Source organism: Paraburkholderia sp. Ac-20342 (assembly GCF_017104985.1).
Lineage (GTDB): Bacteria > Pseudomonadota > Gammaproteobacteria > Burkholderiales > Burkholderiaceae > Paraburkholderia.
Window position 1 is genome coordinate 1 of the sequence record NZ_JAAGPQ010000014.1, and the last position, 57,671, is coordinate 57,671.

The 57,671-nt window shown below is 59.4% G+C and carries 49 protein-coding genes and 4 pseudogenes (1 of these 53 running past the window's edge); 12 read left to right on the forward strand and 41 right to left on the reverse strand.

Annotated elements, in window-relative coordinates:
• Window positions 1-324: 324 nt before the first annotated feature.
• The 13 genes and pseudogenes from G3N58_RS07850 to G3N58_RS07910 form a co-directional block, all read right to left on the reverse strand.
• A complete protein-coding gene (locus tag G3N58_RS07850) occupies window positions 325-996 on the reverse strand; it encodes a c-type cytochrome (protein ID WP_167037865.1) in 672 nt (223 codons plus the stop codon).
• Window positions 997-2,493 (reverse strand): FAD-dependent oxidoreductase, encoded by a 1,497-nt coding sequence (locus G3N58_RS07855; RefSeq protein WP_167037862.1) that lies wholly within the window; start codon window positions 2,491-2,493, stop codon window positions 997-999.
• 260 nt (window positions 2,494-2,753) lie between these two features.
• Window positions 2,754-3,413, reverse strand: coding sequence for a hypothetical protein (locus G3N58_RS07860; protein ID WP_167037859.1), 660 nt, complete (start codon window positions 3,411-3,413; stop codon window positions 2,754-2,756).
• A 54-nt stretch (window positions 3,414-3,467) separates the two neighbouring features.
• Complete coding sequence (locus G3N58_RS07865; RefSeq protein WP_167037856.1) at window positions 3,468-4,412, reverse strand: electron transfer flavoprotein subunit alpha/FixB family protein; 945 nt, start codon at window positions 4,410-4,412, stop codon at window positions 3,468-3,470.
• A gap of 15 nt (window positions 4,413-4,427) precedes the next feature.
• Window positions 4,428-4,583: pseudogene (locus G3N58_RS07870) on the reverse strand (electron transfer flavoprotein subunit beta/FixA family protein); the annotation flags it as partial.
• An 8-nt stretch (window positions 4,584-4,591) separates the two neighbouring features.
• Window positions 4,592-5,881 carry an acyl-CoA dehydrogenase family protein gene (locus G3N58_RS07875; RefSeq protein ID WP_167037851.1) on the reverse strand — a complete coding sequence of 430 codons (1,290 nt, stop codon included), beginning with the start codon at window positions 5,879-5,881 and terminating at the stop codon, window positions 4,592-4,594.
• 702 nt (window positions 5,882-6,583) lie between these two features.
• Window positions 6,584-7,825 carry a thiolase family protein gene (locus G3N58_RS07880; RefSeq protein ID WP_205998893.1) on the reverse strand — a complete coding sequence of 414 codons (1,242 nt, stop codon included), beginning with the start codon at window positions 7,823-7,825 and terminating at the stop codon, window positions 6,584-6,586.
• A gap of 16 nt (window positions 7,826-7,841) precedes the next feature.
• On the reverse strand, window positions 7,842-9,395 hold the full coding sequence (locus tag G3N58_RS07885; protein ID WP_167037845.1) for an AMP-binding protein: 1,554 nt from the start codon (window positions 9,393-9,395) through the stop codon (window positions 7,842-7,844).
• Window positions 9,396-9,653: a hypothetical protein gene (locus G3N58_RS07890; protein ID WP_167037842.1), complete on the reverse strand. Its 258-nt coding sequence runs from the start codon at window positions 9,651-9,653 to the stop codon at window positions 9,396-9,398.
• 122 nt (window positions 9,654-9,775) lie between these two features.
• Window positions 9,776-10,906, reverse strand: a complete 1,131-nt coding sequence (locus G3N58_RS34620; protein WP_205998894.1) for a DUF5938 domain-containing protein — start codon at window positions 10,904-10,906, stop codon at window positions 9,776-9,778.
• Between the two features lie 384 nt (window positions 10,907-11,290).
• Complete coding sequence (locus G3N58_RS07900; RefSeq protein WP_167037836.1) at window positions 11,291-12,658, reverse strand: DUF1329 domain-containing protein; 1,368 nt, start codon at window positions 12,656-12,658, stop codon at window positions 11,291-11,293.
• A 226-nt stretch (window positions 12,659-12,884) separates the two neighbouring features.
• Window positions 12,885-13,298, reverse strand: coding sequence for a RidA family protein (locus G3N58_RS07905; RefSeq protein WP_167037833.1), 414 nt, complete (start codon window positions 13,296-13,298; stop codon window positions 12,885-12,887).
• A gap of 66 nt (window positions 13,299-13,364) precedes the next feature.
• The gene (locus G3N58_RS07910) at window positions 13,365-14,246 is read right to left on the reverse strand and encodes a phytanoyl-CoA dioxygenase family protein (RefSeq protein WP_167037830.1); all 882 of its coding nucleotides are present in this window, start codon (window positions 14,244-14,246) and stop codon (window positions 13,365-13,367) included.
• A gap of 535 nt (window positions 14,247-14,781) precedes the next feature.
• On the opposite strand from G3N58_RS07910, the gene G3N58_RS07915 reads away from it, so the two are divergent.
• Window positions 14,782-16,221, forward strand: a complete 1,440-nt coding sequence (locus tag G3N58_RS07915) for a TetR/AcrR family transcriptional regulator (protein ID WP_167037827.1) — start codon at window positions 14,782-14,784, stop codon at window positions 16,219-16,221.
• A 213-nt stretch (window positions 16,222-16,434) separates the two neighbouring features.
• Here G3N58_RS07915 and pntB read toward each other — a convergent pair whose 3' ends face one another.
• Together pntB and G3N58_RS07925 are read right to left on the reverse strand one after the other, a co-directional pair.
• Window positions 16,435-17,847, reverse strand: a complete 1,413-nt coding sequence (gene pntB, locus G3N58_RS07920) for a Re/Si-specific NAD(P)(+) transhydrogenase subunit beta (RefSeq protein WP_167037824.1) — start codon at window positions 17,845-17,847, stop codon at window positions 16,435-16,437.
• A 13-nt stretch (window positions 17,848-17,860) separates the two neighbouring features.
• A complete protein-coding gene (locus G3N58_RS07925; RefSeq protein ID WP_205998895.1) occupies window positions 17,861-19,489 on the reverse strand; it encodes a Re/Si-specific NAD(P)(+) transhydrogenase subunit alpha in 1,629 nt (542 codons plus the stop codon).
• Window positions 19,490-19,644: 155 nt separating this feature from the next.
• Here G3N58_RS07925 and G3N58_RS07930 point away from each other — a divergent pair, with 155 nt between their 5' ends.
• From G3N58_RS07930 to G3N58_RS07945, 4 genes are all read left to right on the forward strand, one after another.
• A complete protein-coding gene (locus tag G3N58_RS07930; protein ID WP_167037817.1) occupies window positions 19,645-19,812 on the forward strand; it encodes a hypothetical protein in 168 nt (55 codons plus the stop codon).
• A 424-nt stretch (window positions 19,813-20,236) separates the two neighbouring features.
• Window positions 20,237-21,496, forward strand: coding sequence for a TetR family transcriptional regulator (locus G3N58_RS07935; protein ID WP_167037814.1), 1,260 nt, complete (start codon window positions 20,237-20,239; stop codon window positions 21,494-21,496).
• 256 nt (window positions 21,497-21,752) lie between these two features.
• The gene (locus G3N58_RS07940) at window positions 21,753-22,685 is read left to right on the forward strand and encodes an SDR family NAD(P)-dependent oxidoreductase (protein WP_167037811.1); all 933 of its coding nucleotides are present in this window, start codon (window positions 21,753-21,755) and stop codon (window positions 22,683-22,685) included.
• 448 nt (window positions 22,686-23,133) lie between these two features.
• Window positions 23,134-24,957: an acyl-CoA dehydrogenase gene (locus G3N58_RS07945; protein ID WP_167037808.1), complete on the forward strand. Its 1,824-nt coding sequence runs from the start codon at window positions 23,134-23,136 to the stop codon at window positions 24,955-24,957.
• Between the two features lie 647 nt (window positions 24,958-25,604).
• Here G3N58_RS07945 and G3N58_RS07950 read toward each other — a convergent pair.
• The 6 genes from G3N58_RS07950 to G3N58_RS07975 form a co-directional block, all read right to left on the reverse strand.
• Window positions 25,605-26,849 carry an acyl-CoA dehydrogenase family protein gene (locus G3N58_RS07950; RefSeq protein WP_167037805.1) on the reverse strand — a complete coding sequence of 415 codons (1,245 nt, stop codon included), beginning with the start codon at window positions 26,847-26,849 and terminating at the stop codon, window positions 25,605-25,607.
• Window positions 26,850-26,915: 66 nt separating this feature from the next.
• Window positions 26,916-27,680 carry an SDR family oxidoreductase gene (locus G3N58_RS07955; protein ID WP_167037802.1) on the reverse strand — a complete coding sequence of 255 codons (765 nt, stop codon included), beginning with the start codon at window positions 27,678-27,680 and terminating at the stop codon, window positions 26,916-26,918.
• Between the two features lie 44 nt (window positions 27,681-27,724).
• Entirely contained in the window at window positions 27,725-28,741 is a 1,017-nt protein-coding gene (locus G3N58_RS07960) for a phosphotransferase (protein ID WP_167037799.1), read from the reverse strand.
• 25 nt (window positions 28,742-28,766) lie between these two features.
• Window positions 28,767-29,441 (reverse strand): histidine phosphatase family protein, encoded by a 675-nt coding sequence (locus G3N58_RS07965; RefSeq protein ID WP_205998896.1) that lies wholly within the window; start codon window positions 29,439-29,441, stop codon window positions 28,767-28,769.
• A 138-nt stretch (window positions 29,442-29,579) separates the two neighbouring features.
• Window positions 29,580-30,470: a LysR family transcriptional regulator gene (locus tag G3N58_RS07970; RefSeq protein WP_167281483.1), complete on the reverse strand. Its 891-nt coding sequence runs from the start codon at window positions 30,468-30,470 to the stop codon at window positions 29,580-29,582.
• Window positions 30,471-30,743: 273 nt separating this feature from the next.
• A complete protein-coding gene (locus G3N58_RS07975; RefSeq protein WP_167037792.1) occupies window positions 30,744-31,643 on the reverse strand; it encodes a LysR family transcriptional regulator in 900 nt (299 codons plus the stop codon).
• A 119-nt stretch (window positions 31,644-31,762) separates the two neighbouring features.
• Here G3N58_RS07975 and G3N58_RS07980 point away from each other — a divergent pair, with 119 nt between their 5' ends.
• A complete protein-coding gene (locus G3N58_RS07980; RefSeq protein WP_167037790.1) occupies window positions 31,763-32,314 on the forward strand; it encodes a carboxymuconolactone decarboxylase family protein in 552 nt (183 codons plus the stop codon).
• Window positions 32,315-32,431: 117 nt separating this feature from the next.
• On the forward strand, window positions 32,432-33,022 hold the full coding sequence (locus G3N58_RS07985) for a pyridoxamine 5'-phosphate oxidase family protein (RefSeq protein WP_345891001.1): 591 nt from the start codon (window positions 32,432-32,434) through the stop codon (window positions 33,020-33,022).
• A gap of 664 nt (window positions 33,023-33,686) precedes the next feature.
• On the opposite strand, the pseudogene G3N58_RS07990 reads toward G3N58_RS07985, so the two are convergent.
• From G3N58_RS07990 to G3N58_RS08070, 18 genes and pseudogenes are all read right to left on the reverse strand, one after another.
• Window positions 33,687-35,133 (reverse strand): annotated as a pseudogene (locus tag G3N58_RS07990) (IS1182 family transposase).
• Window positions 35,134-35,435: 302 nt separating this feature from the next.
• Window positions 35,436-36,992 carry a TolC family protein gene (locus tag G3N58_RS07995; RefSeq protein ID WP_205998897.1) on the reverse strand — a complete coding sequence of 519 codons (1,557 nt, stop codon included), beginning with the start codon at window positions 36,990-36,992 and terminating at the stop codon, window positions 35,436-35,438.
• Window positions 36,979-39,165: an FUSC family protein gene (locus G3N58_RS08000; protein WP_167037784.1), complete on the reverse strand. Its 2,187-nt coding sequence runs from the start codon at window positions 39,163-39,165 to the stop codon at window positions 36,979-36,981. The genes G3N58_RS07995 and G3N58_RS08000 overlap by 14 nt, the downstream gene beginning before the upstream one ends.
• A complete protein-coding gene (gene mdtN, locus G3N58_RS08005) occupies window positions 39,146-40,198 on the reverse strand; it encodes a multidrug transporter subunit MdtN (protein ID WP_205998898.1) in 1,053 nt (350 codons plus the stop codon). Before mdtN ends, G3N58_RS08000 begins: the two co-directional genes overlap by 20 nt.
• Window positions 40,199-40,255: 57 nt before the next feature.
• Entirely contained in the window at window positions 40,256-40,543 is a 288-nt protein-coding gene (locus G3N58_RS34075; RefSeq protein ID WP_240158724.1) for a hypothetical protein, read from the reverse strand.
• Window positions 40,544-40,632: 89 nt separating this feature from the next.
• Window positions 40,633-42,186, reverse strand: coding sequence for a phospholipase D family protein (locus tag G3N58_RS08010; RefSeq protein ID WP_167037780.1), 1,554 nt, complete (start codon window positions 42,184-42,186; stop codon window positions 40,633-40,635).
• A 130-nt stretch (window positions 42,187-42,316) separates the two neighbouring features.
• Window positions 42,317-43,117 carry an NAD(P)-binding protein gene (locus G3N58_RS08015; protein WP_205192519.1) on the reverse strand — a complete coding sequence of 267 codons (801 nt, stop codon included), beginning with the start codon at window positions 43,115-43,117 and terminating at the stop codon, window positions 42,317-42,319.
• 112 nt (window positions 43,118-43,229) lie between these two features.
• Entirely contained in the window at window positions 43,230-44,027 is a 798-nt protein-coding gene (locus tag G3N58_RS08020) for a c-type cytochrome (RefSeq protein ID WP_167037778.1), read from the reverse strand.
• Complete coding sequence (locus G3N58_RS08025) at window positions 44,024-45,646, reverse strand: b(o/a)3-type cytochrome-c oxidase subunit 1 (RefSeq protein WP_205998899.1); 1,623 nt, start codon at window positions 45,644-45,646, stop codon at window positions 44,024-44,026. Before G3N58_RS08025 ends, G3N58_RS08020 begins: the two co-directional genes overlap by 4 nt.
• Window positions 45,636-46,205 (reverse strand): cytochrome C oxidase subunit II, encoded by a 570-nt coding sequence (locus G3N58_RS08030; RefSeq protein WP_167037774.1) that lies wholly within the window; start codon window positions 46,203-46,205, stop codon window positions 45,636-45,638. The genes G3N58_RS08025 and G3N58_RS08030 overlap by 11 nt, the downstream gene beginning before the upstream one ends.
• Before the next feature lie 29 nt (window positions 46,206-46,234).
• Entirely contained in the window at window positions 46,235-46,417 is a 183-nt protein-coding gene (locus G3N58_RS08035) for a hypothetical protein (protein ID WP_167037771.1), read from the reverse strand.
• A 7-nt stretch (window positions 46,418-46,424) separates the two neighbouring features.
• Window positions 46,425-47,654 carry a c-type cytochrome gene (locus G3N58_RS08040; RefSeq protein WP_241017034.1) on the reverse strand — a complete coding sequence of 410 codons (1,230 nt, stop codon included), beginning with the start codon at window positions 47,652-47,654 and terminating at the stop codon, window positions 46,425-46,427.
• A gap of 97 nt (window positions 47,655-47,751) precedes the next feature.
• Window positions 47,752-48,423, reverse strand: a complete 672-nt coding sequence (locus G3N58_RS08045; protein WP_240158722.1) for a c-type cytochrome — start codon at window positions 48,421-48,423, stop codon at window positions 47,752-47,754.
• Between the two features lie 144 nt (window positions 48,424-48,567).
• Window positions 48,568-49,500: a 3-hydroxyacyl-CoA dehydrogenase NAD-binding domain-containing protein gene (locus G3N58_RS08050; RefSeq protein WP_205998908.1), complete on the reverse strand. Its 933-nt coding sequence runs from the start codon at window positions 49,498-49,500 to the stop codon at window positions 48,568-48,570.
• A 29-nt stretch (window positions 49,501-49,529) separates the two neighbouring features.
• Complete coding sequence (locus G3N58_RS08055; RefSeq protein ID WP_167037765.1) at window positions 49,530-50,732, reverse strand: acyl-CoA dehydrogenase family protein; 1,203 nt, start codon at window positions 50,730-50,732, stop codon at window positions 49,530-49,532.
• A gap of 42 nt (window positions 50,733-50,774) precedes the next feature.
• Window positions 50,775-51,515 (reverse strand): acetoacetate decarboxylase, encoded by a 741-nt coding sequence (locus G3N58_RS08060; RefSeq protein WP_167037762.1) that lies wholly within the window; start codon window positions 51,513-51,515, stop codon window positions 50,775-50,777.
• Window positions 51,516-51,594: 79 nt separating this feature from the next.
• Window positions 51,595-52,824, reverse strand: a complete 1,230-nt coding sequence (locus tag G3N58_RS08065) for a CoA transferase (protein WP_205998900.1) — start codon at window positions 52,822-52,824, stop codon at window positions 51,595-51,597.
• 96 nt (window positions 52,825-52,920) lie between these two features.
• Entirely contained in the window at window positions 52,921-53,877 is a 957-nt protein-coding gene (locus G3N58_RS08070) for an enoyl-CoA hydratase-related protein (protein WP_240158693.1), read from the reverse strand.
• Between the two features lie 569 nt (window positions 53,878-54,446).
• Here G3N58_RS08070 and G3N58_RS08075 point away from each other — a divergent pair.
• From G3N58_RS08075 to G3N58_RS34085, 4 genes are all read left to right on the forward strand, one after another.
• On the forward strand, window positions 54,447-54,686 hold the full coding sequence (locus tag G3N58_RS08075) for a hypothetical protein (RefSeq protein WP_205998901.1): 240 nt from the start codon (window positions 54,447-54,449) through the stop codon (window positions 54,684-54,686).
• A 3-nt stretch (window positions 54,687-54,689) separates the two neighbouring features.
• The gene (locus tag G3N58_RS08080; protein WP_205998909.1) at window positions 54,690-54,911 is read left to right on the forward strand and encodes a helix-turn-helix domain-containing protein; all 222 of its coding nucleotides are present in this window, start codon (window positions 54,690-54,692) and stop codon (window positions 54,909-54,911) included.
• Window positions 54,912-55,047: 136 nt separating this feature from the next.
• Window positions 55,048-55,524, forward strand: coding sequence for a hypothetical protein (locus G3N58_RS34080; protein WP_241017031.1), 477 nt, complete (start codon window positions 55,048-55,050; stop codon window positions 55,522-55,524).
• A 9-nt stretch (window positions 55,525-55,533) separates the two neighbouring features.
• Window positions 55,534-56,289: a helix-turn-helix domain-containing protein gene (locus tag G3N58_RS34085; protein WP_241017032.1), complete on the forward strand. Its 756-nt coding sequence runs from the start codon at window positions 55,534-55,536 to the stop codon at window positions 56,287-56,289.
• Between the two features lie 16 nt (window positions 56,290-56,305).
• On the opposite strand, the gene G3N58_RS08090 is transcribed toward G3N58_RS34085, so the two are convergent.
• The gene (locus G3N58_RS08090) at window positions 56,306-56,473 is read right to left on the reverse strand and encodes a DUF3331 domain-containing protein (protein ID WP_240158692.1); all 168 of its coding nucleotides are present in this window, start codon (window positions 56,471-56,473) and stop codon (window positions 56,306-56,308) included.
• 525 nt (window positions 56,474-56,998) lie between these two features.
• Here G3N58_RS08090 and G3N58_RS08095 point away from each other — a divergent pair.
• Window positions 56,999-57,238: pseudogene (locus G3N58_RS08095) on the forward strand (DUF932 domain-containing protein); the annotation flags it as partial.
• Here the strand turns inward: G3N58_RS08095 and G3N58_RS34090 are convergent.
• Window positions 57,224-57,671 (reverse strand): annotated as a pseudogene (locus G3N58_RS34090) (hypothetical protein); its annotated part runs 59 nt beyond the window's last position; the annotation flags it as partial. The pseudogenes G3N58_RS08095 and G3N58_RS34090 overlap by 15 nt on opposite strands.

The window sequence follows — 57,671 nt, forward strand, 5'->3', positions numbered from 1 at the left end:
CCCATCCGCACCTCGTCAAAAAATGCAGGAATTACGCGTTAATATGCCTGCTTCCTGCAATTCCCTCAACCCCATTCAGAGCGCAAAGCCTTGCACCATAAGGCTTCGAGGATTGTTCAGGCTCGACTATCTACGTGACAGGCGTTCCTCGAAAGGACTCACCACTTCTAATCATTCGGAATCCTGAAAACTTGGCACCCCGTCTCGTTCAGGACCGGAGAATCCGTTGCTTCAACAGATCCGAATTGCCATGCGTCCAGAAGACGTGACGTTGGCGACCTTGACTTGAGTCAAGCCTTCACATTTCTGTGATCGCCTGGCAAACTAGCGTACAGCGATGCCATCCTGCCCCGGCGACACCCTGGCCAGGTAGCGAGCTACCGCGGAAATGTCTTCGCTCGATAACGTTGCTACGATGCCGTTCATGGCGCCGGTCGGGTCATGACGTTGTCCTGACTTGAACGCGGCCAATTGACCCGAAAGATAGGCCTCGCCCTGTCCGGCGAGTCGAGGCGCCCGATCTTTGCCCATCAGCTTTGCTCCATGGCAAGCTTGACAACTCCCGGCTTGAAGCAGCGCCAGTCCTCGCTTCTCGAGCGCCGAGTCGGCTGGCACGTCCTCGTTTCGAGTCGGCGCTTGCCTGGCGAAGTAGGCAGCCAGTGCATCGATCTGTGCATCGGTGAGATCCTTCGCGAGCGGCGCCATATACGGGCTCTGACGTTGCCCCGTGGCAAACGCATGTAACTGTTCGGCCACATAGACCGGCGGTTGACCGGACAACGCTGGATACCACGTGTTGAGCGACTGCCCATGCGACCCATGACAGTAGAAGCAGGTCTCTTGCGGCTGGGGCCAGGGACCGGCGTCGGCTTTGTTCGCTTCACTGATCTGGGACATGGCTTTCTCGAAGCGCATGCCGTCCAGCATGTCGCGCCCGTAGAGTGCACCCGCGCCGAGCGCACCCACGATCGCCACGATAATCAAGGTCCGTTTCATTTATGCTCCCTCGCTGCGTTGTGCGAAGGTCGCCAGCGCCTGCAGTGCCGCCCGGTGACCGGAGCGCACCGCGCCGTCCATTGCGCCGGCCCAAAGGTCGGCAGTCTCAGTTCCCGACCAGATCAACCGGCCCACAGACGGGTGGAGGAACTTGCCCCATTTCGTCCAGAAGCCTGGCGGTATGGGATGGATGCATTGCAACGTCCATGGATCGACCCGGCCCCAGTCGAAATCGTGGAACTGCGTCGGGCGCAGCGCCTTGTATCCGAAGGACTGGGCATAGATCGCGGACAGCATCCGCTCGGCTGCTTTGGGATCGCCGGGGACCGAGCCCGGTGCCACGAATGCGCTGATCACGCCAACCGATGCATCTGGCGGGGAGTTGTCATAGGCCATGAAGACTGGTCCGCCGACCTGGAAGATCTGTCCATTCAGGCCGTCATCGCGCCAGAATGGCCGGTCATAGACATGCACCGTCTTGCGCATTGGGGCATTCGTGGGCCAACGCTGTTGCAATTGCGCACGGCCATCGGGCAACGGCGGATCGAAAACGATCTGGTTGCACAGCGCCGGATTCAACGCAACGACCACCTGGCGCGCACGCACTAAGCCTTGATCGGTGTTCAACTCAACGATCTCGCGATCCCAGCCGGTGATCTTACGCACGGGGCACGAGAGCCGGACCTTGCTACCAAGCTGGTCCGCCATCTTGATGCTGAGAACCTGGGAACCGCCGATGAAGCGCGTTTCCTGCGCGCCGTCCTTGATGGATTCGAGTCGGGCGCGGCTGTTTCCGGCACTATTGATCGTCGCCAGATACTGCAACAGCCCAAGCTGCGCCGGCGACCCGCCAAGCGACAGCTTTGCCGCGATACCCAAGAAGTACCCGTCCTCAGAATTCACACCTTGCTGCAGCAACCAATCACCGAACGACAGCTTGTCGAGCTCAGTTGCGTTCTTGGCCTTCCAAGGTGCGGCAGCCGGCACGCCGCGCGCCAGTTCGTCAAGTTTGGCAGCAATTGCGTCGTCGCCGCCGCTGGTACCATGAAGGTCCTGGGTCACCCGGACGTCGCCCGCCAGAATGACTGTCTTGCCAGCGTAGTAAGTTGGGAACGTCTCGACTTCGAGTTCGCGAGTCAGGTCAGCAATCGCCGTCTGGCCAGGGCCGATCCACTGGCCGCCAGCTTCGGACACAACGCCGTGACCCAAGTCGTGGTTGTACGTACGCCCACCAACGCGGTTGCGCGCTTCCAGCACCACGAACGACTGGCAACCCGCCAATTGCAGGTCACGCGCCGCTGTCAGGCCTGCCAGCCCTGCACCGATGATGGCGACGTCAAGAACATCGTCCGACTTCTGCGCAAGTGCAACGGTACCGGCATTTGCCGGTTTGGCGCCGAGAGCCAAACTGCCCACCGCAGCCGTGGCACCAGCGTATTTGAGCCATTGCCTGCGCTGCAGGTTGGCTGAAGTATCGGGGGGCGATTTCTCTGTCATGTTGTTTCCGTGACTGCTATGAGCGATCCAGGTAGTCGAAATGAATCCTGGATTTGTTTCAGCCACTGACGGACGCGCGGCTGACCCTCACTTCGTCGCATGCGGCGAAGATCTCGTCCACGACCTGCCGTACCGCGGAGCCAGAGCCATCCCGGCCATTCACATCGCAAGAAGGCCCGCCCTCGCCCCACGCTCGTCCGCTGGTCTTACGTTCCGTCAGTTGTTTGCGCGGAAAATCCCCGGTGCCATATCGGTGAAGCTTATGCTGCCACCGCCGTCCACCGTCCTTGCCCACGCTCTAACGCACAATACGAGTAATAAATAGCAACTGCGAAATATGCCCAAGTTAGCAAGGCAAGAGTGAAGAAGTTAAATACGACGTTAGTATCTTCTCCCGGTATTTTATAGAAATCATATATTCCGGCAATAATCGACGAAGAAACAATTCCCAACATCAACATCACGGCATTAAAAGCCTCGCCAATCTCAAACAATCGTTTGACGATACAGCACAAGTAGATCATCATCGCCCCCCACATGACCAAATAAAAATAAGGCAAGGGTTCAGTCAGAAAATCAAAATTGACAATGAAAATTGTGCCTATGATGGATATCGCAAATAACAGAATATCCTGCCGCACTGACGGCTTGTAATTATGCGTGACAGCCATCAAACCCGCCACACCTACAACCGGAACACCGAACCCCCTGGAAAACGCATCAAAAAAATGTGCAATTTTATATAAAGCGGGAGATCCAGTTATGTTAAAGAACAGAAAATTTGTCGATGATGTGGCCAGAATAAACCACTCCAGCCCAAGAAGATAATTCTTCTTTTTAATGAATTTCGCGCCAAAAATAAATCCGCTTGCCGCCAGACTCAGGCAAGCAAAACAAAGAATGATACTTCGAAGATCCATGATTTTCGCCTCAACATCTAGTCAGATTCTTAATTTATTCGCCGGCCCGTTCAATCAGATCGCCACCATCAGTTCCGGCACCACCTTGAACAGATCACCGACAAGGCCATAATCCGCCACACTGAAAATCGGCGCTTCCTGATCCGTATTGATTGCGACGATTACCCTCGAATCCTTCATGCCGGCCAAGTGCTGAATCGCTCCCGATATACCGACCGCGATGTATAGCTGTGGCGCGACGATCTTGCCGGTCTGACCCACCTGGTAGTCGTTCGGTGCGAAACCTGCATCCACTGCCGCACGCGACGCACCAAGCGCAGCAGTCAGCTTGTCCGCCAGCGGCTCCAGCACTGTCTTGTAGTTCTCCCCGCTACCGAGGCCGCGACCTCCCGACACGATGATCTTTGCGCTCGTTAGCTCCGGGCGATCGAGTTTCGTCACTGCGCGGCTCACGAACTGCGATACACCAGCATCGGGCGCAGCTTCGATCTTCTCAATGGCTGCGCAGCCGCCTTCGGTTGCCACCGCGTCAAAGCCCGTGGACCGTACCGTGATCACCTTGATGGGATCCGACGATTGAACTGTCGCGATCGCATTGCCGGCGTAGATCGGGCGCTCGAATGTGTCGGCACTTTCAACTGCGGTGATGTCCGAAATCTGGGCGGCGTCAAGCTTCGCTGCAATACGCGGTGCGATATTCTTCCCATATGCAGTCGCCGGCACGAAGATGTGCGAATAACTCGCCGCAAGATTCAGCGCGGTTGCAGCAACATTCTCCGCGAGGCCGTCTGCGAGTTGCGGCTCGTCGGCCACAAGCACTTTCTCAACCCCAGGGAGCTTCGCTGCGGCATTCGCGACATCGCCCACATCGTGACCTGCCACCAGCACATGAATGTCGGCTTCCACGAGGGTGGCAACAATTGCCGCAGCTGCAACGGCATTTAACGTAGCGATCCTTATCAATACATTTTCATGTTCGGCGATTACCAGAATCTTCATTTCTATCCGCTCCCTTTACAGCACCTTCGCTTCGACCTTCAACCTCTCGATCAGCGTCTTCACGTCAGGAACCATCACACCGGGCGCGCGCCTCGGCGGCTCGCTGACCTTCAGCGCATTCAGACGCGACGTCACGTCGACGCTGATATCTCCCGCCCTGACCGTATCCACGACGACCCCTATTGCTTGCCCCACCCGTTCTGGTAGAGCTGGCTCGCCAGCAGACCCAGACGCGTCGTCGCGATGTAGTTCTCACCGTCCTCGATCAGCGCCGAGCGTACGTCGCGGAACAGCTTCTCGATCGGAAATTCGCGCGTCGTGCCATTGGCGCCAAACAGTTGAAATGCTTCGTGCACGATCTTCATCGCTTCTTCGGTCACACTCACTTTACCCATCGCGGTCACATAAGGGTGGGCCCGCGGCGATATCCGCGAGAACGCAAGGGTGCGGCGCGCGATCGCACGCGCGGTCTCCAGACGGCGCACCATCTCGCCGATGCGGAACTGTGTCAGTTGATGATCAATCAGCGACGCGCCGCCCTGCTTGCGCTCGTGGCAATACTCGAGCGCAAGCTCGAGGGCCGCACGCGCCGTGCCGACAAACACCTGGCACATGTGCGTACCGGCGTACGACCACGCTGAAGTGAGGTTGCCGAGATACTCGTCCTTCAGCGCAATCGCAAAGCGCTTCGGTACCTTCACGTTATCGAAATAGATCTCACCCTGCGGCAGCGAGCGCTGACCGATCTTGTCGAGCGGCTTGCCGCGCGAAATTCCTGGCAGATCCAACGGAATAATCATGCCGATACCATTGGTCATGCCGCTCTGCTCGCCGGCACCGTAGAAACCGTCACCATAGTCCGCCGCCATATAAGCGAGGCCCACCTGCGCCACAGTCCCGTTCGACACCCACGACGAATACTGCCCGTTGATGACGATCTCGTCGGCTCCCACCTTCGCAGTAATGTTGCCTACCGATTGTTTGCCATATGCGCCAAGCTCTCCGCGACACAGAATCGCGGAATCCGAACCACGGTCCGGCTGCGTGTTCATCCAGCAGCCGATCTTGTTCGTGCACATATCGATCAGCTCCTGATTGCCTACTGAGTGCGCCATCAACAATGGCATCATTGTCACGCCCATCGAGACGGCAATACCTGGATCGCCCCAGCCCAACTCTTCGCCGATGAGCGACTCGATTCGGACAGCAACCTCCGGCGGAAACTGGGCGATCAACTGAGGATCAAGACCCAGCTTTGCGCTCTCGACAATAGCGGTCCAGAACGGCGACCCGGCAGCGATTACATCCTCAGGCTTCATGCGGTCGAGTTCCCGACCAATAGGACGCAGCACGTCACGCGCGAAACGATGAACGGTGCTCTGAATTGCGGCTTCCTCTTCGCTCAGCGGCGTCTCGAAACCGCTCATTCCGACGAACGGCAACGCAACCGACTTGTGCAGACGAATCATTTCGATGCTCCTATCTTGGGCACACGCCAACTGGATTTATGGAGACCCAGCGCTTGTAGTTAATTTTCCTAACAAATGAGCCAATTAGCTTTATCAAGCCAAGCGCCCTCGGTTCGGTTCTTCGCTCGTTCTTTGGCGAAGAAGATCCACAGTTAGCTAAACAGTCCTGGATGGGCGACTATGCGCCACCCATATACGCCTTAATGACCTAATCATAGAGCCACAATGACCTAATATCAAGGAACAATGAGCTAGGGGAAACGCCAACTTTCACAACGACCCTACCGGCATGGAGCGTCCGCATTTACCTCATTCCGCTTCCACTCGAGGGAAGTCGACGACGAGCCGGCGCCGGCTTACTTCGCGATCTCTATAGAGGAGTAAGTCGAAAGCCGCAGTTCACAATAATGCGTTCTGCCTACACCAAAGTGACCTATGATCCGGCGCGTCGCTGTGAGCGCCAAGAGAGAACTGGACAAGACCAAAAGGCACAAGGAAGCGTTCAAAGCATTGGAAATGTAGTGCCCCATATCTGACCGTTTTCTTTAAATAACGGGCAAATGCATATTGCACAGGCCGTCTTCATCGCTCGCTCAGCTAGATTTTGAGAATATGATTTGACCATATTGGATCCCGGTGATTTGCGGCTGCAGCATCACAATCACAAACCACATAGCGGCCGGACCTCGACCGCTGTTTCCATCAATCCTTGCTCAGGATGTGAATCGCAAGCGCGGCTTCTTCGATGCTCTGGAATCCGCCGCCGTTTTCTTGAATCGCATGCCGTGCACCCTGCACTTGACGCGCGCCAGCCTCCCCGCGTAGCTGAGTGACCAGCTCGTACAGTTGGCCGATACCAGTCGCGCCGAGCGGATGGCCTTTGGATTCGAGCCCGCCCGACGTGTTGATCGGAATTCGCCCTCCGATCGTAAACTCGCCGCGCTCGGCAGCGGGACCGCCTTCGCCCAGTTGCACAAAGCCGAGGTTTTCGGCCTGAATGATCTCCCCCATTGCCGAAGCATCATGAAGCTCGGCCACGTCCATGTCCTCGGGGCTCAGGCCAGCCTGCTCGTACGCCTGAAGCGCGGCAAGGCGGCCAATGTTCTTCTCCGGTTCGTCGATACGGCGAGGGGTGGAGCTGCGGAGCACGCTTGCCGCGACCCGGATACAGCGGCTGCGATCGGCACCGATGCGTCGCAAGCCCTCCTCGGTACACAAGATGGCGGCGGCCGCACCGTCCGTGACAGGCGCGCACATCGGCAACGTGATGGGATACGTGATCGGCGGCGCTGCGAGTACCTCGTCGATCGTAAACGTCTTTCGGAACTGTGAAAGCGGGTTATGCACCGAGTGCCCGTGGTTCTTCGCAGAGACCGCGGCGATCTGACGTTGCGTCGTGCCGTAGGTCTTCATGTGATACCGGCATAGCGCGGCGTAAACCGCCATAAAGCGGCTGTAGGGTCGGTCAGACTCCGAGCCGGGCGGCGGCACGATGCCATCTCCCAGCTTCGTCAACGCCGCAAAGTTCTCCTCGATCCTCGACACATCCCAGCCTGTCTCGAACAGTGCGAACGTCCTCGACTTGTCCTCGACGTTCATCTTTTCTACGCCGAGCGCCAGCGCAACATCGCTGCCACCTGCACGCAGATGCTGTATCGCCAGATGTACCGCGGTACTGCCGCTCGCACAGGCATTCTCGAGATTGAACACCGGAATTCCTTCGATCCCGATCTTGCTGAGTACGACCTGACCCGGAATCGATAACTGGCCCTGCAGCATGCCGTTAGTGACGCCCGAGTAGTAAGCCGCGCCAATCGCGTTGGCGCCGCAACCGGCATCTTTCAACGCGCCGCGCAGTACCTCGCCGGCCAGATCGTCGAGGCTACGTTCGAAGTGCCGGCCGAACACTGTCATGGAGATACCGGCAATGTAGATGTTGCTCATTCTTTTATCGCTCTCGTCAGATCTTGCGTTGCAGGCCTTGCCAGTACTGTTCTCGCAGGTCTTTCTTCAGCACCTTGCCGATGACGCTGCGCGGCAGCGCGGCCACGAAGTCCACGCTCTTCGGCGCCTTGACTCCCCCGAGCTTCTCCTTGCACAGAGCAACAAGTGTCTCGGCACTCACGGTCTGACCCGCATTGAGTTCCACGACTGCCTTTACCGCCTCGCCCCACTTCTCGTCGGGTACACCGATCACCGCGCAATCCTGCACCGCCGGGTGTGCCCAGATGACCTGCTCGACTTCGCTCGGGTAGACGTTGAAGCCGCCGCTGATGATCATGTCCTTCTTGCGGTCGGTGATGTGAAGGTAGCCCTCGGCGTCGAGGTGGCCGATGTCACCGGTGTGCAGCCAACCGTCGATGATGGTTTCGGCAGTCTTGTCCGGGGCCTTGTGGTAGCCCTTCATGATGAGGTCGCCACGCACGCAGATTTCACCGGTCTCGCCTTGCGGCAGGATATCGCCGCAATCGTTCATGATCTCGACGTGGATCAGCGGGTTCGGACGGCCCACCGAAGACAGCCGTTCATCGGAAGCGATCTTGCCGTCAACGAAATGCTCGTCCGGTGCCATGTTGGAAATCGATGCCGCGGCTTCGGTCTGCCCATAACCACCGGCCATGACCGGGCCGAACACCTCGATCGCGCGCTTGAGCTTTTCCACCGACATCGGTGCGGCGCCGTAGAGAAAGTACTTGAGCGACGAGAAGTCCTGCTGCTCAATGCCCGGAATATCAAGCAGGCGATAGATGACCGTCGGTGGCAGGAAAAATTCGGTGACGCGGTGCCTGGCGATGGCGGCCAGCAGCAGTGCGGGATCCGGCTTCGGCAGCACGACCACAGTGCCGCCGCGCGCCGTGCACGGAAGCGACATCATCCCGGCGGTGTGCGTCATCGGAGCGGCGGCAAGATTCACTGGGCGCTGCGTGCCATACGGGAAAGCGATCATGAATTGCGCGAAGTACGTCTGAAACGCGCGATGCGTGTTCATCACGCCTTTAGGCGCGCCCGTCGTGCCCCCGGTGGCCGACAGCGTGACGATGTCGTCCATGTCGTAATCGACGCGCGGCATGGTCGACGATTGACCGGCGCTCCACGTTTCGAGCGACGGCGCCCACGGCAAATCGCTGTCAATGCACACCCAAAGCTTGATCTTCGGCAAACTGTCACGCAGCGCCTCGACCGCTGGCGCGAAGGCATGCTGGAAGAACAGCGCCTCGCAGTCGAAGGCGTCGAGCACAGGCTGGTTCTCGGCCGGTGCGTTGCGCCCGTTCACGGGGATGTACACCATGCCGGCACGCCAAATGCCGAGTCCGCAGCCCCAGGCGATCACGTCGTTGTCTGCCCAGACTGCGGCCTTCGCTTCCTTCTCGAACCCGGTAGCGATCAGCCCATTGGCGACGCGGCACGAAAGCTCACCGATCTCCTGGAACGAAAAACTGCGTTCGCCCTGGATATAAGCGATGCCGTGAGGGTTGATACGCCACCCACGGTCGAAAAAATCAATAATTGCCATTTACATATTCCTTGGGATCAACTGCGGGCCGATGACGGGGCTGCCCATGCCTTCCGTGTATGGGTCATCGGACCAGTCCGTTCGGTGGCCCCGCGTGTATGAGTCGGAGTTACTCCTGCTACCGGTGCCAGCATCCGTGCGCGCTGACTTCGCGAACAGGTCGAACATGCCAATGCGATCTGCCTCCGCCCATGGGTAGGCTGCCACCAGCCCGGCCGCCGCGACCGCTGCAGCAATACCAATGTGCTTAAGTTGCATGGAGTCCCCCTCCTTCTCAACTGATTCTCGGCGCAGCTCCCCAAAGACGGCTTGCGGGGCGTGCTCTGGTGTGTGTTCTGCTGCGGCCCGACGACTTGATCATGGCCGCACGACAATTACGGTTACAGCTGGGAGATCGTGGCGCGAGCCAACCCCCGCTGCTCCAAGAAGCCGAGCAGGTAGCGGTGTCCGAACGCCTTCGAGCCGGACGCGAAACCGACCTTGGCAGTGTCGCCGTCCAGTAGCTTGACGACACCGGCGGCATGAATGGCGCCGGTGGAGATGTATGGCGTGACGCCATGCAACGTTGCACGCACCGAAGACATTTGTCCGCGGCCGATAGCGAAGTCAACGGTGCGCTGAATCGTCGTACGTTCTCGTGGCGGCATCGTCGGCGTAGTCGAATCGACGACCTGCTTCAGAATCGCATCCTGCTGTTCCCGCGGCAGATGGCTGTACTCGGCTTGCCATTTCTGCTCGAACCCGTGCACGGCTTGCATCACATTGTTGTCGTAGAAACCGACGCACGAAATGCAACTACGCACACGCGGATCATGCTCGAAGTAGACGGGTAGCGACGTGCCGCCCCACGGCAGCGAGAAGACCGGTTGCATGAACGCGGGGTCAACTACGTTAAACGACGCTTGCGGAGCGTGCGGCTGCAGCTTGTTCTCCCACAAGTAACACTGTTCGTTCCGGGCGCCCTCGAAGATCGTCGCTGCCGAACCCACGCTCACCCCTGCCGTTTCACGCGGTCCGCGACACAACGTGGCGGTCTCGAGCGCATCGACACCCGGCGTCTCGAGCGCCAACTCGGCGGCAATTTCGGCGAAGGAGTACATGTATGCATTCGAAGGGGACACGAGCAGACCTGCCTGCCGATACAGTTCCCCAAATTGATCGCGCACCTGGCGGATGTAAATCTGCTCGCCAGTGGTATCCAGGTGATGGCAGCCTGCTTTAAGCGCTGCTTCGACGCCGACAAGCCCAAAATTGGAAAACGGTCCAACGGTGTTGCACACAACCTTCGCGCCGCGGAAGGCAGCGACAAGTGAGTCAACGTTGTGTTCGGCTTCAATGATCTCGTAGTTCGCCGACTCGAGGCGCACGACGCGCTGCGCCATCATTTCCTTCGCGCGCCCCGCGTTGCGCGCGACCGCGGTGAACGGGATGTTCTGGTCGATCAACCAGTCCATGATCAGCATGCCAGTGTAACCGCTTGCGCCATAGATGACGACGGGGTGCTTTGCCACGATTGTCTCCTGATAGTACGGTTGTTAAGCGTTGAATCGGTCAGCCTTGATTTGGTACCGTGAGCCACGCCTCACGTCGGGCCACCGACGATCCGTTTCTCGCCAAGTCCATGTAAAAAATAAGGAATACTTATCTGAATAGACAAAAAAATTTCAATGCTATGCCAGTACGACTTCGCGCGCGAAGAGAGCCTGTTTTCCACCCTCATCCTTCATGGCCTCAGTCAGGGTTGAGCGGTATACGTTTAGCGTCAAAGTTCCTGAAACTGCGAACATTCACGCAGTTTTCTGTACAACCTCTCTGGCACGCATCTCTGTCCCGTCTTTTTTGGGGCCGACATGCACCTAAGGCACACATCGGCTTTCTTCATTTATCAAAGGGCGTTAGCGTTCGCTGACCGACCTCAGTGATTCCGCCGAGTAGAAGTCGGACTTGAATTGTGGACCGGTGATCTGCTTGTACCAATGAATGTCCTTACCCTGGCCAATAGTCGATAAATCGAATACATAACGTCCGTTGATCAGATCGTATTGCACGAACGGTTCGTTATCGCAGGCGCCGTCCAGTTCCCATACCGGGATCGGGTAACTTTCCCGCACCTTCCACAGCTTGCCCTGGGCGTCGTAGTCTTCGCCGACGAGCGCCAGCCAGCTGTCCTCGTCCAGATAGAACACCTTCTTCGACGCAACGTGGCGCGCGGTGGGTTTGAGCGTCGCCTCGACAACCCACACGCGGTGCACCTCGTAGCGTCGATGATTGGCGGCAATGCCGTTCGGCGTTGCAACGTCATGCAGCTTGTCGTTGAAGTTGTACATGCCGAAGGAGTCGTATGGCACGATCATCTCGCGCTTGCCGACGAGTCGCCAGTTGAAGCGGTCGATCGAGCCAAAGAACATATTGACTTCATCAATCAGGTACTGATTCTCGAAGCCAATCGCCGGCGCGTCGTGTGTATAGGCCGGCATGCGCCTCACCCGACGCTGTCCGGGAAAGTAATAGTACGTTTCCGTATCCTTGTCGAAGTATTGGCGCTGTACAAGCGCCTGTCCCGCCAGCGCGGCTGGCGAATTCATCTGGAAGTAGAGGCCCTGAGTGAACTGATCAACGTCCTGCGGTGTGGTCTTGCCCAGTTTGCCCACCGGATAATACACAGTCGACGTGCTGAGCACATCGATCCAGTCGCTGCTACCCGGACGTGGGGAAACAGACGTCACCACCGACGGCCACTCCTGACCTTCGCCCCGGTACCGCAACACGTAGTTCAGAATCGCTTCAGCACCGTTTTTTGGCTGCGGAAACGGCACGCTAGGGAAAATCGCTGTCTGCACCATTTCGCCGCTCGAATCGAGCTTCGCAGCGGTTAGATTCGCTTTCGAGTTCTGTGCTACCGAATCCGGCAACTGGCATTCACGGTGCGACGGATAGACGTCCATCCGATAGCCCTTTTCCTGCTTGACAAGCTGGATCTGGCCGGGCGTCAGCTTGTCTGCGTATTTGTCGACATTCGAGGAGTCGATCGAATAGAGCAGCTTCTCATTCCGATGCTTCCAGAAATCACCGCGATATTTCCCGTACTCCCAGCCGGGATCGGGCGGCTGCCTGCCCACGTAGGCCGGAACGGCGCCGTCGCTACTTGCCGATCGATCTCCGCCCTCGGGCGTGAGATCGTCCGCCGCTACCGCGATCCCGATCGTCAACGATGCGGCAAGCGCGGCAGCAAACACAACTACGATTCTGCACTTCTTCATCATGGATTCCCCTTCAATTCTCGCCTTCGAATCACGGTTGCATAATTCGCAGGCGAAACACGATCACTTCGATTCCATCGCCCGCTACCGGACTCCCGATACCAACGCCTCAGATTTGCGTGCCGTCCCTATCGGAACACGTTGCCAAGGTTGCCGGCAGCTCGACCTGATATAAGCTGTCTGCGTAGGGGTCGAGCATGCCTATCTTCATGCCGTCAAACGCCGGGGCTTAGCCCTCGCCAGACCCAGCAACTGCTACCGCACGAATCTCGACGTATAGCTCAGGCAGGCCCAGTTGCGTCACACCGACCGCAGTCCACGATGGATAACGATGCGGGAAGTACTCGTCCTTGACAGCCTGGAACGCCTCCATTTCGCCCCGCAGGTCCGTATGGAAGGTCGTCAGTTCGACAACGTCAGCCAGGCTTGCCCCGGCTGAATCGAGAATGGCTTTCAAGGATTCGAACGCGATCCTGGCCTGCGCCTGCATGTCCTCGCCCGCCTTCATTTCAGCAGTGAGTCCAACCTGACCGGAAACCCAGATGATGTCTCCGACGCGAGTTGCCGGGGTGAAATGAAAACTGTCGTGCCACACCTGGAACGGGGGCGGAACGATAGACTGCCGTTTGGTAGTTGTCTCCATAATTATTAGTTATCCTTTTTTAAAAACCCGGCACGGGTCAAGACGCTCAAAGTCTAGGGTGGTGATTTACGGAATCAGGCCGACTTCCTTGAAACTCTCCAGCTTCAGCAACTCAAGCGGATCCACAATCTTGCCGCCGAGTTCAATCCAACCCAGGAACGTTTCTCCCCTCGACCAGCCAAGAAGACGCTGAACTTCCTCCGGGAAGGCTTTGACTTTCTCGATGGGAACCGAGAGATACTGGTTCTCCTCCTGCCGCAAAAACGACAGATCGTAGGGCATTGAGATGCCGGTACGCGGCCCATTCGAAGTGTTTTCGCCGCCGCCGTGGTATGTCGAGCCAAGCCACATGAGCGCATCGCCAGCGCTCATTTCCGCGGAAACTGTCTCCTCAACCTTCGGCATCCTTTCATCATCCCACTTGTGGCTGCCGGGGATGACCCGGGTCGCACCGTTCTCATGGGTAAATTCGGTCAGCGCCACCATCACATTGACGCGAGCCTCCCGCCCAAAGGTCGGATGACGCCAGAGATAAACAGCATCATCGCGATGCAAAGGCTGCCCCCCCTGACCAGGCCAGATCTGGATAGCCTGCGTGGCGCCAACCTGGATGTCCGACACGCTCTCGAGCATCTGATCTCCGAGCCAGATCTTGACCGGATTCACCTGCAGAATCTTGCGCGCAGTCTCGAGAAACAGTGGATTCAGCGCAATGGAAACTGCGTGATCCGTGCGTCCGAAAAGCCGCGAGAGACGGCGAGTTTTTTCACCGTGAAAAAACGGATCGTCGCCAGCCGGAATTTGGTCCAGAAGTGGCATCAGATCCTTTTTCAAGCCATCGAGCGTTTCTGGCGATGCGAAGCCGGTTACGCAGACAACCCCGTCCTCTCTCAGGACAGCGGCGATTTCATCGGGTGATGCTGTATTGGACAACTTACTGATGCTCATGTCTTGACCTCTCAAAAAATTAGTCTGATTCAATTGCATGGAAACCGAAAGACTTCACTTCACTACGTCTCGCCGCAATCGCATGGGAGAGCCACGCTGGTCCGATTACGAACACTTCAACGTGCGGACTGTCAGGATAAGTCTCACGGTCGGCTGGCTCGCAGACGCAATCTCGCCAAAGGTCCTGTACCTGGTCAGCATGGTTAGATGAATCGGCGAGCCAATATTTGCGACATCACAACCTACTATATGCACCTCTTTGACCTAATCATAGCGCCGCAATGACCTACATTCAAGAAACCCGATGGCAGGGAAAACACCAACTCGCAGAACATCCTCTCCGAACGACGAGCGCCATGCGTGGCGCCTCTTCCAGGGTTGCTCTTTCACAGTGGTTGTCACGCTAGTGCAGATGTCACCCGCAGCCTCGGTGCAAGGGCGCATCAACCGTGCAAGTTCATAATGGTGTTTCCTCCTGCCGCCGGAGCGACCTATAATCCTCGACAGGCTACTGTCAGTTTTAAGGAGAACCGACGTGCACGGAAAGGCGCCAGAAGAAGAAACGCTTCACGAATCTGAGGGGGCAAGGTCCGACACCGGGCCGGTCACGCGAGGCAACCGGGAACTACGCCTTGCGCAGATCATTCTTGCGGCTCAGCAAGCGTTTCAGGAGGATGGCTATGCGGGATTTGGGGCTCGCGGGGTCGCGGCGCGCGTAGGCATCACATTGGGAAACCTTCAATACTACTTTCGAACGAAAGAGGAATTGTTGCGCGCGGCGCTGGAAATATACGTGCACCAAATAGTGAAAGACCACACGGCCATCGCAAACCAGCCCGGCGTTAGCCCGACACGGCGTTGCTCCGAGCTGGTAGATCGTGTTTTTCACGACATTAACGAAACGGACATGCCAAAGTTCCTGCTTGAACTTTGGGCTTTCGCCCAGCATGAGCCTTATGCGGCAAAACTCGTTGAAGAGATGCATTCCCAATATCGGAGTAGCTTCGCGAAACTGCTATCAGACATTCATCCAACTCTAACCAACGAACAGCGGCTGGTGCGCGCGTCCATTCTTGTCGTTCAGATGGCAGGACTGGTGATAGCCAATCATTTCGGAAAAGACTCTGATAAGGACTTTGCAGAATTCGTTCGCTTGACAAGACGAGTCGCGAAAATGATCACGAGTTTGCCGCAGCAGGAACTGGAAGGCAGCGTCCCGTTCCACGATTCACCCAGACAACAGGCACACGGCAAGGGCAGCACACATAGCAGCATCCTGGGATCTGAAGAGCACGTCAAACATGGATTGTTCGAGTTGAGTTTGCGACAAGCAGGACAAGATACCCCCTATTACCGGCCCACGGTCCAGGGGAAACGACGTGAGGTGAAGATCAACGAGATCGTCTCTTCTGCCGCCAATCTTCTAGCGGCAGAAGGGTACGCGAACTTCACGCTGGCTCGGGTGGCCGAGGAACTCGGCATTCCGCGATCTGCGCTAAAAAACTATTTTCCAACGCACGACGATCTGCTTCGTTCCACCATTACCGCACTCTTAAACGCCTATCTAGACCGCTATGCAGATATGGGCAGGCCCACCGGCAAACCAGCGATGGAACGGCTGCGTGAAATCGTCGACGATGCTTTTGAAGAAGCACGTGACCCAAGGATTTGTCAATTCGAATTCGAATTGTTAGCGTTAGCCCAGCACTCGGACATCACGCTTGACCTTCTGAGAAGACTGTACTCGGCCTATCGAGCGATCTATGTCGATCTGGTGCGCGAGATAGACGCGTCAGCCACCGCACGCGAATGCCATGCACGCGCGAGACTAATCGCTGCACAAATGGAGGGGGCGATAATCTTGATGTTCGGTTCCGAAAAGCAGCCGCCGGACGTAGACCGCGTTTTCGCGTTGATGAGAGCCATCACGATTCGCCTCGCACACGGAAACATTACCGCGAAGGAGGCAGCGTAAGACTCGCTGCGCCTGACCAGATTGTTGCGCGTCAGTCGATCTCGTGGCGGCAAACCGTGCTGGGAAGATTCAGCAATGCACAGATTTGCCACTGATCAGCGCCGAAATGTCATATCAAGTCTGTGATCAGTTCACAGAGGCGGGAAGGATTTGGAGCTTGCCTGCTTCAACGCGTATGCGTCGATCGCGCACCTGCTCCAGCATGGCTCCTCGTCATCCCTTCAGCGCCCCGAAGATCTCGCTCAACATCGTTTTCGCATCGCCGAACAACATGCGATTGTTCTCCTTGTAGAAGAGCGGGTTGTCCACTCCGGCATAGCCTGAGGCCATGCTTCGCTTCATCACAATTGAAGTCTTGGCCTTCCACACCTCCAGCACCGGCATGCCGGCAATGGGGCTGGCCGGGTCGTCCTGCGCTGCCGGGTTCACGATGTCGTTTGCGCCAATAACCATCGACACGTCGGCCTCGGGAAAATCAGTGTTGATCTCGTCCATCTCCAGGACGATGTTGTAGGGCACCTTCGCTTCGGCCAACAGCACGTTCATGTGGCCCGGCATGCGACCTGCCACCGGATGGATCGCGAAGCGCACGTCGACGCCTTTCTCGCGGAGCAGTTTGGTGAGTTCATACACTGTATGCTGGGCTTGTGCCACGGCCATCCCGTAACCGGGCACGATGATGACGCTCCGGGCTTCGCGCAGCATCTCAGCAGACTCCACTGCACTCACCGCCACCACTTCGCCGGCTGGTTGTGCGCCGCCGCCCGCCGGTGCGGACACGCCGCTGCCGGTACCGAAGCCGCCGGCGATCACGCTGATGAAATTGCGGTTCATCGCCCGGCACATGATGTAGGACAGAATCGCGCCCGACGAGCCGACCAGAGCGCCGATCACGATCAGCAGGTCGTTGCTGAGCATGAAGCCAGTGGCAGCCGCCGCCCAGCCCGAGTAGCTGTTGAGCATCGACACCACCACGGGCATGTCGGCGCCGCCGATGGCCATCACCATGTGCACGCCGAACAGCAGCGAAACCACGGTCATCACAACAAGCGGCATCATGCCGGCCTGAATGGTCTCCGCATGAAGGAACGCGCGACCGTACACGATTACCACCAGTAGCGCAGCCAGGTTGAGCCAGTGCCGTGCCGGGAGCAGCAGCGGCTTGCCGCCGATCTTGCCTGAGAGCTTGCCGAACGCAATGACCGAGCCCGCGAAAGTCACGGCGCCAATCAGAATACCGACGTAGATTTCCACTTCGTGGATGGCCTTCTCTGCGCCGATAAACTGCACCGAAGTATCGATGTAGCTGGCAAAGCCCACTAGGCAGGCCGCCAGGCCGACCAGACTGTGCATCAGCGCAACCAGTTCGGGCATCTGCGTCATCTGCACCTTCTTCGCGGCGAAGAGACCGACGGTACCCCCGACGACCAGCGCGGCGACGACGTACGGAGTGCCCTCGGCCGACACGCGTGGACCGAGTACGGTTGCCAGCACGGCGATGACCATGCCGATCATGCCGAGCAGGTTGCCGCGGCGCGCGGTTTCGGGATTGGCCAACCCGCCAAGGCTGAGGATGAAGAGAATGGCCGCGCCGATGTAGGAGACGCTAGTCAAATTGGAAGTCATCGTTGTTGCCCCCTTATTTGCGGAACATTGCCAGCATGCGCCGCGTCACCGCGAAACCGCCGAACATGTTGACGGCCGTGAGCGTCAGCGCGCCCACTGCGAGGCCCAGGATCAGCCCGGAGGGCCGGCCGCCCACCGCGGCCCCGTCTAACGGCGGCGCAACCTGCACCAGCGCACCGATCGCGATAATCGACGAGATCGCGTTGGTCACGCTCATCAGCGGCGTGTGAAGTGACGGCGTGACGTTCCAGATCACCATGTAGCCGACGAAGCACGCCAGCACGAAAACCGTGAAGTGCGACAGGAACGTGGCCGGCGCAAACTGGCCAACCAGCAGGAAAGCTAGTGCACCGAGGCCGAACACGACGGCGAGCGCTTTGGCCGACATCGGTTCGCCGCTGCCGCTGCCGCTGCCGCTGCCGCTGCCGTGGCCGTGGCCGTGGCCGTGGCCTTTCGCCGCGGCCACCGCGAGTGGAGGAGTCTGAGATTTAGGTGCGGCGACCACCTGCTTGATCGGCGGAGGCGGCCAGGTAACGCTGCCTTCCTTGATGACCGTGAGTCCCCGGATCGCGTCATCTTCGAAGTCGACATTGATCGTGCCGTCCTTGGTCTTGCACAGCTCCTCGACCACGCGCAGCAGGTTAGTCGCATACAGCGTAGACGACTGCCTCGCTAGACGCGACGCGAGATCCGTGTAGCCGACGATGGTCACGCCGTGGCGCACCACTGCCTCGCCTGGCACCGTGAGCTCGCAGTTGCCGCCCTGCTCGGCCGCCATGTCGACGATCACGCTTCCCGACTTCATCGACTGCACCATCTCGGCCGTGATGAGCTTCGGCGCCGGCTTGCCGGGAATCAGCGCAGTGGTGATGATGATGTCCGCGTCTTTGGCCTGCTGCGCGTACATCGCGCGTTGCGCCTGCTGGAAGCCCTCGCTCATCACCTTGGCATAGCCACCGCCGCCCGAACCCTCCTCCTCGTAGTCGACCTTGACGAATTCACCGCCTAGCGATTTGACCTGGTCGGCCACCTCGGCGCGCGTGTCATTGGCGCGCACGATCGCGCCCAGGCCCACGGCCGTGCCAATCGCCGCGAGACCCGCCACACCAGCGCCGGCGATGAAGACCTTGGCGGGAGGCACCTTGCCCGCAGCCGTGATCTGGGCGCTGAAATAGCGGCCGAACGCATTCGCCGCCTCAATGACGGCACGGTAGCCACTCACGCCAGCCATCGACGTGAGCGCGTCCATCTTCTGCGCGCGCGACAGCGTCCGCGGCAGCGAATCGATGGCAAGCACCGTGGCCCGCCTGGAGGCCAATTGCTGCATCAGCTCTGGGTTCTGGGCCGGCCAGACAAAGCCGATCAGCATGCCGCCGTCGCGCATCAGAGCCACTTCCTCGTTGCTCGGGGGGCGGACCTTGAAAACGATTTCGCTGCGCCCCCAAAGCTCGGCGGATGAAGTCACCACCTCGGCACCGGCAGCGCGGTAGTCGTCATCGCTAAAGTTCGCGTCTGCGCCTGCGCCGCTTTGCACGGTCACCGAAAAACCCAGCTTGATCAGCTTCTCGACCACGTCAGGGACGGTCGCTACGCGTCGCTCCTGGCTGGTTGTCTCGAGAGGAACTCCAATCCGTAATGTCATATCGTGAACTACCAGTAGTGGCCGTCGCAAGGATTTCCGACCCGCGTTTCAAGTTACCAAACTCAGGAGTGACTAAAGCCGACCTATCTGGGTACAGATGAGCAGGCCCACCACTAATTCGCAGCCGCGTTGCTGACAAGGATGTCGAAACGCCCATGCCCGCCCCGAATGCACTCGAACGTTCTGGCGACGCCCTTCTCCAGGCGACGCGGCAGGCCAGTTCCTCGGCCTCGCCGCACGCTGCGGCGGACTTGCAATTCGACACGATCACGCACACCCTCTGCTTTGCGGGCAGCTTCGTGCCTTCCTCTCAGATTCTGTGACTTAACGCAGCCACAAGCGCGCCCCCCCTCGTCAGATCAAGCAGGTTCATTGCGATGCCCCGCTCTCTCTGAGGAATATCTGGTGTCCTTTCTAACCAGATCAGGCTCGCCAAGCATATCAAGTGTCAGAGTCTTCATGAAATTAATCTTTTGAATCGAGTGGTATTCAATTCATGAATTCCCTGCAGGGATACGACGGCCCAGTGAGCCTCGCGTACATCGGCGAGAACGGTTAGAGAGCGACCATTAGAACAGGACGAATTTGATACCAAGCCGCTAAACTCGACGCCAGACCAACCTCACACGCAGGTGCTGCGACCTGAATGTCGACAGAGGAAACACCTCTCACGTCACCGCATCACAGCTTCATCGTCCCAGGTTTTTTGGCAAAATGGCATATCTGCGAAATTGGAAATCGCTCCACATGCTTCCTAAAACGGAATCTGCACGACAGCCTAAGCAACACCGCTCCCAGGTGACACGGGACCGAATCGCACACGCGGCTATTCAACTGCTGGGCGAAATCGGCGAGGCCGGGCTAACACATCGCGATGTCGCAGCGAGGGCAGAGGTCTCGCTCGCAGCCACGACGTACCACTATGCGTCGAAATTCGATCTACTTGAGCATGCATCTTCAGTGCTCCTTGAGGATTACATGACGCGTTTTCGGAGCTTCGCATCACAGCAGGCAGGGCTCGCCTCTGGCCGCCCGACCTTCAATCAGTTTATTGCCAACCTGTTACGCAACGCAGCCGGACGAGACCGATTGCGTTCGATTGCCTGGTGCGAAATTATGCTCATTTCCGCCCGCAACCACAGCACCCGCACGCTCGCGACAGTCTGGTATGCCAAGCTTAGAGAAATTTGGACCGATATAGCCTCACTTCTCGGAGCAGACATTGAGCCACGTGCGGTTCAGGTAACAATCGACCAGACCATTGGCTTGCTGTTTATCATCCTGTCGCTCGGCTTAACCCCGGATGAGGTTTCAGCCTGCATCTCAGCCGGCCTGGATATACCAGGCCCAGCACAGTTGCTTGATCGGCCCACCACATCGAAGGAGTCCACCAAACACAGCAAGGGACGAGAAACCCGCGAACATTTGCTAAATGCGGCCATCCAACTGATGGCTACTCACGGTGCCGGGGCCGTGACGGGGCGTTCCGTAGCCTTGAAAGCGGGTGTCGCACCGGCAGTTCCGCCCTACTACTTCAAACCCGTCAGCACTCTGATCGACGCAGCACGCGAACATCTCTATGAAGCTGCGAAGACGCGTTACCGTGAAAGTGCAAACGGAACTGATCTGGCTTCCGCATCGCTCGACCAAATTGCCGACCTGACTACTGCTGTGCTCACAAGGGAGGTTACGCAGTTCAGCGAATTCAACCTGGCAACGCTCGCAGTCGAAGTGGAAGCCGCGCGACAACCAGCGCTCAGACCAATGGTCGGTCAGTGGGTCAGCGACCGGAGTCGGGCGTGGCATCGACTGCTCACCAAGTTCAATGACAACGCTTCGACAGCAAATGGACTCCTGATTGCCAGCCTCTTCACCGGCATGCAAGTTCGCTTGCTGGCAACTGGCGCGGACGTCGTAGCCCTGAGCGACCTTCGACTCGAGTTCATGATGGCGTTTGACGAGCTAGGATACGCTAAATCGCCCGCCACAAAAAATCAGTACAAGTGATCGAAAAACAATTGACTCAATTTATCTCGCATCCTAAGATGACCACAATCGCTGGCTAAATTCCGAGTCATCTCGAAGATTGCCACGCGTCATATCTGTACAAACGTCTGCTTTTGTAGTGCAAATCGCGAGACCAAGTCGTCATGACCACCTCGCAGCAGGGTGAATATTTGCGGTGCTGTCGTCCATCATGTACTGCACCTTTAACTCTAAGGTACGTCCGCAGGCCACGACAAAACTACTAAGGAGGCGATCCATGAAAATAGATCTGACAAATCGAGTTGCGATTGTGACCGGAGCTGGCGCAGGTCTCGGGCGTGAACATGCCCTGCTGCTTGCGCGGCTAGGGGCAAAGGTCGTGGTTAATGATCTGGGTAGCGACGTAAACGGTAGAGGCGAATCCGCGACGACCGCGGAAAGAGTCGTTGACGAAATCGAAGCCGCTGGTGGTGAAGCGATTGCGAACAGTGCATCGGTTACCGATTCTGGACAGGTTCAGCAAATGGTGGATCAAGCTCTTTCACGCTGGGGCCATGTCGACATTCTGGTAAACAATGCCGGCATCCTGCGAGATAAGAGCTTTAGCAAGATGACCCTCGATGATTTCCGTGCGGTGATCGAAGTTCACTTGATGGGATCAGTGAATTGCACCAAGGCAGTATGGGACGTCATGCGAGAACAACAGTATGGGCGCATCGTGATGACCACATCGTCATCTGGGCTGTATGGCAATTTTGGGCAATCGAACTACGGTACTGCAAAGATGGCGTTAGTTGGCCTGATGCAGACACTGGCAATCGAAGGTGAGCGGCACAATATTCGGGTGAACTGCCTTGCTCCAACAGCTGGTACACGCATGCTTGAGGGTCTAATGTCCGCGGATGTCCTCGACACCCTGTCGCCCACTTCTGTTAGCCCCGCGGTGGCAGCACTTGTGAGCGAAGAAGCACCCAACCGAATGGTATTGTGCGCCGGCGCGGGAAGCTTCGAGGCGGCACACATCACATTGACTTCCGGTATCCATCTTGGGACGGGTGAACAAGTGCCTCACCAGCTTGCTCAACGTCTCGACGAAGTGACAAACAGAAACGGCGAGACTGTTCCGACGTCTGGCGTTGCCCAAGGCGATCTCGAATTAAAGAAGGCTCGCATCACTGCTTCAAGCGCCACGGCCAATTCTCATGCGTGACGAGTCCAGTACGGCATTAAACGGGTCCGACGGCAATCTGGACGACCACACGACGGAAATTCGACACAATGCGGGCGTTCCGTGCACACAATCCCAGCTATCGGCGCTAGTCAACGAAGAGCTAGGCGTGTCCGAATGGATCCCTATTGATCAATTTTCGATCAATGCATTTGCCGATGTAACCGGTGATTAGTTTGTGGCCGATTTATGTTGAAGTAGGTCGTGGAGAAAAATGTCACGAGCATTCGGCTGACAATAGGTGTCGTTGCGGAAATCGAGGCTTATCGCAAGCCCGCACTTATCACGAAGTGGTTGATACCGATCAACAAGTAACATTTAGTGAAATTTTCGGGATTCATCGGCATGATTTTATTAATATGTATTCCTAATTATTTTCATATCTCACGACACACCTGAAAGTGGCGAAAAATTCATCGACCCGTTTCCTATGACCAGCGAACTCATCCTCTCCCGCCGCGACCTGGAATTCATCATTTTTGACTGGTTGCAAGTCGACTCGCTTGTTCGTCGCCCTCGTTATTCTGGTCAGGATCGATTCGACTACACATCCGTGCTGGACGTCTACCAATCTCTCGCCGCCGACCTTTTCGCGCCCCACAACAAAAAGAACGACAGCAACGAGCCTTCATTTGATGGAGAACGAGTAACCATCAATCCAGAGGTTGGTGTCGCATTGCGTGCATTTGCAGACGCCGGACTAGTCAGTGCCGCGTTTCCCACGGAGTGGAACGGCATGAGCTTGCCGAGCATCGTAGAGCGAGCCGGCATGGCCTATTTGCTAGCCGCGAATCCGGGAACTGCAGGCTACCCATTTCTCACCATTGCCAATGCAAATTTGCTCATTGCACATGGTGAGCGGGAGCGGGTGGAGCCGTATGTCAAAGCCATGTCGGAAGGCCGTTGCTTTGGCACAATGTGCTTATCGGAGCCACAGGCAGGATCGAGTCTTGCCGATATTCGGACGCGTGCAGTCCCAGTTGGCAACGGTCGCTATCGTCTGTTCGGGAACAAAATGTGGATCTCTGGTGGAGATCACGAGATTTCCGAGAACATCGTCCACCTGGTTCTGGCCAAAATTCCCAATGAGGACGGCCAGCTGCCTCCAGGGGTTCAAGGCATATCGCTCTTCACCGTTCCGCGTAAATTGATTGGCCTCGATGGACTGCCCAGCGAGCGAAATGATGTCGTACTCGCCGGAATCAATCACAAGATGGGTTATCGCGGCACCGTGAACTGCGTGCTGAATTTCGGCGAAGGTCGCTTTCGCCCAGAAGGCGAGATTGGTGCGGTTGGTGAAATCGTTGGCGAGCCCGGAAAAGGGCTTGCTTACATGTTCCACATGATGAACGAGGCGCGCATCTCCGTCGGCCTCAGCGCTGCAGCGATTGGCTATACGGGTTACCTGCACGCCTTGGATTATGCGAAAACGCGCCTTCAGGGACGGACACGTAGCGACCGATCGCCAACGTCTCCCCAAGCTCCCATCATTCGCCATGCCGACGTACGGCGCATGTTGCTAGCGCAGAAGGCTTACGTGTCCGGGGCGCTCGCGTTGTGTCTGTATGCGGCTCGCCTTAGTGACGATATTCATTCGATTGACGACGCCAACATCCGCGAAGAGGCGCAGTGCCTACTCGATCTGCTCACCCCAGTTGTCAAGAGTTGGTCGTCCCAATGGGGTCTCGTCGCCAACGATCTTGCCATCCAGGTTCACGGCGGTTATGGCTACACGCGAGAGTACAACGTCGAGCAGTTCTATCGTGACAACCGACTCAATCCGATACACGAAGGCACGTTCGGCATTCAGGCGCTCGACCTGCTTGGCCGAAAGACACGTATGAACGGAAATGCGGCTATGGCAGCTCTCGACAGGAAAGTCTCCAGTACGGTGTCCAGATCGCGAGTGACCGCCTCGCTGCATCGTCACGCCTGCACACTCGAATATGCGTGGGAGCGAATCCGCACCGTAACCAGTAAATTGCACCGGCTCGATGACCCCGAACTCCAACTGGCAAATGCGGCCGCCTACCTGGAGGCCTTTGGCCATGTCGTCGTCGGCTGGCTTTGGCTCGATCAAGCAATTGTTGCAAAAACTCTCGAGAGTGGCCCGACCGGCGCTGACTTTCATCGCGGCAAGCTTGCTGCCTGCGACTACTTCTTCGGATGGGAAATGCCCAAAGTGGCTGGGTGGCTTGCAGTGCTTAATCCATTAGAGACAACCCCTCTGAACATGCCAGAGCAGTGGTTCTAAACAATAGGGTTCGATGCCATTTCATAGCCAGCCAATTTTTCCCGAGGGATAGCGCATGATTAACGCTGTCATCGTTTCTATCGCTCGCCGGCCGATCGGCAAAGCTTACCGTGGAGCATTCAACGCAACACGCTCCCCCATCTTCCCTGACCACGCAATTCGGTATGTTTTCTAGCGAGCTGAAACCGAAACCGATCGTATCGAAGAGTCCGTTATCGAATCGGCGCCAGACAGATAATGTGTGACGGTATGGAAGTTGTCATCGCCGGCGGCCAGAAAAACGTCTCGTCCGTCATACTGAGTGCGTCATCGATGACATTGGCAGTCGGTTCCGGGGCAGATCGATTCCATGGTCTTCGATGGCGCCGTGCGCGACCTCTTTGCAGCGTGGTCTTCCTTGCGGGCATCTCACACTTACTGCCCCTGGTCGCGCAATCGACAGGTATGGCAATTCCTCATTTGAGGCGAGCCGGGGCGGCTCTGGTCTCCCGGCTACTCCGTGTCCAGCTTGATAGATTTCTTTTAAAGCGGGCTCGTCACGAAACCTTCGGAAGAATCGCGGTCCGTGCTGATTGAATCGGCTAGCGATGACAAGTCTTCGCGTTGATCCGTGTGTGATGCAGTCAGCACTGACTCGTGAGAACGTTCTACTTCACCGTCGTCAGGTAGGGATTGTCGCGGCCAGATTCATAACGTTGGGCCTTGATTTCCATGCGTGCAATGCTCTGCAGATGCACCTCATCCGGACCATCAGCTAACCGCAATGCACGGGCCCAGGTCCAGCTGTCCGCCAGCGGCGTATCCGGACTCAGCCCCATCGCACCGAATACCTGAATCGCCCGCTCGCAAACGGCGGCGTGCACGCCCGGTACCAGCGCCTTGATCATCGAGATTTCCTTGCGCGCCGCCTTGGCACCCACGTTGTCGATCATCCACGCGGTTTTCAGCACGAACAGGCGCGCCTGATCAATTTCGATGCGCGATTTCGCGATCCCTTCCGCGACCGATCCAAGCTCGTGCAGCTTCTTGCCGAATGCCGTGCGCGCCTGGGCTCGTTCGATCATCAGTTCGAGGGCCAGTTCGGCGGCACCGATTGACCGCATGCAATGGTGAATGCGGCCCGGCCCAAGCCGCGCCTGAGCGAGCGCGAAACCGCTGCCCTCTTCGCCGAACAGATTCGTGCGAGGTAGGCGCACGCCTTTGAACTCGATCTCGCAGTGACCTTCCGGCGCCGTGTGGTTGACCACCGTGATATTGCGGATCACCTTGACCCCCGGCGTATCGCGCGGCACGAGAATCATGCTTTGCTGGGCGTGGCTCGGTGCGTCCAGGTCAGTTTTTCCCATCACGATAAACAACTGGCAATTCGGATGCGCCGCGTTCGTGATGAACCATTTCCGGCCGTCGATCACGTAGTCGTCGCCGTCGCGGCGAATCGACGTGGTGATATTGGTCGCGTCCGACGAAGCCACCGCTGGCTCCGTCATCGCGAACGCCGAGCGGATCTCGCCATCGAGCAGCGGCTTGAGCCACTGCTCGCGCTGAACGGGCGTCGCGAACATATGGAGCAGTTCCATGTTGCCCGTGTCCGGCGCATTGCAGTTGAACACCTCGGACGCCCACGACACGCGCCCCATGATCTCGGCCAGCGGTGCGTACTCGAGATTGGTCAGGCGGGTGCCCGGCTCGTCATTCTTCAGATGCGGCAGGAACAGATTCCAGAGACCCTCCGCACGCGCCTGTGCCTTCAACGTTTCCATGAAGGAAACCGGATATTGCCCTGCGTTCACCTCTTCATGCCACTGATGGATGCGTGGCACGATATGCGTGTCCATGAACGCACGCACCTGCTCACGCAGCGCTTCGACTTTCGGGCTATATGAGAAATACATTTCGTCCTTCCTGAATCCAGGTGAATGTCGCCGACATGTTGGCGCATGCCACGCGTCGACGCGTGATCAGATCGTCAGCCCACCGTCAACGACGATGCACTCTCCGTTGGTGTAGCTCGCAGCATCGGACACCAGATAAAGCACGGTGCCGGCCATCTCGCGAGGCTCCGCATGGCGTCGGGCCGGGATCTTCGCCATCCAGTTGTCGTAGATGGCCTGATCTTCAAACAACGCCCCGGCAAAGCGCGTTTTCGTCAAACCCGGCAGGATTGCATTGACACGGATGCCCAACGGTCCACATTCCTTGGCGAATGCACGCGTCATGTTGACCACCGCGGCTTTGGTGATCGAGTAAATGCCCTGCTTGTCTCCCGGCTGAAGCGCATTGACGGATGCCGTGTTGACGATCGCGCCGCCGCCGTGCTCACGCATCAGCTTGCCCGCCTCGACCGACATGAAAAAGTAGCCGCGCAAGTTGACCTCCACCGTCTTGTCGAACGACGCCAGGTCAGTATCGAGAATATGGCCGAAATACGGATTCGCCGCGGCGTTGTTGACGAGAATGTCCAGACGGCCATGGCGCGCGCGGATATGCTGGCAGATTCCGAGAATGTCGTCCATGCGCCCGACATGGCACGGATAGGCTTCGGCGCTACCGCCCGCCTCTCTGATTTCGCGCGCCACGGACTCGCAGTCTTCGAGCTTGCGGCTCGATACGATCACATGTGCGCCCTGCTCCGCGAGCAGTTTGGCAATTTCCTCGCCGATACCTCGGCTGGCACCGGTGACCAGCGCAACCTTCGGTTCAAGGTTAAACAAATCAGTAGTCACGATTACCCTCCATATGTTTACGTCTATATTAGTTGCGGGCGCCGTCAGATCAGCTCGGCACCCATCCTTGCCAGCACACCGGCCATTTCGCCAACCTGCCGCGCCTTGTCATTCGATGCATTGCCGCCGAGAGCCCGTTTCTTCACGCCCTGCGTGATGGCGGCAAGCCGGAAGAAGCTGAACGCCAGATAGAAATTCCAGTTCTCGATCGACGCGATTTCCCGCAGGCGGCAGTACTGCTCGATGATCGCGGACTCGTCTGGCACCTCCAATGCGACCCGGTCCAATCCTTCCAGCCCGGTGATATGACCGTTGCGAGGGAGTCGAAGGCACATGCAGAAGTACGCGAGGTCGGCGAGCGGATTGCCGAGTGTGGAAAGCTCCCAGTCGAGCACGGCACGAACCTGCGGGGTTCCGCGTTGGAACATGACGTTGTCGATACGGAAATCGCCGTGCACGAGCGATGGCTTGCCGGTTTCCGCCGGACAGTTCGCTGGCAGCCATTTGATCAGTGCCTCGACAGATTCCAGAGCATCGGTCTGCGCCGCGCGATATTGCCTCGTCCAGACGTCGATCTGGCGCGAGAAGTAGTTGCCTGCGCGGCCATAATCGGCAAGGCCAACAGCTTCGACATCCACGTCGTGAAGAGCAGCCATTGTTCCGAGCAGCGCGTCGTAGATAGCGCTGCGTTTGCCCGCAGGTAGCTCGGGCAGCGACGGATCCCAGAAAATCTCGCCCTCTTCGAAGCTCATGACATAGAACATGCTGCCAATGACGTCCCGGTCCTCGCAAAGGTGCAAGGCCCGCGCGACCGGAACCGGCGTGTGGCTGAGGGCGGTCAGCACACGGAATTCGCGGTCGACAGCATGTGCGGACTTGAGCAGCGCTCCTGGCGGCTGACGTCGAAGGACGTAACGGCCCCTTTGCGCCGTGAGGAGAAACGTGGGGTTCGATTGCCCGCCAGCGAACTTCTCGATGGACATGGGCCCGTAAAATCCGGGCACGTGGGATGCCAGATAACGCGCGAGTGTTTCAACGTCGAATTGAAAACGGGCATTCATGATGGCACTAGATTCCAGATTCGGATCAACCATAAGTGATGAGTTCACGCCGCTCGCCATGTTCGAGATGAGGCAGCGAGTTGAAACTGACTAGCGACATTGCGCTATCGTTGAAGACGTACTGGCTAACGCTGCTATTGCGAATCTGCAGGTTAAGCGTGATCGCAGTGGCCGCCGGTGCCTGCAGAATCTGCTGGGCGAACACGGCAATCGGGCCACCCGAACTCACCACCGGAATCCGTTTGCCGCCCATACGCTGAATGGCCAGACGCGCACGCTCGACGCGCGCCTGGAACTGATGCCAGGTTTCGGGGAGTCGCCCGGGCAGTCGTTCCTCGGACCACAATTGCAGCACCTGCTTGAGCGCCTTGTAAAAGTGCTTCGTCGAACTGGCTGCCGATAGCTCCGGCGCGAAGCCACTTTCGCCAAGGACGGACAGCAAGGCGCGAAAGTCGTACTCGTTCAGATCCGCATCCTGCACAACCTTGGCTTGCGGGCCATTCATCTCAGTGAGAATTTCGTCCGCTGTTTGCGCGTGCCGCCGCATCGTTCCAATCACCACGCGATCAAACTGCACGTTCGACTGCGCGAAGTATTCTCCTAGCCAACGTGACTGGGTCCGACCGGAAGGTGATAGCTGGTCATAGTTTTCTGCGCCGAACGACGCCTGACCATGCCGTACCAGGTAGAGCTCCGCCATGCCAACCTCGTCTGAACATGGTTAGAACAATACCCGGCCTTGCGACATTCCAGAAGTTTATTGTTTTTATGCCGAGCCATAACACGCCGTGATACTCGATGCGGCTGCGCAATGTCGCCGGGTCGGCAGACTCCTCACTCATTTCCCCATCAGACGGCCAATCTGTTCGCGCAGCCAGCAATGCGCCGGGTCTCCCGTGACGCTTCGGTGCCAGTAGCCATGAGACTCGAGTTCGGGGAGATCGAACGGCAGCGCCAAGATTCGTGCGTCATACCGCCGAAGAAGCGTGAGCGGCGCGGTCAGGACGAGATCGGTTCGCATGGCGATCAACGGTGCCACCAGATAATGCTGAACCCGGGTCTGGATGGTCCGCCTAAGCCCCAGTTTGTTGAGTTCCGCGTCGACAAGTCCGGGTCCCTGCCTGCGACTGGACACATGAACATGGCCCAGTCTGAGGTAGTCGTCGATAGTCAGCTTCTTTTTCGTGAATGGATGGTCGCGGCGGAGCAGGCACGCATACCGCTCGCAGCCCAGCGGTTCCTGCTCCAGATGCGGATCGTCGATCAGGGGAACATCGATCGCCAGATTGATCGCGCCGTTGGCTAGCGCTTCGGGGACTTCCCGGCGCGTAGTGAAGTAGCTCTCGATCCGGATGCCGGGCGCCTCGCGTTGCAGAACCTCCTCCAGCGCGGGGAGCAGGATGGCCTCTGTCAGGTCGTTCATGCTGAGCCGGAAGGTCCGCTGCGACGACGCCGGATCGAAACGTTCAGCGGCATGGGTGCTCGAGTCCAGCAGTTGAAGCGCCTCGCGGACCCGGCCAATAATGTTCTCGGAAACAGGTGTGGGCAGCATCCCGGCCGGCGTGCTCACAAAGAGCTGATCGTCGAACGTCTTGCGCATGCGCGACAAAGCGTTGCTGACCGCGGGCTGGGTGATGAACAGCAATTCCGCCGCACGCGTGAGATTTCGCGTTCGATAGATGGCTTCGAAAACAATGAAAAGATTCAGATCGATCTTTGACTGGCGCATTATTTGAATTCCCTGAGGCACGCTTGAAGTGGCGCCGTCCCGCGTTCGTTTGCACAGTATGGTAGCCGAGTCTATCGATGGCACCAGGATAAACGAATGGGCCTCAGGCAGTGACCCTCCTCATCCCATGCCACCGGCCGATGCAACTCGTGCGAGCCCGGTGGATGGCGGGGTTAGGTGTCGGCGCAATGGAATTGTAATATTACAAAAAACGTGCGCCCTTGCGTCGTGTGGCTACCTGGAGTCACTTAGTTATGCTTTGCAAGCCAGTTGTTAAAGAGCAGTCAGACGAGACTGAAGTCGAGGCCGTGCGAAATCTAAAAATGCCCTTAGCTTGAGCGGCACCGGCAATTGCCCAGTATGTACGAGGCTGATCGGAAGTGGTGGTGGTTCGAACTTTTCCAGTACGAGCCGTAATTTCCCTTCACGCACGGCCGCCTCTGTCTGATAGGACAAAACGCGCGTCAGGCCAACGCCGAGTACTGCTGTGTCGACGGCGGATTCTGCAGTATTGGTCACAAGGCGCGCGCGGATTTGCACTGTACGTTCGGTTTTCCCCGCAAAAAAATTCCATGCACGAGTCGATGCCAGCCCTTCGAATGCGATGCATGCATGATTCGCCAGTTCGTCCGGTTTGGCAGGAACCCCATGACTCGCCAGGTAAGCCGGGCTCGCGCATACGACCAGGCGCAATTGCCCGACGTTCACAGCCACGAGCGTGCTGTCTGGAAGTGGGCCAATACGCACAGCAACGTCAATATGCTCTTCCAGCATGTTTGTGCTGCGATCCGTCAGGAACAGGCGGGCGTCGATCTCGGGATAGTGGACCAGAAAGTCCGCCAGTACAGGTGCCACATATAGTCGCCCGAAAACCACGGGAGCAGTAATCACAAGATATCCTCGTGGCACGGCGTATTCCCCCGTCGCCGTACGTTCGGCCTCTCCGACTTCCTCAAGGATACGGCGACAGGATGCGACATACGCGGCACCGGCCTCGGTTAGAGAGAGCTGCCGCGTTGTCCGGTTCAGCAGACGGGTTTTCAGATAGACCTCCAGCTCGCCCACCTTGCGGCTGACCGTCGGCAGCGGGATATCCAGCCGGCGAGCCGCGGCCGACAGACTCCCGGCCTCAACGACTTCGATCAGGATGGACATTGCTTCGAGCCGGTCCATTATCCTCTCGACATATGGAAGAAAGATTCTCGATATTAGCGGATTCTCCTGAAATCAGGGAGTCCGTAAGATCATCTCCAGTCGTTCACTGCAACGTCTTTCTCAAAGGAGAGGTCACGATGTCGTCCCATATTCCTACCCCCGCTACTATCGCCGACGCTCCGGCCGCGTCTCACGGTCTGCTCGAAGCCGTCAGCAAGCAACTGGGCGTTGTGCCGAATCTGTTCCGCATGGTTGGCAACAGCCCGGCGGCACTCGAAGGCTATCTGAGCCTGATGGGTGCGCTCGGCAAAGGCGAGCTGTCGGGGCAGACGCGTGAGCGTATTGCGTTGGCAGTGGCGGAGATCAATGGTTGCGATTACTGCCTGTCGGCACACACGTACCTCGGGAAGAACGTCGCGAAGCTCGACGACGCCGAAATCACCGCGAACCGCAACGGTGGTTCGAACGACTCGAAGGCCGCCGCCGCTGTGCTGTTCGCGAAGAAGGTGACGGCCGAGCACGGCCGCGTGTCGGATGCTGACCTGCAGGCAGTCAAGGTTGCGGGCTACAGCGATGCTGCCGTGATCGAGATCGTATTGAACGTGGCGCTCAATATCTGGACGAACTACATCAACACAGTTGCCGGAACCGAAATCGACTTTCCCGTCGTACATGCCAGGACGGCATAACGCGCAGGGCTGAGGTCGATACCGCCGGGGCTATAAGCGTCGGCGGTATCCGTTTTACGGCGCAAACTGAACTGGACGGTGGGCAAAATGGGCAGTTCGCGGAAATATCCCAGTGACGTGGCGTTCACGTCTTCCGTCAAGCTGTTTCAAAAGCGCTACGGTTCGCGAGAAGCCTATGCGCATCGCGAGCAGGAAGGTGCGTGGGAGACCACCATCACGTCTGAGTGTGCGGACTTTATCCGAAAGCAGACGAGCGTATTCTTCTCAACCGCAAACGGCGATGGGCAACCCTATATCCAGCATCGTGGCGGCCCGCCTGGATTCCTGCATGTCGTCGACACGAAGACGATCGCGTTCGCTGATTTTTCCGGAAACAAGCAGTACGTCACGACCGGGAATCTGGCCGACAACCGGAAAGCTTTCCTGTTCCTGATTGACTATGCGCGCCGCCAGCGGATCAAGATCTGGGGTGAGGCATACATCGACGAGGATGCAAAAAGGGTCGCCAGTCTGACGCCTCGGGATTATCGAGCCCGTGCCGAGCGAGCCATCGTTTTCGAGGTTTCATTGTGGGATGCCAATTGTCCCCAGCACATCCCGCAACGCTTCGAGGCAGCGGACGTTCAGGCGGCATTTGATGAACGGGATAAGCGTATTCGCGAACTGGAAGCGGAGATCGACCACTTGCGTGAGAGAGTCAGTGCGTGACGGAAATGAGTGCCGTCAGTGGCAGTGCAGCAGGTGATTTCGTTTTCCAATGAAGAAGCTTGCAGCGGCTATAAATTTTCCAACATCGTACGAGGGCCGTTCCAGGCGTGTCATCCGTATTGTTCGGCAGGTTTTTCTTCCATTCTGTGAAAGGAATCGGTCTGCTTATAGTCAAGGAAACAGGAAATGAATATATCCGTTACCGGATTCTTGGGCATCCTTCAGCATTGCCGCCGCGAATTCCTCAAGCGACCCATATGTAAACCATGCCGGGTACTTGTCCGCGAATGGACCTGCGTCTGATAGCCCCCAAGTGAGATGCACGTTGACGTACGAGCCATCCGAAAAGTCCACAAGGACGTCACCCTTGCCAAGCCGCCTGCCCATGACGGTGGCTTGGCGGCCACAGCGAGGATGCCGCCCGGTCACGTCCCTATCTAATAGCCGATCTGCAGTCCAAGAGGTTCTGTCTCCATAGCCAGAGGGCTCCACGGAACCGTCCAGTTCAATTTAGGCGTGGAAGTCGAATGTCTCAAAATGGCCGAGGGCGTGTGGAAACTGCTTTTTGATGGCTGCAAGCGAGTTTGCCAGCCCGATCAATCGAGTTTGGCAGATCGGGGGCGCGCTAGCGTAACGTATCAAGCGCAAAAAGCCCCTCAGGGCCTTAGCTTTCAGCCCTTCTCATCGCCTTTATTGTCCCGGCAACTCCTAGTATTTTCATGACGCGCTTCAGGTTGTACGCCAATACCTGGAGACTTATTTCGGTGCTCACCCATCCGAGCGTCCGGGTCAGGAAGTGCGTCGCGCCCATCCAGTGCTTGAGGGTACCGAATACATGCTCAACGGTGCTTCTTCGGATGGTCATTGCATCAGGCTTGCGGTCGAGTCGACGCTGCATGGCTTCGAGTACATGTTCGTGCTCCCATCGTCAGATGCGGCGATAGTCGCTGGGCGAACATCGATCCTTGAGATGGCAACGCGGACATGCGCTCGGCCAGTACACGTTCAGATTCATACCGTTCTCCACGGTCTTGAATCGAAGAACTGCGCGCTCGCCGGCGGCGGCATCGATACTCATCGTTCCTGGCAACGTAGATGAAGTCGCGTTTGGTAAAGAGCCCTTTCTTCCTCGACGCTGAGGTGAGCGGTTTCGGGACATACGTGGCGATGCCGGCCAGTTCACACGCGCGGATGTCCGGACCACTGAAGTAGCCACGGTCAGCCAGCACCTTCAGTCTTAGCTTGCCCATCGCGTTCCTCGCCGACAGAGCTATCCTGCTGAGTTGGCCGTGGTCACCTCCAATATTCGTCACCTCGTGCTCGACAATCAGATGATGCTTCGTATCCACGGCCGTCTGGACGTTGTAGCCGACGGTGCCGGTTCTCTTGCCACCGCTGGTCATGGAACGGGAATCCGGGTCAGTAAGCGACAACTGTTTGTCCGGTTCTTTCTTCAGTTGCTCCCTGATCTGCCCGAGTTCACGCATCCGCTGACGCAAGAGCGCGATCTTCTCGTACAGGAGAACAGTCTTCACATCGAAGCCTGTCGGGCTGGTCCGGTCTGCGGTTTCAATCATGTCGAGATATCGCTGAACGCTTTCCTCGATCTGCTGCTGACGCTTGTCGATCTTGCCTGCCGTGTAGTTCCTGTCACGGCTGTTCACAGCCTTGAACTTGCTGCCGTCGATTGCCACCATGTCGCTGGATAGCAGCTTCAGTCCGCGACATAGTTCGACGAAACGACGGCACACGTTGCGAATAGCCGATCCGTTGTCGCGGCGAAAGTCGGCGATCGTCTTGAAGTCTGGCGCCAGACGTCCTGTCAGCCACATGAACTCGACATTGCGTTGGCATTCACGCTCAAGACGCCTGCTAGACGGAACCCGGTTCAAATACCCGTAGATATAGATCTTGAGCATCATGCCCGGATGATAGGACGGGCGGCCTGTGAGCGCCGGCGTGGTACCGTTGAAGCCGAGTTCCCCAAGGTTCAGTTCGTCAACGAAGGCATCTACCACCCTTACTGGGTTGTCCTGTCCGATGAAGTCATCGACGCATTCGGGAAGTAGTGCGACCTGTTTGCGGTCATCGCCCTCAGCGAATCGCTTCACGAGTCACCCGATCTCAACGCGTTGACTCAGTTTAGGCGACAAATGCGTTTTCACACGCCCTCGGCCGACTCGTGCCCGACGACCAAGCTCAGACGCCGCCCAGTGATGAATGGCACGCGCGGAAGGCGCAGCTCGAGCCGAGGCGGACATCCAGCCCAAAGTTGCACCGATGTCGCCTTTCAGGTCGAGGCAGTTATTTTGTATACCTTAGCTGTTCAAAGCAAAGGTCCAAACAGTCGGGATTCAACGCCGCCTTTGCGAATGGTACGAGTGGTCGTGCTGAAGGCGATGATCGAGCTGCGCTACCAGTCCGGCTCGCCGCCCGCCCCTGTCGTGCCGATCTCCCCTGTCGCGAGCGCAAACGACGCAGCCGCGGACAGCGCCGCGCTGTAGCTGTCCGCATAGGCATTCTGAGCGGCGATCAACTGGTTCTGCGCGAGCAGCGCATCGGTAATCGAGCCGACGCCGTGGTGGTACGCGGCAAACGCTGCGTCATAGGTGGTCTGTGCGGCGGCAACCAGCGCCTTCGCGGCATCGTTCGAGGCGAGGCTCGTGGAGAGTGCGCTCTGTGCGGAGACCACCTGTCGGACCGCCTCCTCCCGTGTCCGCGTCAACTGCGCGGACGCGCTGTCCGCGTCATTGCGAGCTTGCATCGGCATGGCCGAACGCAGCCCGCCGTCGTAGATCGGGATCGTCACGCCGACGAACACGCTGCCGCTGCGGCGGCTGCCGCTCAGGTTCACCGTTGCCGCCTGATCGCCGACCGGCGGAATCGCGGTAATCGCCGTGCCGCCGGTGCCGTACGCCGCGGTCGCGGACATGAACACCTTCGGCATGAACGCGGCCTTGGCCACACGGATCTTCGCCTGATTGGCCTGTTCAAGCGCATACGCACTCTGCACGTCCGGCCGCCGCGCGATGGCATCGGCGACAATCTCGTCGACTGACTGATGCAGCGCCGGCGACAGCGCGCGCGCCGGCAATGGGGCAATCGTCGGCTTCGATAACGGCGAGATGCCGAGTGCAGACACGAGGTTCAGATAGCTGTCGGTCAGCGCACCATCGGCCTGCACCTTCGCAAGATTCGCCTGCGCGCAGTTCTGTGTGGCCTGGGCGACTTCGACGATCGTGCCGACGCCGCGCGTCATCTGTGCATGCGCTGCTGCGACGATGCCATCCGCATTGTCGAGCGCCTGTTGCGCGGTTTTCTGTCGGGTATAGGCCGCTTCGTACCCGTAGTACGCAACGCTTACGTTGTGTATCACCTGCTGATGGACGGCCGTGAACGCAATGTTTGCGGCAACTGACAGCTGCGTGGCCGCCTCGACACGCGCACGGCGTCCGCCGAAATCAAACAGCAGCCATTGCAGCGCGAGCACGGACACGGTGCCGTGAATGTCGGAGTTCGACGACACATTGCCAATCAGCGTGTTCGACGACGCGCTAGCGGCCTGATATCCGCCCATTGCGGTCGCGACAAGTTGTGGCAGATAGGCTGCCTTTGCAATGCCCGTCGCCAGAGCCGCATTGCGCGCATCGTTCCATGCAATCCGCGTGAGAGGATTCGCGGACTCCGCGAGATCGATCAGTTCGGGCAGCGTGTATGCATGGTTCGCGTCGAGCGCCGCCGCGGGTTCGACGGTCGCGAGCCCGGTGCTGTTCGGCAGCGTGTAGCCCGCGTGTGCGGACTCGGCATGAGTGCGCGGTGGGCCTGGCACGATGTCACCGGCCGCGTTCGTCTGCGGTTGCCACGGACGGTCGGGCGCCGTGGGCGCGAGATCCAGCGAAGACGTCGCGCATCCCGCGAGTCCGGCGACGGCCAATGCAATGAGCCACGGCGTCGGTTCAAGCGCGCGCATCGGTTGCCGCCTCCTTCATGATGGAGTCCCCAGTGCTTGTGCGGGCGACATCGGCAATCCGGCGGAACCGCTCGTCGATGACGCTGAGCAATGCGTCGAGGCGTGGGTCGGCGGCGCGGTCAGTGGTGGAATCAGTATGCAGCGTTAGCTCTGGTGCTGTTGTTGGTGCTGGCGTTGGCTCTTCCGCTTGCATACTTGCGCTGCGATGGGTGGCGTCTGCCTGCGCGAGCCCGTCCGTCTCGAGCCGCCCTGCCACTTCGTGCAGGCGCGCATCGGCGAGCGGGCCGGCACGGGCCGTCGCGAGAGCAAGCGATCCCTCCAGCGCACCAAGCTCCGCGAGCGCGCGCTTGCGGCTCGCGATCCACGCGGGCGCGGGACGCACCCACGATGGCTCGTAGTGAATCAGGCCCAGATTCTGGCGCAAGCCGCCGTACTGCGCGAGCGCCTCTGCGACCATCGTACGGCGCGTGCCTGCATCCGCAACGCGCGCAATCCGTGCCCACTGCGCAATGAGCCTGTTGAGCGCAGCATCGATCGAGCCGGCGATACTCACGGGCCAGACCCGTGTGAACATCAGATACACCACGACATTGCCGATCAGAATGCCAATCGCGCGGTCGCGTGCGAGCGTCAGGTCGAACTTGGGAGCATCCCCCTGGATCACACACAGGTAGAACGCGAACGCGATCTGCATGCCCGCATACGCAATGCGCGGCGAACCCACCGCGACCCACGCGGCCAGCCATGAGCCCGCGAAGACCAGCGCCATCAGTCCTGCAATCGACGTCAGCTGTGGAACCACGTAGACCAGCGCTGCCGTGCCAAGCAAGGCACCGATCAGGCAGCCGATGATCCGCAGCAGCAATTTCTCCACCGTTTCGGCGGTCGTGCCGAGCGACACCATATAGCAGGTGATGAAGCTGGTATGAATGCCCTGCCAGTCGAGTTGCTGATACAGGACGTAGCAGAACATCGCTGCGGCGGTCGTCTTTAACGCGTAGCGGATGTGATCGGGATTGCTGAACGCATCGGCATCGAAGAAGCCGCTACGTGCGGGCGCATGCTCGGGATGAGCCGAGGCCGAGGCGGGTGCCGAAGACATAGACGGAGCCGGAGCCGAAGATGACACCGCCGACCCTTCATCAGCTCCGGCTCTTGCAGCCGCGGCCGAAGCCGGCTGCGCAAAGCCTTCCAGTGCCGCGCGCAGATCGGCGAGCACGAGCGCCGCGAGCGGCGGCAATGGCATCGGCGCCCCAACCTCCAGGGCAGCACCCTCAGGTATCCCGACTGCCACATTCTCCGGATAGCCCCCGGCATCGAGCATCACCGCCATCTGCTCCATCGTCTCGGCAAGCCGCGCTGCGTAGGCCGCGGGCAAACGCGCGCGGGGTTCGCGCATGGCGAGATCCACCGCGACCAGGATCGCCGTCGACGACGCCGCTGCCTGACGCAACGCCGCGCAATCGGCTTCGGTCGAAGTCCCTTCGAGCTTCGAGAGCTTGACCCACGCCATGATCTGGTGATCGCCTTCGCGCACGCATGCTTCGAAGGCAGCCTGCCCGGCCTCGCCAGCGGTGCCCGTCAGGCAGGCGGCGGCGAGCCTCAGACGCCTCGCAAGCTGCGCGCAGGCAAGCCGGCGCGGCGACGGCGCAAACAACAGGTTCACCACAATCGCCACGCCAATCGGAACGGCGACGAAGAGCCACGCATACAGGAGGCCGCGCGTCGCTGCTTCGCCGAGCGGGGCAAGCCCAAGCTCGTCGGGTCCGAAACCGACGATCATGGCCACGATCGCGCCGACCGGACGCAGCTTGCTCGCCGAGGTCGCAAACAGGAACCCCATCGACAGCACTGCCATGCTCGCCACACGCAGCACCGGATCATTGATGCAGAAGATCGCGAAGACCATCACGATCCCGATGATCACCGTCACGAGCAGCATCAACGCGATACACGTGATCACGCTCGTCACCCGGTCGGGCCGGTTCAGGAACAGCACGATATATACCGCCGTCGAGGCTTCCGGGATTCCATAGGCGCTCGTCACGAGCACCGTCAGCGCGCAGATCAGCGCAATACGCGTGACAATCGACGCGCGCCCCGGAAACGCTGCGAGCAGCCGCGCGATCTCGCGCGGCCCAGGCGTGGTGAGCTCATCGGCAGAACTGGCCATGCTGGACCTCGACGATCGCGCTTGCGCCCACCCGCACCAGTCTGCCGTCCGGTTCATCGATCCGCACGCGAACCGGGAAGCGTTGCGCAACGCGTACCCAGTTCACCGACTGCTGCACGTATGGCAGGCCGCGCGGCAGATTCACGCGGTCCGTGTCCGTGATGCCGGCGCCGATGCCGATGACCTTGCCGCGCATCGCCTGCTTGCGGTCGATCATCGAATACACGGTCGCGCAGTCACCTACGGTGATCGCACCAAGCGCGGTCTCGCGGAAATTCGCCACGGCAAACCATTCGCCGGCATGAATCAGCGTGAAGATGGACTGGTTCGGCAGCACCGTCTCGTCGGCAAGAATCACAAGCCCGGTGACATAGCCATCGAAAGGCGCGCGTACCACCGTATCGTCGAGCCCACGCTGCGCGATGGCAAGCGCGGCCTCGCGCGCATGCACGGTGGCGATCGCGTCGGCATCGTCGCCAATCGTCCGCGCAGACGACTGCTGCTGCACCTTTGCTTGCGTGAGTGACACACTTGCGTCACGTTGCGCGACCACCGCCTGATCGAGCTGCTGCGCGGACACGTAGCCCTGCGCTGCGAGCGGCCGCAGCCGCTCGACGCTGCGGGTAGCGAGATCGTAATTGTGGTTGGCCCGCCGGGTCTGGTCAGCGGCGATCGTCGCGTTCGACGTCTCACCAATCAGCGTGCGGTGACGCGTGGCCAGTTGCGCGCGCGCCATTTCAAGCTCGGCCTGCGCCTGCGCGACTGCGAGCCGGTACGGCACCGGATCGATTTCGAACAGCACGTCTCCTTTGGCGACGCGCTGGTTCTCCTCAACAGGAACACGCACGATCCGGCCACCCACCGGCGACGCGACGTGGACAACGTCTGCATCGATGCTGGCGTCGTCCGTAGAGGGGTAACGTGACGACCGGTCGTACGCATACCATAGCGCCGCCGCGCCAAGCAGCACGATCACGATAGCGATCGCGCGGCCTTTCCATACATGCTTGGAATTGACGCCGGCCATTTTCATGTCAGCCTCCCGCGCCGATGGGGCCGCGAACAATAGTGAGCGTGGGAGCGTTGCATCCTATAGCTGCCCCGTACCCAACAACCAGAAGAACACCCCGACGACAACCCCAATCGCCGTACATACAGAAAGTTGATATGGCACGCCATGGACCCAGCCTGAGGCGACAAACGCACGATGTGCGACGACGGCACCTACGGCGCCGGCTACGGCGCTCACCAGCCAGAACGGGAAGTACGCGCCGAAGAGCGCCAATGTCGGTGCGCCATGGGTGACGCAACCGCCAAGCGGCATGGATGCCACGGGCATGTACGCAGCGGAGAACCTGGGCCATGTACGCTGTTTCATCGTTTTCGCGACGGGAACATTGATTGATGATCCACTGATACAACCTGCCTCAGGTGCAACAATGGTTGACCCAACACGTGCCACCACGTTCATAGCTCCGATTCGATTGGTAGCAGTCCCATGAACCAGACGCTTGCACGCCGCGCGAATGAGACATCCGGCTCCGAGTCCAGCGTCGTCACTGTCCCGTCCTCAGCGGTATCGATCCAGACAATCCGGCTCTTGCCGTTTGCATCGGTGCGTTGCTCGACTCGCCAGGCGGCGGTGTCCAGGTTCGGCTCGACGTCGTCGACCACCTGCCCGGCAATCGCCGGACTGTTGCAAAGCACACCGATCTCCGTATTGAGACGGTTCGAACGGGGATCGAGATTCATCGAACCAATGAAAACGGTCTGTCGGTCGAATACATACGTTTTCGCGTGCAACGAGGCCCTTGAAGAACCGAAGAAGCGGCGTTGTGCTTTGACCTTGCTTGAGCCAACCGGCTTCAGCTCATAGAGATGCACGCCCGCTGCAAGGAGATCCTCACGATAGTGCTGATATCCCGCATTCACCGCCACCACATCGGTCGCCGCCAGCGAGTTGGTCAATATCGTGACCTGCACGCCGTGTTCGGTTAAATCGCGTATCCATGCAACGCCTTCTTTGCCCGGCACGAAGTAAGGCGAGATGAGGAGCATCCCGTGCTCGGGCTTGAGGTTCAGGGCCGCGAACTTCGTCATGATGTGGCCCTGCGCGTCGTTCGGGTCACGTGTGATCTTGGATGGGTCGTCGTATAGGAGTGTGGCGTGCCCCCACGCAAAGTTCGTGTCACCCGCTTCGAGTATCTTTGCAAGCCGCGCTCTCGCGTCCACGACGTAGGGCGCGTCGTGTTCCGCCTTGATGTATTCGTCCATCTTCGCGCGGTAATCGCTTAATGCAGACGGCGCTGCCTCATGCCCCATCAACTGCTCGATCGAATAGCTCGATCCGGAGTTCCAGAACTCATCGAAAGCGTTGGAAACGTCGCGGATAATCTGGCCATGCAGGAGGACATCCAGATCACCAAAGGCCACCACATTCGATGCGCCAAAGTATTCGTCGCCGATGTTGCGTCCACCAAGAATCGCGGCTTCGTTGTCCGCAATCATCGCCTTGTTGTGCATGCGCCGATTGACCCGGGAAAACTCAAAGGCCGTAGCAAGCGATTTGAACTGGCGATCCGCGACCGGATTGAATAGTTTTATCTTCACGTTCGGATGCGAACTGATTGCCAGCAAGACCTGGTCATCCGCATTCGTGCCGAGGTCGTCGAGCAGGACGCGCACGCGTACGCCGCGGTCTGCCGCTCCAAGCAATGCCGCCGCCAGTTCGCGTCCGGTCAGATCGTCGTGCCAGATGTAGTACTGCAGATCGAGCGTCCGGTCCGCCGATTCGGCAAGCTCGACGCGGGCAGCAATCGCGTCAACAGGGTCCTGCAGCAGGTGAAACGCGCTTTCGCCGGGGTGATTCTGTTCGCCTCGCGAGAATCTCACGCCGAGCCGCGTGGTGTCCGGGTTTTGCAGCGCAAGAGTTTTCGATTGGCTGCTCTGCGGCGGCAGACTGGCGCATGATGTCAGCACCAGGAAGAGAACGCTCACAATGAAAACATGTAGCTTCACCATCTTCGAACTCTGTCGAAATCTCGAACGGGATGTGGCTTGCCGCGACGCACCATACGCCACCAGCGCGACAGGCGGCGGAAGGATCGTATAAAGTTCGGATGCCGATCAGAAGGCGTCGAAACCGCGATTCTCATATCTCTCCCTTCACCGCCGGTGTGAGCTTGCTGACGAGCGCTTTGGCGACGATGTCATCGGCAATGATCACATTGGATGCGCCAGCGCTTTCCAGAAGCCCTTTTCTCAGCGGGTTTTCACCAGGCACCGCGATCGCGAGAGAAGGGCTCAGCGTATGAGCCAGCAGCGTGATTGCGAGATTGTTATTGCCGTCTGGTGTGGTCACGACCATTGCCCTGGCGCTGTCCAGCCGCGCACGCTTGAGCACGTCGTCGAACGCATCGGGCGAGCCCAGCACGACCATGTGGCCGCTATCCGCCGCCCGGTGGGCCTGATCCTGGTCGCCTACGAGCACGAGAACGGTCTCGCCCGCTTCATGCAGGTGACGTGCGACGTGCTCTCCAAGCGCATGGAATCCGACCACCACCACATGACCGGCCAGATGTTCGAACTTGCGTTCCATGATCCGGTTCTCCCGATACGCCATTACATCGTCGCCCGACAGCATGCCTGTGAGTTTTGAAACCGCAAATCCTCCGATCATCAGTGTCGCAAACATGGCCAGCACCATGAACCACTTCTGAGGTGGATTGAACCCGCTGAAGGCGCCCAGTGTGGTAATGAGGTTGACCCCGTTCCACACGGCCGTAAACAACTTGTCGGGGAAAGGAGAACTGGACTGATCAAGGACGACCAACCCGATGGTCGTGCCGCCCATCAGCAGGACGAGGAGGTTGATCGTGTTGCGAGCGCGGCGGCGCCATTCGCGGATACGGATGCCCCCGAGACGAGGCTCATCGACACGGAAGATCCACATGGTTACCCCGGATAGCCGGACTGATCGAGACAACAGCGAACCCAATGCGAGATCATCACGCTCCCCCTTTTTGCGCCATTAGTCAATTGTCGAAACTTCTGCTGCGTGAAGGTCAGCGCGTCGAACCCGCGTACCACGAGGCCGCTGCGGTCATTTCGTCACGCGTCATATTGCGCGCGATATTGCGCATTTGTTCTGAGATATCGTTATGCCGTGCGCCCGACGCAAACGCCAGCAGTTGCGCCTGTGTATAAGCGGCCGGCAAGCCTTCTAGCCACGGTGTGCCAGCCTTGTGGTCGATGCCGCCATGGCAAGCCGCGCATGCCGGGATATTACGCAGCGGCGCACCGTGCGCGACGATTCCCGGCGCATCGGCGAGATCAAGCCCTCGGCCTGCCACCGGACGCGGCAGCGACGCGTAGTATGCCGCCAGATCGCGCATGTCCTGATCGCTGAGGTTCAGTGTCATCGGCGACATGACAGCGTTCGTGCGCGCCCCGCTCTGGAAGTCCCGCAACTGCTTGTAGACCACGATCGCGTATTGCCCCGCCAGATTTGGCGAATTTGCTCCGCTCATGCCGCGCTCGCCATGGCACATCGTGCAGCGCAGCGCGAGCGTGGCACCCCGTCCGATCGACGAGGCCGTCGCGCCCGCAAGCAATTGCGGCGTCACCTCGACCTTGCTGAACTGCATCTGCGACGCATTCGGCGCATCATTGGCAAGCCACTGTTGCGGCACGCCCGCCGCGCTGCAGATCGCATTCCAGAGCCCCTGGAACTGCGCGTCGCGCTGCACCGATGGCAGCCACACGAAACCGACCACCACGCTGAACACGAACACCACGGCGGTGACGCCAACGCTTGCCGCGAACCACGGGTTGCGCAATGAGAACAGGCGTTCGTCGCTCATCGCTGGGCTCCAATCGGAATCACGGGCACGGTGTCGCCCCGTGCCATCAACTGTGCAATTGGATAGCCGTAGTTGAGCACCGTGAGCGCGATCATCAGCGTGAGCCATAACGCAAAACTGTTGAGCGCCACCGGCACGGTGCGCGGCTCGTGCACCGCAGTGCTGAAGCGGTATTCCTCCGGCGGCGCCGCCTGACTGCGATGTCCCTGGATCAGCACCGCGAAGAACACGATCGCCGAGAGCACGAGAATGAAGCCGCCGATCGCCGACATCATCACCCAGATCGCCTGCGCCGCGATCTCTGGATCCGTATAGTCGTAGTACGCCATGCGCCGCGGCATGCCGAGAATGCCGACCCAATGCCACGGAAAAGTCAGCATGACCATGCCGATGAACCACAGCCACAATTGCAGGCGCATGAGCTTCCAGTTCGTCATTGCGCGGCCCGTGATCTGCGGCCACAGATCGTAGGCGATGGCGAAGTACATGATGACGATCGCGCCTGCGTAGATCAGGTGGAAGTGCCCGGTGATCCATTGCGTGTTATGGATTGTCGAGTCGAGCTGGTAGCTCATGTTGATGAGCCCGCCCGCTCCGCCGAAGCCGAGCATCACGAATGAGAGCGAGAGCGCCAGCATCTGCGGATTGTCCCACGGCAAAACACGCAGCCAGCCAAAGGCGCCCTTGCCACCGCGCAAACGCGCAGCGATCTCCACCGACGCGCAAATAGTAAATACCGTCAGCAGCGTCGGCACTGCCACCATCGCTGTGAAGACCGATTGCACGAACTTGAAGCCCGCGCTCACCTGCGGATCGGCGAAAAGATGGTGCATACCGATCGGCATGGCCAGCACGAGAAACAGAACGAACGCGATGCGCGCCATCGTATCGCTGTAGAGCCGCCCGCCAATCGCGCGCGGTACGATCGTGTAGAACGCGATATACGCGGGCATCAGCCAGAAGTAGACGATGGCGTGCAGCGTCCACGAGAAGAACACGCGCGCGAGGCCCGCGTCGATCGTCGTCGTCCAGCCGAAGGCGGCCGGCAGAATCTGGAAGATGATTTCGATGGCCGCGCCCACTGCCGTCCAGCCCCACAGGTACGAACCGGCTACGGTCGCGAACATCGGCAGCGGCACGGGCTGGCCGGGATGGCCGCGTTTCCACGCCGCGAGATTCACCGACATCAGCGCTACCCAGATCCACGAGCCCACCACCACCAGCACCACGCCGAGGTAATAGAACACGTTACCAATCATCGGCGGATAGAATGTGTAGAGTACCGAGGCAAGTCCGAGCGCCACCGTAATCGACGCCATCACCGCGCCCGCAGCCACCAGCCAGAATCCGATCCACGCCCAACGCACCCCGACGAGCGCGCGTTTGAGCGACAGTTCGGTGACCGCGTAGCCGAAGCCCATCGCGACGAGCGTCGGAAACACGTAGCCCATCACGGTGCCGTGTTCGGTTACCGAGCGATAGTAGATCTCGGGGTCGCGCAGCCACGGATGCAACGGACTGCGCACGTACATCTGCCATGCGCCGAGCAGAAGTGCGGCGCCGAACACGCCAAACGCGAGCCAGAAATGCGAGAGTACGAGCCGCCGGTTATTTAACACAACTGATTCTCCGCGAAGTGGCTGCCATTTGCATGAACGCGTTTTTGTCGATGACCTTCACGTGTGCCCACATCCCCTGGTGTCCTGTTCCGCAATACTCGTGACAGGGCATCAGGTGATCGCCGGTTTGCGCGAAGGTGGTGCGAAACGTAGAGATATAGCCGGGTTCGACCATCGAGTTGATATTGGTGTGGGTGACGAGCAAGCCGTGTACGACATCCGCGCTCGTCGCGCGGAACGTGATCGGTACGCCGGCCGGCACGAGCAGGCATTGCGGCGTGAACGAGTACTGCTGTGCGACGATGCGCAGCGTCACCGAGCCGTCGGGCTCCACTGCGCTGCCCAGATTGCTCTCGATAAATTCGCCGGACACGTTGAGCGTGGTGGGGTCGATGGTCTCGACGCGCGAGGGCGGCATGGCCGACCAATGCAGGCCGGTGAAAATCACGACTGCGATGGTGCTCGCGATAAGCAGCACCGCGAGAAACGCCCAGCGCCGCTCGACGGTTGCTGCGACTTTGGCCGAGGTGTGCGAGTCGGGAACGGTAGGGTTCGACATGTCGCCGTCTGGTTAGATGAATGAGCCGTTCATTGAACGACGCCGCACGGCAGGAATACGAGGAAGTAGAACGCGTACCACATGCCGATCACGATGGCCGTTGCAATGCCGGCCACCACGATCGCGCCGCGCGGACCACGCCTCACGATCTCGTCGACGCGCTCGACTTCAGGCGGTTCGTTACCGCTGCTGGGGACAGGGGAATTGATCATCGCATCCTCAGAAGAGGGTTACCGAGCGCAAGGTGTTGACATCTTTCTCCGTAACCGGTGTACCGCGATTGCCCCACGCGGTGCGGATATACGTGACGACCGCCGCGATCTCCGCATCGGAGAGCGACTGCGCGAATGGCGGCATGCCATACGGCATGGGGTTCTTCATCGTGCCCGGCGCGTAGCCACCGTTGAGCACCATACGGATCGGATTCACGGAAGACGTCATCTGGATAGACGGGTTGTTCGCGAGCGGCGGGAAGTTCGGCAGCCTGCCCTGCCCCTCGTCTGCATGACACAACGCACACTGCGCGGCGTAGATCTTCTTGCCGAGCGGATAGAGCCGGTTCTTTTCTTCGGTCTGCGCGCTCGTGAATGGTGTGCTGCCCGCTTTCGCTGAATGTTCCGGCAGCGCCTTGAGGTAGACGGCGACCGCACGCACATCGTCTTCGCTCAGGTACTGGAAGCTGTCGTAGACGACTTCGGACATGGGTCCATACACCGCGCCACGGTTCGACACGCCAGCATGCAGCAGACCGACGATATCGTCGATGCTCCATTCGCCAAGACCCGCTTCGTTGTTCGAGGTCAGCGAGGGTGCGTACCAGTCCTGAATCGGAATCAATCCGCCCTGGAATTCCCTGGACTTCGTATTGCCCCCGAGCGCGTTGATCTGCGTGTGGCACATCGTGCAGTGGCCAAGGCCTTGCACGAGATACGCGCCGCGGTTCCATTCGACTGATTTCGATGGGTCAGGCCTGTATGCCCCCACTCTGAAGAAAAGTGTTCGCCAGCCCACCAGCAATTGCCGCTGGTTGAACGGGAAGCGCAACGCGTGAGGGCGATCCGGCTGGTGGACAGGCGGCGTCGATTGCAGGTAGGCGTAGATCGCGTCGGAGTCCTTGCGCGTGACCTTGGTGTACGACGCGTAAGGCATCGCCGGATACAGCAACTCGCCGGCCCTGGACTTACCTTCATGCAACATCCGGTAGAACTCGTCGGCGCTCCAGTTGCCGATTCCCGTTTCCTTATCCGAGGAAATGTTGGGTGAATAGAGTGTGCCGAACGGTGTGGCCATGGGGCGCCCTCCACCGAAAAGCTTGTCGCCGGGAATCGTGTGGCAGGCGATGCAGTCGCCAGCGCGCGCGAGGTATTCGCCACGCGCGATTACCTCGGCGTCAGTGTTCGCGGGCGCTGGAATTCGCGCTTGCGCAAGCGGCACACCGAGCCCGGACATGACGCCGCACGTCAGCATCGCAAGCGCGGTCAATCCCACAGACGCCCTGCTCTTGAAGTAGCGATGACTAAGCACGTGGTACACGGATGAGCCTCGCCTAGTTGGGAATGCTGCCGCACGCGAGCGGCAGCTTTAGCGAGCCCGCCCCGGCAGGCGTCGGATTCGCGGGCGCGGGCAGCGACGCGAGCCACGCGGCAATCGCGGTGATGTCGCTGTCTGAGAGACGCGTCGCGATCTCACGCATGCAATCGGGGCTCGCCGCGTGGCGCGTGCCGTAGCGGAACGCACCGAGCTGTGCGCTCAGGTAATCGGCGTGCAGACCCAGCAAGCCAGGGATCGCGGGCTCCATGCCCGTGAGTGCCGCACCGTGGCAACTCGCGCATGCAGGCACGCCACGCGCCGCTTCGCCGCCAGTCGCGAGCGACTTGCCGTGCGCGAGCGTCGCGGCATCGAGCGTTGGCGCGCCCGGTTGCGGGAACGGTGGACGCTGGCTCGCGAAATACTCGGCGATCTGCTTGAGGTAGGGATCGGGCAAATACGCCAGCAGGTAGTTCATCGGTGGGTATTTGCGCTGGCCGTCGCGAAACGCGATCAACTGGTTATAGATATAGCCCGCGGGCTTGCCGGCGAGGCGCGGAAAATAGTCGTTGCCGGTACCTTCGCCGTGCGCACCGTGACACGCTGCACAGCCCAGCACGCGGGCCTGCATCGTGTCGGGTGCTGGCTCTGCTGCCGGTGCGGCCGCAAACGCGGACACGCCCGTGCGCATGGCGAGCACCACCAGCACGGCGATGAACAATATGAAACGCTGCATCAACGGCTTCCTCGTACGCGGTTGTCCCGGCGGAGGCTCTGCCTCGGCCGACCACCGTTTAATGGAAAGAACGCAATACGGGGGTGCCTGCGCCAGGCATCACTCCCTGTCCCGTAGGCGCAGCAACCCCATCAGGACTTCATCGCGATAGGCGACGAGGTCCTGCTGGGAACGCGACTGAACTTCCTCGTGCACGCCCTTGATTACGGTCGCACGCACCTCGGGAGTGAGTTCCGGCGTTCCGAGTACATGCCACCACTCCGTGAGCGGCCGGGTGAACTGGTCGAAGAAATGCTCGATGCCGCCTTGACCGCCGCCGAGGTGATACAGAAGGCTCGGCCCCATGATTCCCCAACGCAGTCCTGGCCCCCACGAAACAGCGGCGTCGGCATCGCCAACGCTGACGACGCCTTCTGCGATGAGGTGCACGACTTCACGAAAGAGCGCTGCCTGCAAGCGATTGGCGACGTGGCCTGGAACCTCCTTGTGCAAGCGGATGGTTCGTTTGCCAAGGCCACAATAAAACTCGGTGACGCGTTCAATAGTCTCTTCCGAGGTTTGTGCGCCGCCCACAATCTCTACCAGTGGAATCAGATGCGGCGGGTTGAACGGATGGCCGATCACGCATCGTTCGGGATGCTTCAGGCAAGCGGATTGAATCTCGCTCATCGTCAGGCCTGACGAACTCGACGCGATGATCGTCTCCGGCGCCAGCGCCTCATCGAGACGGCGGTAGAGATCTTTCTTGAAGTCGATCCGTTCGGGACCATTTTCCTGAATCAGATCGCTGCCGGCGACGGCCTCGTCGAAGTTGTCCGTAAATCCAAGCTTCGCAGGCGACGCGCCGGGTACCACACCCAGTTGCTCGAGCGCGGGCCACACGGCCGCGACAAAATCGTCGAGCTTTTTCTGTGCGTCAGGGGCGATGTCAGTCGCGACCACGTCCAGACCTTTGGCGAGAAACAGCGCGGCCCAGCTCGCGCCGATAACACCGGTTCCGATGATGGTGACGCGTTGGATTGGCTTGGTTATTTTCGTCATGGCAGTCGGCTTCCAAAAGATCAAACGAACGCGCTGAAGCCACTGATCGCCTTGCCGACGATCAGCGAATTCATTTCACGGGTACCTTCGTACGAATAGAGCGCTTCCGAGTCGGCCATGAAGCGGGCAACGTTATAGTCGAGCACGATGCCGTTGCCGCCCAGTACCTCGCGCGCCCAGCCCACCGTCTCGCGCATGCGGACCGTACAGAATGCCTTGGCGAGCGAGGCGTGCTCGTCCTTCAGCTTGCCCTGGTCCTGCAGTTGCGCGAGACGCACAACCATGCACTGCGAGGCAGTGATATTGCCGAGCATCTTCGACAGCAGATCCTGGACCATCTGGAACGAGGCGATCGGTTTGCCGAACTGCTCGCGCGTCTGCGCGTATTTGAGCGCGTTTTCGTAGGCGCCCATGCTGCAACCGACAGATTCCCACGCGACATACTGGCGTGTCAGGCGCAGCACGCGGGCGGTGTCGCGAAAGCTCGCGTCGCCCTGCAACCGGTTCTCTTCGGGCACGCGGCAGTTCTCGAGCGTGATGACACCGTTTTGCACGACGCGCAACGCGACCTTGCGCTCGATCTTCGCGACCGAAAATCCCGGCGTACTGTTGTTCTCAACGACGAAGCCCTTGACCTGATTGTCGTCGACGTCGCGGGCCCAGATGATGGAGAGATCGCACCAGGTCGAATTGCCGATCCAGCGCTTCTGTCCGTTGAGTACCCACGTATCGCCTTCCCGCTTTGCGGTTGTCAGCAGACCGCCGCCGGCGCCTGAGCCGACCAGCGGTTCGGTCAGCCCAAAGCAGCCGATCTTTTCGAGGCGCACCATCGGCGGCAACCACTTCTGTTTTTGCTCTTCCGAGCCGCCGAGGTAGATCGATCCCATCGCGAGACCGCTATGCACTCCGTAAAACGTCGCAATCGAAGCGTCGACCCGCGCAAGCTCCATCGCAATGAAGCCGTCGAACAACGTACTGCCTCCCGGGCAGCCATATCCTTCGAACCCGACGCCCGCGATGTTCAGTTCGCGAATGCCGGGAATCAGCTCGAACGGAAATCGGTCTTCTGCCCAATACTCGTTGATGACGGGCGCCACCGTCTCTTCCATGAAGCTGCGCACCTTCCCGAGGAGCGTACGTTCCGCTTCGCTCAGGATCTGATGGATCATGTAAAAGTCGCTGTCGGGTGCCGGCAGCGCGTGGGCTGGCTGTTTGTCTGACATGGCGTGTCTCGCTCTGATGAATGGGGACGACTGCGGGTCCAACTACCGGTCCAGGTAGTTGTAGACGACCTCGGCTTTACCGAGCGACAGATCCGTCAGCAGATGCACGGCCGACAGCACCTCGAGCACCGGGAGCTTCGCGACGGGCGCGAAACAGTGCGGATGCAGTTCGAGGGAGGCCGGACCCGTCCACGCCCCCTTCACCGTCAGGTCCTCGACGTAGTACTTGACGAGCTCGCAGACGCGCGGCGTGCAGTCGACGTCCGGCAGGATCTTCAGCAGAAAACCAGGCGCTTCGAGCGTCTTGCGGACCTCGGCGAGATCGAGCGGCTTGTATTTGTAGGCCATCGTCGCGGTCGCGACGCGCACGCCGTTGTAATCGAGCGTGCCGACCAGCGCGTCCTTGCGCACCTCGAGCTTCGGTTGCGCCAGCACCTTGGGGAAACCCAGCAATTCGCGGCCGGATGCGATGCCCGCCTCGCTGTCGAGATACATCGCATGCGTGAAGCCGCCTGCAAGGCCGTTGAACGTGACCGGGATCACCTGACCGGACTCCGTGTACGAGCCGAGCCCGCTCGAGTCGGGCATGTTGATGAATTCGTACTTGACGATCGGCTCGGCCGGCATGAGTGGCGCCGGGACTACGCGCGCCAGCGCTTCCGGATCAGTGCGATACGTGATGATCACGAATTCCCGGTCCACGAACCGGAACGGGACCTTGGGATAAGCGGGACTCGTCAACGGCATCGCGTAGGCGGATGCACGCACTTCGTTTTCAGTCATGGAACGCTCTCAAGTTGCCGTGCGATGCGCGACGCGCCGAACGGTGGTGGATTCGATCAACAGTACGAAATGCCCTTACCTACGCCTCCTCCGTGAAACGCGCGACCGCGCCCGCATCGTTCAGGCGTGCGATCTCGGTTTCGTTGAAGCCAAGATCCTTCAGGATTTGCGTGCCGTGTTCGCCGAGTCGCGGCGCCGCTGTGGGCTTCACCTTCGGCGCACCCAACACCTGAATCGGATTGCTCACGGTGCGGGTTTCAATCCCGCCCGGCAGTTCGAGCGGCACGACGATCCCGTTGGCCTTCAACTGAGGATCCTCGATGATCTCCTTCGCCACCTGAACGACACCGAAGATCACCCGGCCCGCGTCAAGCACCTGTTTCCAGTGCGCGAGCGGCTGGCTCGCGAACATCGGGTCGAGAATCTCGACGAGCTGCGCGGCATTGGCAATGCGCGTGTCATCGGTGAAGCGCGGATCTGCGAGCAGTTCGGGCTTGCCGATCGCGTTACAGAAGCCTGGCCAATCCTTGCGTTGCGCGGCGACCAGCAGAATCCATCGCCCGTCGGAAGTTTGATACGGGTTGAGCAGCGCATTAGGCGGCGATTTGCGATCGTGCTGCGGGAAGAAGTGGCCGCCGTTCAGACCACCTTCGACCCACGCGGCCGCCGCCCAGATGCCGTTGGCGATCAGCGATGTCGACACGTGGCTGCCCTTGCCGGTGGTGGCACGCACGTAGAGCGCCGTCACGATCGCCGCGTAGAGTGTGGTCGCCGTCGCGTGATCGCCAATGCCCGGAATTGGCAGCGTTGGCGGGCTGCCAGCGTCGTGCGTGACTTCCATCAGGCCCGAGCGCGCCCAATAGGCCGTGACGTCAAAGCCAGGCGTGTCGGCTTCCGGGCCTTCGGAGCCGTATCCGGTGATATCGGCATAGATAAGCTTCTCATTCAACGGTGCGAGCGCTTCGTAGGTGCAGCTGAGCGCCGCCTTGACGCGTGGCGGAAAATTGACGACCACGACGTCAGCCCAGCGCACGAGACGTTGCAGCACTTCTTTTGCATCGGCGGACTTCAGGTCGACAGCAATGCTGCGCTTGTTGCGGTTCGTCAGTTGCCACGCGTAGTTGACATCGCTGGTCGGGTTCGGCGGCATCGCCGAGAAGTAGCGGTAAACGTCACCGGTGCCCGGCGGCTCGACCTTGATCACGTCGGCGCCGAAGTCGGCGAGGATCGTCGTTGCAGCGGGGCCGGCAATGTAGCTCGCAAGATCGAGCACCTTCAGACCGGAAAAGATGTGATTGCAGGCTGTCATCAAGCCATCTCCTGAGAATGGTTTCGCCGTCGGCTTCCCGTTTCATATGCGGGCCGTGCCCGGCAGAGACGTTGCGCGTGTCTGAACGGCGGATCGCTATCGGCCTTTGAATAACGGTGGCCGCTTATCGAGGAAGGCTTTTGTGCCTTCTGCCTTGTCTTCTGTTGCTGCGCACAGGGCAAACAATGCCCGCTCAAGAGCCAGCCCTTCGGCGAGCGAGCCATCGAGGCCACGATTCACCGCCTCGATCGCATAGCCCACGGCGAGTGGCGCATTGGCATTGATCTGCGCGAGGATGGCCCGGGCGCGGTCGATCAGCGTCGCGGGCTCCACGATCTCGTTGACGAGGCCGACGCGCAGCGCTTCTTCGGCGGAAATCATTTCACCGGTGAGGATGAGTTGCAGGGCCACGCCCTTGCCGACGAGACGTGCAAGGCGCTGCGTGCCACCAAAGCCCGGGATGAGGCCGAGCTTGATCTCAGGTTGGCCGAATCTGGCCTCCGGTGTTGCCAGCCGGATCGTGCAGGCCAGCGCGGTCTCGCACCCGCCGCCCAGCGCCAAACCGTTCACCGCGGCAATCACCGGCTTGCCGAGATGCTCGACGAGATCGAGCAAGGCCTGCCCGGCGCTCGCCTGCCGCTCCGCCTCGACCGGCGTTGCGACGGCCAGTTCGCTGATATCCGCGCCTGCAATGAACGCGCGCTCCCCTGACCCGGTGATGATGACGCCGCGCACCTCCATGTCGGCGCGGGCGCTTTCGAATGCCATGGTCAGTTCGCCGATGGCCTCGTGGTTCAGCGCGTTGAGGACGTTGGGGCGATTCAGCGTGACCAGCGCGACCCCGTCGCTCTTTTCATAGATAATCGTTTCGAAAGCTTCCAGGTCAGGCATCTGTACCATGAGGCTGAACACTCCGCAGAACGACATGAATCGTGCGCGATACGCCCACGATGATCGAGATGATTCGAGCTCACTGACTGCTCGCCAGCCGGTTGATTTCCAATTTATCACCGGCGTTTCGGTCGACGCATTGGCGAAATAAACGAAATTCATTGGAAGTTTTCACAGTCGGCCTGCTACGAGGACTTGCGTGCCCCGCCCAACAGGACGTCAAACGGCGCATGGGTCAGCTCTTTGTGAAAATCCACAAGATGTCCAAGCGATTTCCACGAATATTTCGCGCGGCTCGCGCGGGTATAGTGCCGGTTCCCTAAGAGCATCGTCCGCCTGCTCCGGCGACGACTGAGGTGGATCGTTTTGATGAGAATGCCGACCATCAGCAATCGCTTACGCGAAAAGACCACTGCGCTGGCGAAACTCGCTGCGTCAGTTACTCTGCAACGTCCTCTTCCATTCGCCGCATGATGCGAAGTCTTTTCGCAAGACAGCGGAAGCGCTCGGCCTCGACTCAGTCGCACCACGCATCCCGCTGGCACTCGACGTCGACATGACAGCGATCGATTCACGCACAAGGGACGACACGCTCGGCCGCATTGCACTGGCCGCATCCCGGCACCTGAAAGTAGCGCCCGACGATCTCGTGCGTGCCAGGCACCGCGAGCGTTTTATCATCTGGGCGCCCTGCGCGCAGGGGAAAGTCCATCACCCGGAGCGACCGCCTCATGGCTGACCGCGCCTTCCATCTTGGGCTCGCATTGCCGCACGTTCAGCGAATCGGAGTCGGCCAGATGAACGAAGACGCCCGCGGTTGGGCACTCTCCGCCGAGGAAGCGCTGAAAGTCCCCGATTTCACTTCGCGAGGTCACGACAGGAAGAAGGTCTCGCTGTATTCGTCTATCGTTATGGCCGAATGCGCCCGTCAAACCGACACCGCGTCGCGCTACCTGACTTCGCTCCCGTAGCAGATATCCGGCGAGCCCAAACTCGTATCGACGCTTGAAGTCTATCTGGAGCAAAATCAGCGCCGAAGACGAACAGCGCTTGTGCCGGGCATTCCCCCCAACACGCTGAACTGCCGGATCGAACGTATCGAATCTCTGCTGGGAGCCAGTCTCGATGATGTCGGCTGGATTTCGAAGCTCGATATCGCGTTCAAGCTGCGCCGTTCCATGCTGGCTGACTGCTGACAGTCGGCAATGGCCGGAAGATAGCCGGTCCATCCCCGGCGTCGTGTGACTATCGTATAGTGTCTTGCCGTCGGGCATCGCTGACCGATGTCCAACGCGCGCTGGCTCAAACCCATCTCCAGGGACGAATACCACAATGACAGTCAGCATCCCAACGATCAGCGAACGCTTGCGTGAGCGCACCGCGCTGCTTGCCGCGAACCCGGCGGCCGTAATTGATCGCGTCTATGAAATGCTGATGGGCATGGAGGGCTACAAGACCCTCGCGGCATCGGTCAAGAAGGATATTTCCGCATCGATCGATTTTTCGGCCAGGTTGTGGTTTCAGTCGCTTCTATCCGGCAATCTGCCATCAGCGGACGACATGGAACACTTCCAGGAGTTCGGCCGCCGGCGCGTTCACCAGCGCGTACCGCTGCAGGCCGTGCTGCGGGCGTTCCGCCTGGGGTCGCGGGAAATCTGGCGCGCCTACATCGAGCTGGGGGAGAACGATCGAACGCTGGTCGACGAATTGCTGTTCAGCATCTCGCCCTACCTCTTCGACTACTTCGACGTCATGGCCCAGGACATCACTCAAAGCTATCTCGAAGAGCAGTACCAACAGGCACGCTAGCGGGCCGCATTGTCTCATCAGCTTTACAGCATCGTCTTTCATTCGCCTGACGATTACGCTGGATTTCGGGAAACCGCGGAAGCGCTTGGCATCGACTCCACTGCGCCACGCGTGGCGCTTGCCGTCGACATCGACCTCTCAACTCACACTTCGTACGAGCGCGAGCGGGAACTCGACCGCATCGCGCTTGCGTCAGCCCGTCATCTCAGTGCCGCACCGGACGATCTGGTGCGCGCCTGGCATCGTGGCAGGATGATTCTATGGGTGCCTTGCGTGCGCGGCGATTCGATCAATCGAACCGATCGTCAGACGACTGAACGGGCCAACGCGATAATCGGTGCGATACGGGAGATTCGTGGCATCGGCATAGGCCTGATGAACGAAGGCGCGTCGGGTTGGTCTGCCTCTGTCGACGAAGCGATCAGAGCATTGGACTTCGCATCGAAAGAGCAAAGCCAGCCGCATGTGGCGACATATTCAAGCATCCTCATTGAGGAATGCGCACGCCTCTCGTCGAATGCCCGGCGCTACCTCGTCTCGCTGCTCGAACAGCTATCCCACGAACCTGAACTCGTCACGACGCTGCAAACCTACTTCGAACAAGGACAGCGGCGCGGACAATCGGCCACCGCACTGGGTATTCATCCGAACACACTGGACTACAGGATCGAACGCATCCAGACGTTGCTTGGGGCGAGCCTCAACGACGTCGGCTGGATTGCGAAGCTCGACATTGCCCTCAAGCTGCGCGGGGCGGCCAGGTAACATCCGGCCACAGCAGTCAATCGTCGATTGGGTCACGTTCGATGCTGGCGCGATACGCCGGTATGACGAAAGCCAGTATCATTCGATTTCCATTAGCCGGTACATTCGCCCCGAACACACGTGGGCGAGTTACCGGATCGCCTCGACGGATTGGCAACCCCGTCAATACGCAGTACGCGTCCATCCGCGCGAGGCCGATTCCTCAAATCTGGTCCCCATAGTGGACAGAACACACCTTACTCCAGCAAACGGTTAATGACTTCGAGGATTAGGATTCGAGGACGGCGCCGCGCGTGGGGCGCGAATCCGGTGCCACCGGCATCAACGCGCCGCGATGGAGACGCTTCGTCATCCGAAATTTCTTGTTGTGAATGGTGGATCCTGACGCCAGGGATAACCAAAGCTTCGCAGTTCTTCCCGTCGAACCCGTGCCCTGACCTCTTGCCTGCCACCCTGTTTCCTGCCCTGTCCCGCGACCGTAGTCGGGGGCGGGCCGGCATCAAGGGGCGAGGGACCGCGTTGCCCGCACCATCCCTCGCCTCTTTCCTTGACACCGCCCCGCCCCCGGCTCCCTGGGTCGCACGGGCAGGAAACAGGGTGGCAGGCAAAAGCAGAAGCCAACCCCGAGTTCCACCGGGAAGGTTTCCCGCGTAAGCGCCAAGGCCATCCTACAGCCCGTACGTCAACTCTTTTTGCTGTGGAGATAGTCATGCAACTCACTTCCTCTTTCCGTTATGGTTCCCCGATGCTTCGTGCCGACTCGCCCCTGTCGGACGACCAGATTCTGCGCGCCGCCCCGTCCATCTTCGCAGACGGCAAGCATGCAAGCCGCTCGGAACGCTACACCTACATTCCCACCATCGACGTGCTGCGCGGTCTGCGCAACGAAGGCTTCCAGCCGTTCATGATCTGTCAGACCTGCGTGCGCGATCAGGACAGACGCGAATATGCGCTTGCGCTGCTCCCGCGCCGCCACCGCCGCCGCACCGACAAGCCGGTTCCCGGCAATTCCTGCGACCCGATTCGCCATCCGGTCCGCGAGCGCGACGAGCGACGCTTCGTTGAATGTCGCCAGCGCGGCCTGATACCTCGCTTCGTGTTCCCGGGTCATGTCCTCAGCCAGCTGGATCGTCGCCTTGCAACGCGCCAGCGCGTCACGATGCCGGTGCATCAGCGCATCGGTCGCCTCCCCGGCCTCCCGGCGTACGGCACCGAAACTGTCGCCCCCGGCTTTGCGGATACAGTCCGGCATCGCTTCGTAAAGTCGCGTGTAGTATTCGAGTGCCGCGAGTACTGACCATAACGCATCGTTGTCCCGCAGCTTCAGCGCACCAGAAATCCGCCGCAGACGCAGGAGACTGGCATCGTCAGGCAATTCACCC

Excerpts from the sequence above, each read along its gene's own strand:
- G3N58_RS07850 (WP_167037865.1), bottom strand. The coding sequence starts at position 996 with ATGAAACGGACCTTGATTATCGTGGCGATCGTGGGTGCGCTCGGCGCG.
- G3N58_RS07855 (WP_167037862.1), bottom strand. The coding sequence starts at position 2,493 with ATGACAGAGAAATCGCCCCCCGATACTTCAGCCAACCTGCAGCGCAGG.
- G3N58_RS07860 (WP_167037859.1), bottom strand. The coding sequence starts at position 3,413 with ATGGATCTTCGAAGTATCATTCTTTGTTTTGCTTGCCTGAGTCTGGCG.
- G3N58_RS07865 (WP_167037856.1), bottom strand. The coding sequence starts at position 4,412 with ATGAAGATTCTGGTAATCGCCGAACATGAAAATGTATTGATAAGGATC.
- G3N58_RS07875 (WP_167037851.1), bottom strand. The coding sequence starts at position 5,881 with ATGATTCGTCTGCACAAGTCGGTTGCGTTGCCGTTCGTCGGAATGAGC.
- G3N58_RS07880 (WP_205998893.1), bottom strand. The coding sequence starts at position 7,825 with ATGAGCAACATCTACATTGCCGGTATCTCCATGACAGTGTTCGGCCGG.
- G3N58_RS07885 (WP_167037845.1), bottom strand. The coding sequence starts at position 9,395 with ATGGCAATTATTGATTTTTTCGACCGTGGGTGGCGTATCAACCCTCAC.
- G3N58_RS07890 (WP_167037842.1), bottom strand. The coding sequence starts at position 9,653 with ATGCAACTTAAGCACATTGGTATTGCTGCAGCGGTCGCGGCGGCCGGG.
- G3N58_RS07900 (WP_167037836.1), bottom strand. The coding sequence starts at position 12,658 with ATGATGAAGAAGTGCAGAATCGTAGTTGTGTTTGCTGCCGCGCTTGCC.
- G3N58_RS07905 (WP_167037833.1), bottom strand. The coding sequence starts at position 13,298 with ATGGAGACAACTACCAAACGGCAGTCTATCGTTCCGCCCCCGTTCCAG.
- G3N58_RS07910 (WP_167037830.1), bottom strand. The coding sequence starts at position 14,246 with ATGAGCATCAGTAAGTTGTCCAATACAGCATCACCCGATGAAATCGCC.
- pntB (WP_167037824.1), bottom strand. The coding sequence starts at position 17,847 with ATGACTTCCAATTTGACTAGCGTCTCCTACATCGGCGCGGCCATTCTC.
- G3N58_RS07925 (WP_205998895.1), bottom strand. The coding sequence starts at position 19,489 with ATGACATTACGGATTGGAGTTCCTCTCGAGACAACCAGCCAGGAGCGA.
- G3N58_RS07930 (WP_167037817.1), top strand. The coding sequence starts at position 19,645 with ATGCCCGCCCCGAATGCACTCGAACGTTCTGGCGACGCCCTTCTCCAG.
- G3N58_RS07935 (WP_167037814.1), top strand. The coding sequence starts at position 20,237 with ATGCTTCCTAAAACGGAATCTGCACGACAGCCTAAGCAACACCGCTCC.
- G3N58_RS07940 (WP_167037811.1), top strand. The coding sequence starts at position 21,753 with ATGAAAATAGATCTGACAAATCGAGTTGCGATTGTGACCGGAGCTGGC.
- G3N58_RS07945 (WP_167037808.1), top strand. The coding sequence starts at position 23,134 with ATGACCAGCGAACTCATCCTCTCCCGCCGCGACCTGGAATTCATCATT.
- G3N58_RS07950 (WP_167037805.1), bottom strand. The coding sequence starts at position 26,849 with ATGTATTTCTCATATAGCCCGAAAGTCGAAGCGCTGCGTGAGCAGGTG.
- G3N58_RS07960 (WP_167037799.1), bottom strand. The coding sequence starts at position 28,741 with ATGAATGCCCGTTTTCAATTCGACGTTGAAACACTCGCGCGTTATCTG.
- G3N58_RS07965 (WP_205998896.1), bottom strand. The coding sequence starts at position 29,441 with ATGGCGGAGCTCTACCTGGTACGGCATGGTCAGGCGTCGTTCGGCGCA.
- G3N58_RS07970 (WP_167281483.1), bottom strand. The coding sequence starts at position 30,470 with ATGCGCCAGTCAAAGATCGATCTGAATCTTTTCATTGTTTTCGAAGCC.
- G3N58_RS07975 (WP_167037792.1), bottom strand. The coding sequence starts at position 31,643 with ATGGACCGGCTCGAAGCAATGTCCATCCTGATCGAAGTCGTTGAGGCC.
- G3N58_RS07980 (WP_167037790.1), top strand. The coding sequence starts at position 31,763 with ATGTCGTCCCATATTCCTACCCCCGCTACTATCGCCGACGCTCCGGCC.
- G3N58_RS07995 (WP_205998897.1), bottom strand. The coding sequence starts at position 36,992 with ATGCGCGCGCTTGAACCGACGCCGTGGCTCATTGCATTGGCCGTCGCC.
- G3N58_RS08000 (WP_167037784.1), bottom strand. The coding sequence starts at position 39,165 with ATGGCCAGTTCTGCCGATGAGCTCACCACGCCTGGGCCGCGCGAGATC.
- mdtN (WP_205998898.1), bottom strand. The coding sequence starts at position 40,198 with ATGAAAATGGCCGGCGTCAATTCCAAGCATGTATGGAAAGGCCGCGCG.
- G3N58_RS34075 (WP_240158724.1), bottom strand. The coding sequence starts at position 40,543 with ATGAAACAGCGTACATGGCCCAGGTTCTCCGCTGCGTACATGCCCGTG.
- G3N58_RS08010 (WP_167037780.1), bottom strand. The coding sequence starts at position 42,186 with ATGGTGAAGCTACATGTTTTCATTGTGAGCGTTCTCTTCCTGGTGCTG.
- G3N58_RS08015 (WP_205192519.1), bottom strand. The coding sequence starts at position 43,117 with ATGTGGATCTTCCGTGTCGATGAGCCTCGTCTCGGGGGCATCCGTATC.
- G3N58_RS08020 (WP_167037778.1), bottom strand. The coding sequence starts at position 44,027 with ATGAGCGACGAACGCCTGTTCTCATTGCGCAACCCGTGGTTCGCGGCA.
- G3N58_RS08030 (WP_167037774.1), bottom strand. The coding sequence starts at position 46,205 with ATGTCGAACCCTACCGTTCCCGACTCGCACACCTCGGCCAAAGTCGCA.
- G3N58_RS08035 (WP_167037771.1), bottom strand. The coding sequence starts at position 46,417 with ATGATCAATTCCCCTGTCCCCAGCAGCGGTAACGAACCGCCTGAAGTC.
- G3N58_RS08040 (WP_241017034.1), bottom strand. The coding sequence starts at position 47,654 with ATGTCCGGGCTCGGTGTGCCGCTTGCGCAAGCGCGAATTCCAGCGCCC.
- G3N58_RS08045 (WP_240158722.1), bottom strand. The coding sequence starts at position 48,423 with ATGCGCACGGGCGTGTCCGCGTTTGCGGCCGCACCGGCAGCAGAGCCA.
- G3N58_RS08055 (WP_167037765.1), bottom strand. The coding sequence starts at position 50,732 with ATGTCAGACAAACAGCCAGCCCACGCGCTGCCGGCACCCGACAGCGAC.
- G3N58_RS08060 (WP_167037762.1), bottom strand. The coding sequence starts at position 51,515 with ATGACTGAAAACGAAGTGCGTGCATCCGCCTACGCGATGCCGTTGACG.
- G3N58_RS08065 (WP_205998900.1), bottom strand. The coding sequence starts at position 52,824 with ATGACAGCCTGCAATCACATCTTTTCCGGTCTGAAGGTGCTCGATCTT.
- G3N58_RS08070 (WP_240158693.1), bottom strand. The coding sequence starts at position 53,877 with ATGAATTTCGTTTATTTCGCCAATGCGTCGACCGAAACGCCGGTGATA.
- G3N58_RS08075 (WP_205998901.1), top strand. The coding sequence starts at position 54,447 with ATGGCTGACCGCGCCTTCCATCTTGGGCTCGCATTGCCGCACGTTCAG.
- G3N58_RS34080 (WP_241017031.1), top strand. The coding sequence starts at position 55,048 with ATGACAGTCAGCATCCCAACGATCAGCGAACGCTTGCGTGAGCGCACC.
- G3N58_RS08090 (WP_240158692.1), bottom strand. The coding sequence starts at position 56,473 with ATGGACGCGTACTGCGTATTGACGGGGTTGCCAATCCGTCGAGGCGAT.